Raw genomic sequence first — 55,250 nt, 5'->3', positions numbered from 1 at the left:
GCGTGCGAGAAACTCGTCCTTCGGCAGGCCCGGCGGCAACGGTTCGAGAAACTCGACCACCAGCGTGCCCGGGTAGCGCATGAAGGTGCGGCGCGGCCAGAACAGGCCGGAATTGAGCGCGATCGGCAGGCACGGCACGCCGCAGGAGGAATAGATCTGCGCAAAACCGGTCTTGTAATCGGGCGGCGCGCCCGGCGCACGGCGCGTGCCTTCCGGAAAGATCACGAGCTGCTTTCCACTGCGCACCGCCTCGCGCGCGCGCCGCGTCATATCGAGCAGCGCCTTCACGCCGGCATTGCGGTCGATCGCGATCATCCCGGTCTTGACCAGGAACTGGCCGAACACCGGGATCTGCATCAGCTGGCGCTTGAGGATGAAGATCGGGCGATTGAAAAAGCCCGGCAGCACGAAAGTCTCCCAGAACGACTGATGCTTGGCCACGATCAGCAGCGGTCCTGTCGGGATCTTCTCCACCCCGCGGAATTCCACCTTGATGTTGCAGACCAGGCGCATCAGGACCAGCGTGGCCTTGGCCCACCATTGCGCCACCGTCAGCATGGCGCGCGGCGGCAATGCAAAGGTCGGCAGCGCAACGATCGCCAGACAGACCAGCACGGCGTAGAACAGCACGTTGAACACGAGCGATCGCAGGAAAATCAGGAACATCGATGGTCCGATCAATTGGCCTGCGCGGTGGCGGGCCGCTTCGGTTGCTGACCTGCAGGCTGCTCCGACATCTCAGGCCAAAGGTCAATCCCGAAATCCTCCAGCCGCACCCTGAGCTCGGCCGCAACGTACTTGACGTATTCGGACAGGAGCAGCCGCAGCGTCGAGCCTGAGATCCACCACGGCTCCTCGCGCCATTTTTCGCCGACCACCGCGAACGGGATCAGCGTCGTCCGCGGCATCGCATGCGAGAATTCCACCAGCGCGCGCGGCATGTGATAGTTCGAGGTGACCACGATCAGAGACGTAAATCGGCGTCCCTCGGCCCAGCGCCGCGCCTCCGCCGCGTTGCCGCGGGTCGTGAGCGCGGTGCGGTCGAGGTCGACGCAACAGGTCATGAAGGACTGATTCTCCGGCAAGGTGCGGGAGATGTCGTTCGCCGTCGAGGTCGGATGCACGCCGGAAATCAGGAGCCGCCTGCCGTAGCCGGCAGCCAGCAGCTCCATCGCGTCCGATACCCGCGAGGAGCCGCCGGTCAGGACCACGATGCCGTCCGCCTTGCGATCGGGTACTTTCTCGGCCCCGCGCAATTGCGCCAGGAACGCAATGAAGCCCGCCGCCGCGCCGACGAAGGCGAGCGCGATCGTCGACACGATTGCCGCGCGCAGCCAGCCGCGCGGCAGTTTCGGCGATCGATCGTCGGTCGGCGAGCTCATGCGATGTCGGTGATCCCTTCCCGATCTGATTTTATGACGTTTTGAGGCGAAGTGGAGTCCGGTTTCTTCACCCTCTCCCCTTGTGGGAGAGGGTCGCATAGGCGGCCGCCGGCCGCCGTTCTTAAGAATGCCGATGCTTTGCATCGGCTATGGCGAAAGCGGCGAGACGGGTGAGGGGTTCTCTCCGCGCATTCACCTCGACATTTGTACGCGTGGACAGAACCCCTCCTCCGGCGCTTCGCGCCACCTTCTCCCACAAGGGGAGAAGGGAAGAAAAGAAACTCAATCAACATCGTTCAATGTCGCGAACAGCGTTTGGCGCGAGGCGACTGCGGTAATGGCGCCGATCAGGACGGCCTGAACCGCGAGCACGATGTAGCCGGAGGGGCGCAGCGAGAAGGTGCCGAGCAGCGCGGCGAACTGGTCGCCGACGGGAGTCCCGGAAAACCAGCCTGCGATGGACTCGGAGAAGCCGAACATCAGCATGGCGGCACCGCCGCCGATCACGCCGCCCTCCAGGCCCAGCCTGAGGAAATGACGCAGGAAGTGGTTGGCGATGTAGCGGTCGCCGGCGCCAACGAAATGCAGGACCTCGACGATCGGACGGTTCGCCGCCATTGCGCCGCGCGTCGCGAACGACACCGAGATGATGGTTGCGACGATGACGAGCGCGAGGATGCCGAGGCCGGCCAGCACGGTGGCGTTCGTCATCAGGCGCATGCGCTCGATCCAGGCGCGGTGATCGTCGACGCTGGCGCTAGGGGCGACCTGCGCCACGCGCGCGCGCAAGGCGCCGAGATCGAGCGGCGTGCCCGGCTGCACGCGCGCGATGATCATGCGTGGCACCGGCAGATCGTCCATCGACAGGCCGGTGCCGAGCCAGGGCTCGAGCAGCTTGCCGCTCTCGTCCCTGGTGAACGGCTTGACCTCGACGATACCGGCTTGCGTGCGCATCGCTTCCGCCACGGCGGCGGTGTCGCGATCGAGATCGCGGCCGGCCTGCGGACGAATCTGGATGGTGATTTCGCTCGCGACATCCGATTGCCATTCGGCGGCGGAGGCACTCACCAGCAGCACCGTGCCCGTGGCCATCGAGGCGAGGAACGTCATGATGGCGACCACCGCGAGCAGCGCTCTGCCGTGGATCGAGGCGCGCGGCACGATCGGCGACATGTTGCGCGCCTTGGCCGGAAGCTGCGGACGCTCCTGCCCGAGATCGACCAGCACGCCGCGCTCGTCCAGCCTACTCATAGACGTGCAGCCGTCCCTGGTGCAGCACCAGGCGCCGCGCCTCGTACTGGTCCATCAGGCCGATGTCGTGGGTGGCGATGATGACGGCGGTGCCTGATTTGTTGAGCTCGATGAACAACCGCAGCAGCCGACGGCCGAGCGTCGGATCGACGCTGCCGGTCGGCTCGTCCGCGAGCAGCAGCTGCGGCCGCGAGATCACGGCGCGCGCGATCGCGGCGCGCTGCTTCTCGCCGCCCGACAGGATCGGCGGCAGCGCGTCCATGCGGTCGCCGAGGCCGACCCAGCGCAACAGATCGATCACCTCCTTGCGGTAGCTCGACTCGCTGCGGCCCATGACGCGGAATGGCAGCGCGACGTTCTCATAGGTCGTCATGTGATCGAGCAGGCGAAAATCCTGGAGTACGATGCCGATGCGCTTGCGCAGGTCTGCGATCTCGTCCTTGCCGAGCTGCGAGATGTCGTGGCCGAACAGATTGACGAGGCCCCGCGTCGGTCGATGCGACAGGAACAACAGGCGCAGCAGCGACGTCTTGCCGGCGCCGGACGGTCCGGTGAGAAACTGGAAGGAATGCGCGGGGATCTGGAAGGTGAGGTCGCGCAAAATCTCCGGCCCCAGACCGTAACGCAATCCGACATTTTCGAACCGAACCAAGCTCAGCTCCGTTCGAGAGGAGGCGCGGGCCGCCTTGCGGCGCTCCGCCATACGCGATCAACGGGTTTTGCCGCCGTTATGGTTTCCGGTTCGTTAACGGTCGCCCAGTAGCATAAGGGGCGCCCGGTCTCCGCGACCGTGGCATCGTCAAGACCTTCGTTCATGCATCAAGGCTCGTCCATGCATATCGTCTGCCCCCATTGTATGACATCCTACGCCATCAAGCTCGCGAGCCTTGGGGCGAACGGGCGGGCGGTCCGCTGCTCCCGCTGCAAGGAGACCTGGATCGCCCACGCCGAGGATGCCATCGAGGAGGCGTCCGTTCCGGCCATGGCCGCGGCCAGCCGAGCCGACGACCAGTCCGACCTCGCCGAACAATGGAACTCCTATGCCAAGGACGACGGCGCCACTGATACGCCGGTCGTCGATAGTCCCTCGATCGCCAGCGACTGGCCGGATGAGGAGACCCGCGAGACCGAGGACGAATGGTCGGCAGCGGCCCGGCAGGCCGAAGAGGAGGCCGTCGGCGCGCAGCACCAGTCCTGGTTCCGCAGCCTGTTCCCTCGCCGCGGCGCGCGGGTGAGCCGCCCGGTCGCCACCACGGCTCCGCGCAAATCCTATCTTGGCCTGCCGACCGCCTGCGCCGCGATGGGCGCGCTGGTGCTGGCACTGGTGCTCTGGCGCGGCGATGTGGTGCGGCTGCTGCCGCAGACGGCAGCGTTCTACAAGATGGTCGGGCTCGAGGTGAACTTGCGGGGTCTCGCCTTCAAGGACGTCAAGCTCTCCAGCGAGACCGTGGACGGTAAACAGGTGTTGGTGATCGAGGGCGTCATCGTCGGCGACGGCAAGAAGCCGCTCGACATTCCGCGGCTGCGCTTTGCCGTGCGCGACGCCCAAGGCGCGGAGATCTATGCCTGGAACACGGTGCTGGAGCAGACTGTGCTGCGGCCAGGTGAGCGCGCCTTCTTCCGCTCGCGCCTGGCCTCACCGCCGCCGGAGGGCCGCAACATCGACGTTCGTTTCTTCAACCGGCGCGACATTGCCGGCGGCAGCGTATAATCGCCCCCAGGGGAGGTTGATACCAAGGTTCGTCTCATGCCGAAGATCTTGATCGCCGACGACGAGGATTCGATGCGCGCGCTGGTGGCGCGCGCCATCGCCATGGACGGCCACGAGACCGTCACCGCCCAGGACGGCGCAGAGGGGCTGGAGATCCTGACCCGCGAGGATGGCGCCTTCGACCTGTTGCTCACCGACATCCAGATGCCGGTGATGGACGGCATCGCGCTGGCGCTCTCCGCGGCGCGCGATTTTCCCGACCTGACCATCCTGCTGATGACCGGCTTTGCCGACCAGCGCGAGCGCGCCTCGAACCTGAACGCGCTGGTGCATGACGTCGTGACCAAGCCGTTCTCGGTCGCCGATATCCGCACGGCGGTCGCCGATGCGCTGGCGGCGAAGAAGGGCTAGCGTCGGCATTCGCCACACATGCCGCTGTCATGCCCCGCCTAGTGCGCAATTGCGCACGGGGGGCGGGGCATCCAGTACGCCGCTGCTTCTCGATTCAATCACTGCGGTCTCGGCGTACTGGATCGCCCGGCCAAGCCGGGCGATGACACCGAGTGTGGAGTTAAAACTCCTTCAGCAGCCGCTCGAGATAATCGAGCTCGATCTGCGGCCGCGAAGGATCGCCGAGACGGCGGCGGAGCTCTTCGAGAATACGGCGGACCCGCTGTGTGTCGATCTCGCCGGGAATCTTGACCGTGTAATCGTCGCCATATTCGCGCCCATGCAGCGGCCGGCCGAGCGGATCGGTCTGGTTGCCGCCGCTCTGCTGCCGGCCGGCACGCTGGCCGGGGCCGTCGCCCTGGCCGTCGCCATCGCCCTGCTGCATCGCCTCGGCCATCTTCTGCGCACCCTTGCGCATGGCGTCGAGTGCCTTGCCCTGCGAGTCCACGGCGCCGTCGGCATTACCCTCGCCGAGCTTTGATCCGGCATCGCCCATGGCACCGTCGGCTGCGTCCAGGCTGCCGTCATCGCCCTGGTCGCCATCCTGATCGCCGTTCTGGCCGGGCTGGCCCTGCTCGCCTTGCTGACCCTTCTGGCCCTTCTGTGCCTGCTGGCCCTGCTGACCCTTCTGCCCCTTCTGGGTGAGGCCGCGCTTGGCAAGCTCGTCCTGCAGCTTCTTCAGGCGGTCGCGCAGTCCCTGCTGGTCCTGCTGCAGCTCCGACATGGACTGATCGCCCTGCTGCTGCTTGCCGCGCGAGCGGTCGCGCCTGGAATCCTGGCCCTGCTTGAACGTCTTGTCGCGCAATTGCTGCTGCTTGCGGATCATGTCGCCGAGCTCATTGAGCGCCTGCTCCATGTCACTCTCGCCGGACTGCCCCGGCTGCGCCATCTGCAGGCCCTCCAGCATCTGCTGGAGCTGGTCGAGCAATTGCTTGGCCGCATCCTTGTCGCCGGAGCGCGACAGGCGCTCCATCCGATCGATCATGTTCTGCAGATCCTGCTGACGCAGGACCTTGGTGTTCGGATCGAGCGGCCGCGCCAGCTGCTGCGGGTCATTGTTGTTGCGGAACTGCTCGGCGAGCTGGCGCATGAAATCGTTCAGCGCCTGACGCAGATCCTGCGTGAGCTTCTTGATCTCCTCGTCGCTTGCACCGCGCTCCAGCGCCTGCTTCAGCGCCTCCTGGGCCGCGCGCAACGCCTTCTCGACGTCGGAGATCTTGCCGTCCTCGATCGTCACCGCAAGCGCCCACAGGCTCGCCACGACCTCGCGCAAGGCATCGTCGGTACGCGCCGCTTCGAGCTGCCGGGCCACGCTGTGCAGGCCGAGATATTGTCCCGGCTCCGGCGTGAACATCTCGGGCGCGATCATCAGCCCGTCGAGCGCGGCATAGACGTCCGAATTCTTGTTGGCGTCGAGCGCGAGGATGCGGCGCTGCTCGATCAATGCACGGGCCAGCGGCTTGGTGAAGAGCCGCTCGGGCAGGCGCATGTTGAACGGCTCGCTGGCGGCCTCGTTGCCGGCCTCGTCCTTGACCGTGAGCGTCAGCGTGACCTCGGCGCCGGCATAGGGATCCTCGCTGAGATCCTTCACGGATTGCCCGACGCCGTTGCGGGTGCGCGCATTCGGCAGGGCGAGCGGGAATTTCGGCGGCTGGAACAGCGGCCGCGGCGCCGTCCTGCTGTCGCCATCACCGGCGGCGGCCTTCGGACCATCCTTGGGGCCATCCTTAGGGCCATCCTTGGCACCATCTTTGGCGTCGGTCGGCCGCGGGGCGAATTTCGCCTCGGCGCCGGTGACGCCGTAATCGTCCTCGATCTTGTAGGAGAGCTGGAGCGCGCCGCGCGCCTGGCGCTCCGGGTCCTTCGCGAGCGCGATCGTCGGCGGACGATCCGGCGTGGCGGCGAAGGCCCATTGCGGCTGGCCGGAGGGCGCCCGGACATGCGCGGTGCCGTCGCCGGAAATCGCGAAATGCCTTTCGTTGGTCCCCTTGGGGCTGGCTTCGGCCGGGGCGACCTCCTTGAGGCCGCCGGAGACGGCGACATCCAGGTTGCCGCCGGAGGAGCGCACGATCAGGGTCGAGCCGGCGGGAACGGCAAGCGGGCCGCTGGCGGGCAGCGCCGCGGCTTCCTTGTTGGCGGCCGACAGGATGACCGGCGGCCTGCCGGTGTAGAGCGGCGGCGTGACCCAGGCATCGACGCGAACATTGGCCGGCGCCAGCACCCCGTTCCAGTCGAAGGCGGCGCCAAGGCGCATCGCACGCTCGTCACCCGCGGCAAAGAAGGTCGCGACCAGCATCACCATTACGAGGGCACGCAGCGCCCAGGGGTCGTGAAGCGCGAGCCGGGGCTGCGGCACACCGGCGCGGATGCGCTTGATGGAGGCGAGCGTGCGCTCGCGCTGCGCCTGCCACAGCGCCTGCGCGACCGGGTCCTGTGAGGTCAGCGTGTCCGTGAGCGCGGTGGCCGGGCGGTGCCGGATGCCGGAGCCACGGTCGAGCCGAGCCAGCGCTTCCTCGCGGCTCGGCCAGCGGAAGCGAATCAGCGGGAACAGGGCGGCCGCCGCGATCGCGGCGAAGAGGGCGAGACCGACGGCCCTGGCCGTGAACGGCAGCGCCAGCCAGAGGCCGGCCCAGGACACCACCAGGAACAGGCCGACGACGGTCAGAAGGCGCGCCGCATTGGGCCAGGCACGCTCCCACGCGATGGCATAAGTCGCCCGATCAAGGGCCTGCGCCAGCTTCAGCCGCGACAGCGCATCGCCGTTGCGGATCGGGTCTGACGGCTCGGGGGTGAGGCCGTTCAATCAACTCTCCAGGTTGCCCGGTAGAGCAGAGCCTATCACAACGGCAGCACTGAGGCATCCGTTCCCGTACGGGAGCGCCTCCTTTTCCCGCATAACACGAGGACGTGACTGGCCGGGTGCAACCCCGTAATTTCCGCGCGCCAATCTCGAGGGAGACGAAGGAAACGCCATGGACAAGAAGATGCACGACAAGGGCCTGGAAGTCCGCAAAGCGGTGCTGGGCGAGGCCTATGTCAACAACGCCCTGAAGAACGTCGACGATTTCAACCGCCCGTTCCAGGAGATGCTCAACGAATATTGCTGGGGCACGGTGTGGGGCCGCGAGGAGCTGCCGCGCAAGACCCGCAGCATGCTCAACATCGCCATGATCGCGATCCTCAACCGTCAGCACGAGTTTCGCGCGCACCTGAAGGGCGCGCTGACCAATGGCGTCACCCGCGAGGAGATCCGCGAGATCCTGATGCAGGTCGCGATCTATGGCGGCATGCCGGCTGCGGTCGACAGCTTCCGCATCGCGCGCGAGGTGTTCGCGGAGATCGACGGGAAGGCGTGAGACCCAGCGCCAATCTCAACTGTCGTCCCGGGCGCGCGAAGCGCGAGCCCGGGACCCATAGCCACAGGACGATGTTGCTACGACGACTCGGAGTGGCGCCTTTGCGGGACGATTCCTCCTTGTGGTTATGGGTCCCGGGCTCATCGCTTCGCGATGCCCCGGGACGACGAGCGGAGAACGATCGCCGCTTCACGTACAACGACGAAGAGATAAGGAAACACCATGGACATCGGATTCATCGGGCTCGGAAACATGGGTTTCCCGATGGCGCGGCGGCTGATCGAGGCGGGGCACAGGCTCGTCGTATTCGACACGCGCAAGGAGGTTATCGGCAAGCTGGTCGCGCGCGGTGCCCTTGCCGCGTCGTCGCCGAAGGACGTCGCTGACCAGGCCGAGACCGTCATGGCGAGTTTGCCTTCGCTGCAGGCTTCCCTGGACGTTGCCACCGGCGCCGACGGCGTGATCGAGGGCAAGCGCGCCAAACGTTTCGTCGATCTCTCCACCGTCGGCTCGGCAATGGCTGTGAAGATTCACGGGCTGCTCACCGAGCGCGACATCGTGCAGATCGACTGTCCCGTCTCCGGCGGCGTCGGCGGCGCCGAGAAGGGCACGCTTGCCGTGATGGTGTCAGGCCCGAAAGCCGAGTTCGCGTTGCTCAAGCCTGCGCTTGAGGTGATCGGAAAGGCGTTCTTCATCGGCGAGAAGCCGGGCGCGGCGCAGACCATGAAGCTGGCCAACAATTTTCTGTCGGCGACCGCGATCGTGGCGACGTCGGAAGCCGTGGTGATGGGCGTGAAGGCCGGGCTCGATCCCGCCGTGATGATCGACGTCATCAATGCCGGCTCGGGCATGAACACCGCGAGCCGCGACAAGTTTCCGCGCGCGGTGCTGCCGCGCACCTTCGACTTCGGCTTCGCCACGGGATTGATGGTGAAGGACGTGCGGCTGGCGCTGGAGGAGATGAAGCAGCTCGGCCTGTCGATGGAGGTCGCCGACGCGGTCGGACGGTTGTGGGAAACGGTGATCAGCGCCGAAGGCGCCGAGTCCGATTTCACCGCGGCGATCAAGCCGATCGAGAAGAAAGCGGGTGTGATCGTAGGCGGAAAAAACTGACGTTCAGCGAAATAGCGCGGTCGTGCTGAATCTGCTCGACAGTTCAAGCGGTTTTGCCCGACGGCCACGCATCATTCCGAAACCCCCAGTCTACTGTGCATGGGGTTGTTTTGCAGGTTTTGGTAGCGGCCTCACAGCCACGGCGCCGGCGTGTCCATTGCAATGAGCTGCTCCACCTCGATGCGCGGGCGCACCACGGCGTATTGGTCGCCCTTCACCAGCACCTCCGGCACCAAGGGCCGGGTGTTGTAGGTTCCGGCCTGCACCGCGCCATAGGCGCCTGCGGTCATGATGGCGAGGAGATCGCCGGGCGCGGGCGTCGGCAACGTGCGGTCGAGGGCAAGATAGTCGCCGGTCTCGCAGACCGGGCCGACGACATCGGCCTTGATGGTGGCGGCGCCCTTGGCCGGCTGCTTCACCGCCAGGATGTCGTGATGCGCCTCGTACAGTGTCGGGCGGATCAGGTCGTTCATGGCCGCGTCGATGATGACGAAATTCTTGCCGTCGCCGTGCTTCACATAGATCACCTTCGCGACCAGGATTCCGGCATTGCCGACGATCATGCGGCCCGGCTCGAACATCAGCGTGCAGCCGAGATTGTGGCTGACGCGCTTGACCATGGCGGCATAGGCGGCCGGCGCCGGCGGCGCCTCGCGATCCATGTAATAGGGAATGCCGAGACCGCCGCCGAAATCGACGTGGCTGATGTCGTGGCCGTCGCCGCGCAGCTCCTGTACGAATTCGGAGAGGATGCGGAACGCGGTCTCCATGCCGGACAGGTCGGTGATCTGGCTGCCGATATGCACGTCGGTGCCGGTCACCTTGATTCCGGGCAGCTTCGCCGCGCGCGCATAGACCTCGCGGGCATGCACGATCGGGATGCCGAACTTGTTCTCGGACTTGCCGGTGGAGATCTTTGCGTGCGTGCCGGCATCGACGTCGGGATTGACGCGGAGCGAGATGCGCGCGGTCTTGCCCATCTCGGTCGCCAGGCGCGACAGCAGCTCGAGCTCCGGCTCGGATTCGACGTTGAGGCAGAGGATGTCGGCGGCGAGCGCCGCGCGCAGCTCTGCCTCGGTCTTGCCGACGCCGGAGAAGACGATCTTGCTGGCGGGAATGCCGGCGGCCAAAGCGCGCTTCAGCTCGCCGCCCGAAACCACGTCGGCGCCGGCGCCGAGCTTGGCCAGCGTCCGCAGCACCGACTGGTTGGAGTTCGCCTTCATGGCGTAGCAGACCAGCACCTTCTCGCCGGCAAAGGCCTCGGTGAAGACGCGGTAATGCCGCTCCAGCGTTGCGGTCGAATAGCAGTAGAACGGCGTGCCGACGGTGGCGGCCAGCTCGGACAGGTTCACCGCCTCGGCGTGCAGCACGCCGTTGCGATAGTCGAAATGGTTCATGGCGCAGGCTCGGTTGTCCCGGCTTATTTCTTGCCGGGAGGTTCGTCCAGGAGCGGGTCGAGAATAAACGATTTCTTCCGGCCCTTGGCCGCCGCGGGCGCGGCATCCGCGCTGGCCGTGGGTTCGAACAGGCTCGGCGCCTTCTGGGCCGCGGTCTCGGGCTCGACGGGTGCGGCGCCGGTGGCTGCGGGGGCGTTGGAGGCGGTCGGCGGCAGATCCAGCGGGCCCTTGCGGCCGCAACCGGCAAGCGCGAGCGCCGTCAGGCTCAAGACAATGATGGCCCACCCCGAGCCGGCCGGGCGAAACTTTGACGTCACGACGAAATCCCCACTACGCGCGGCGCACCATACAGAGATTGGCGCGTTCTGGCGAGAGCCGGATGACCATGAAACATAAGCGAAATTTTGCCCTCAGCCCAATTTTCGCTCTTTTTCCAGCCGCTTCGCCCAGGCCTTGGCCTGGGACGCCACGTTCTTCGGCGCGGTGCCGCCAAAGCTGGTGCGGCTCTTCACCGACGATTCGACCGAGAGCACGCCGAGCACGTCCTTGGTGATTTTGGGCTCGATCGCCTGCATTTCCTTGAGCGGCAGCTCGTGCAGCGCGACGCCCCCCTCGGCGGCCTTGGCGACGATGCGGCCCGTGACGTGGTGCGCCTCGCGGAACGGCATCCTCAGCGTCCGCACCAGCCAGTCGGCGAGGTCGGTCGCCGTGGCATAGCCCTCGCCCGCGGCCGCCTTCATCTTGGGTTCGTCCGGAACGAGATCACGGACCATGCCGGTCATGGCGCGGATTGCCAGCGACAGCGCGGCAAAACCCTCCATGGCGCCCTGCTTGTCCTCCTGCATGTCCTTTTGATAGGCGAGCGGCAGGCCCTTCATGACGATCAGGAGGCCGTTGAGCGCGCCGATGACGCGGCCGGTCTTGGCGCGCACCAGCTCGGCGGCATCCGGGTTGCGCTTCTGCGGCATGATCGAGGATCCCGTGGTGAACTTGTCGCTGAGCCGGATCATGCCGACCAGCGGCGAGGTCCAGATCACGATCTCCTCGGCAAAGCGCGACATGTGCACGGCGCAGATCGAGGCGGCCGACAGCGTCTCCAGCACGAAATCGCGGTCGGAGACGGCATCGAGCGAGTTCGCCATCGGGCGGTCGAACAGGAGCGCCTTCGCGGTGGCATGGCGGTCGATCGGGAACGAGGTGCCGGCGAGCGCAGCCGCGCCTAGCGGCGATTCGTTCAGCCGCTTGCGGGCATCCTGGAAGCGGCCGCGGTCGCGCGCCGCCATCTCGACATAAGCCAGCAGGTGATGGCCGAACGTGACGGGCTGCGCCGTTTGCAGATGCGTGAAGCCGGGCATCACGGTTGCGGCGTGCTCCAGCGCGCGGTCCACCAGGGCCTGCTGGAACGCGGCGAGCGCGGCATCGGTCTCGTCGATGACGTCGCGGACGAACAGACGGAAGTCGGTGGCGACCTGGTCGTTGCGCGAACGCGCGGTGTGCAGCCTTCCGGCGGCCGGGCCGATCAGCTCCGACAGGCGGCTCTCGACATTCATATGGATGTCCTCGAGCGCGCGCTTGAATTCGAAGCCGCCCTTGCCGATCTCTGACAGGATTGTGTCTAGACCCTTGCCGATATTTTTCGCATCAGAAGCCGTGATGATGCCCTGATTGGCCAACATCGCGGCGTGGGCCTTGGACGCGGCAATGTCCTGGGCGAAGAGGTGACGATCGACGTCGATGGAGACGTTGATCTCTTCCATGATCTCGTCGGGGCGTTCCGAGAACCGGCCGCCCCACATCTTGTTGCTCATGATCCCCTGCTCACGCCTGATTTGCCGCACGTTTGCTGGCCGCGGCCAGCCGTATTAAGAGGCCCCTGATAGCCATATCTGCGACCGGATGACAAACGATATGCTCGACCAGAAGCCCTCCGCCACGCGCCGCATCCCCTTCGTCATCGCCGCCGTGGCGATCGTCGGGCTGGCCGGCTTCGCCGCGCTGTACGGGCTCGGCCCGAGCCGGGCGCCCTTGGGCGATCCGACCTGCAAGGCGGCGGTGGCGACGGCGCAGAAGATCGCCCCGTTCGCCCATGGCGAGGTGGCGGCGCTGACCATGGCGAGCGCCCCGCTGAAGCTGCCCGACCTCACCTTCGAGGATGCCGAGGGCAAGCCGAAGAAGCTGTCCGACTTCCGCGGCAAGACCCTGCTGGTGAACCTCTGGGCCACCTGGTGCGTGCCCTGCCGCAAGGAGATGCCGGCGCTGGACGAGCTCCAGGGCAAGCTATCGGGCCCGAATTTCGAGGTGGTGGCGATCAACATCGACACCCGCGACCTGGAGAAGCCGAAAACCTTCCTGAAAGAGGCCAACCTGACCCGGCTCGCCTATTTCAGCGACCAGAAAGCCAAGGTGTTCCAGGATCTTAAGGCCGTGGGACGGGCACTGGGCATGCCCACCTCCGTGCTGGTCGACCCGCAGGGGTGTGAAATCGCGACGATCGCGGGGCCGGCGGAATGGGCGAGTGAGGACGCGCTCAAGCTGATCCGCGCGGCAACCGGCAAGGCCGCCGCGGCGCTTTAAGGGTTTAGGCCGTCACATTGAGATTGCCGCCGACGCCGGGGGCGACATTGGCGAGCGAGGGCTGGCCGGTGCCGAGCAGCGTCAGGACGGTGGATTTCTCCATATCCGCGTTCTGCTTGGTCAGCGTCGCCGCGATATTCGACTGCAGCGCGCCTTGCTGTGCGGCCAGCATGCTGCTGACCATTGCCATCATGTCCATTACGCGAACCCTCGTGCCGGCCGTAACCTAGGCGCGAGAGGTTAACGCGACATGAATTGTCATGGAGCAGTACGGGCAATCGTGTCCCGGACAAGGGGCGGCACGCAAGTGACGCACCGCAGAGCCGGGACCTAGCCTTCAGCGCGCGGCTCCTGGGCCTCGGCTCTGCAGCGCTCCGCGCTGCGTCCGGGGCACAAGACCACCTTACCGCGTCGGCACCGGCTTGGCGCCGCGGTAGTCGTAGAAGCCGCGCTGGGTCTTGCGGCCGAGCCAGCCGGCCTCGACGTATTTGACCAGCAGCGGGCACGGGCGGTACTTGGAGTCGGCCAGCCCCTCGTGCAGCACCTGCATGATGGAGAGGCAGGTGTCGAGCCCGATGAAATCGGCAAGCTCGAGCGGACCCATGGGATGGTGGGCGCCCAGTTTCATCGCCGCGTCGATCGCCTCGACGTTGCCGACGCCTTCATACAGCGTGTAGATCGCCTCGTTGATCATCGGCAGTAGGATGCGGTTGACGATGAAGGCCGGGAAATCCTCGGAGACCGCGACCTGCTTGCCGAGCTTGCCGACGAATTCCTTGGCGGTCTCGAAGGTGGCGTCGTCGGTGGCGATGCCGCGGATCAGCTCGACCAGTTCCATCAACGGCACCGGATTCATGAAGTGAATGCCGATGAAGCGTTCCGGGCGGTCGGTGGCGGCGGCGAGGCGCGTGATCGAGATCGAGGACGTATCGGAGGCGACGATCGCCTCCGGCTTCAATACGGCGCAGAGCTCGTGGAAGATCTTGCGCTTGACCTCTTCCTTCTCGACCGCGGTCTCGATGACGAGGTCGCAATCGGCGAGATCGTCCAGCTTCTCGGCTAGCTTGATACGCGCAATCGCCTTGGCCCTGTCGTCCTCGGTGACGGCCTTCTTGGAGACCTGACGCGCCAGATTGCCGTTGATGGTGGCCATGCCCGACTTGAGGCGGTCGGCCGAAACGTCGTTGAGCACCACGTCGAAGCCAGCGAGCGCCGCGACATGCGCGATGCCATTGCCCATCTGACCCGCGCCGATCACGCCGACCTTCTTGATCACTGCCGCCATATTGTCATCCACCGGAACGGCGCGCGGGGGGCGCGCCCTGCCTTTTCCCCTCGAGCCGGGAGGTCCGATTTAATCAGAACCTTGGCTCGAAACCTAGATTGGATCGCCTCCAAGGCGCGCCCCACGCCAAAGAAAACGCCTCTGAAACGCAACACCGGCCGGAGTTTATACCTCCGGCCGGTGTTTTCGATGCCTTTTACTTGCCGAGCTTGCCGAGTTCGGCGGTCAGCTCCGGAACCGCCTGGTAGAGATCGGCGACCAGGCCGTAGTCGGCGACCTGGAAGATCGGCGCGTCCTCGTCCTTGTTGATCGCAACGATCACCTTGGAGTCCTTCATGCCGGCCAGATGCTGGATCGCGCCGGAAATGCCGACCGCGACATAGAGCTCGGGGGCCACCACCTTGCCGGTCTGGCCGACCTGCCAGTCGTTCGGCGCATAGCCGGCATCGACCGCGGCGCGCGAGGCACCGACACCGGCCCCAAGCTTGTCCGCGAGCGGCTCGATGTACTTGGCAAAGTTCTCGCGGCTCTGCATGGCGCGGCCACCGGAGACGATGATCTTGGCCGAGGTCAGCTCGGGGCGATCGCTCTTGGCGACTTCCTCACCGACGAAAGTCGACAGGCCCGGATCGGCCGCCGCCGCCACGGTCTCGACCGGGGCGCTGCCGCCCTCGCCTGCTGCGGCGAAGGTCGAGGTGCGGACCGTGATGACCTTCTTGGCGTCCTTCGACTTCACCGTCTGGATGGCGTTGCCGGCGTAGATCGGGCGCTCATAGGTATCGGGCGCGACCACCTTGGTGATCTCCGAGACCTGCATGACGTCGAGCAGAGCGGCGATGCGGGGCATCACGTTCTTGAAGCGCGAGGTCGCCGGCGCGACGATGGCGTCATAGCCGGACGCCAGCGACACCACCAGCGCAGCCAGCGGCTCGGCGAGATCGTGCGCGTAGAGGTCGCCATCGGCGAGCAGCACCTTCTTCACGCCAGCGAGCTTGGCAGCGGCATCCGCCGCGGCCTTGGCGTTCTGGCCGGCGACCAGCACCTCGACATCCGCGCCAAGCGCGGCAGCTGCGGTCAGGGCCTTGTTGGTGGCGTCCTTGAGCGACGCATTGTCGTGTTCGGCAATCAGAAGCGTCGTCATCAGAGCACCCCGGCTTCGTTCTTGAGTTTCGACACCAGCTCGGCGACGTCCTTGACCTTGACGCCGGCCTTGCGGCCCGCGGGCTCAGCCGTCTTCAGAACTTCGAGGCGCGCGGCGATGTCGACGCCGTAATCGGCGACCGTCTTCTCCGCGATCGGCTTCTTCTTCGCCTTCATGATGTTGGGCAGCGAGGCGTAGCGCGGCTCGTTGAGGCGGAGATCGGTGGTGACGATCGCCGGTCCCTTCAGCTTCACGGTCTGCAGACCGCCATCGACTTCACGCGTCACCTTGAAGTCGGTACCTTCGACCTCGAGCTTGGAGGCGAAGGTCGCCTGCGACCAGCCGAGCAGCGCGGCCAGCATCTGGCCGGTCTGGTTCGAGTCATCGTCGATCGCCTGCTTGCCGAGAATGATCAGGCCCGGCTGCTCTTCGTCCGCAACCTTCTTCAGGATCTTGGCGACGGCGAGCGGCTCGACGGTGCCGTCCGCCTTCACCAGGATGCCGCGATCGGCGCCCATGGCAAGACCGGTGCGGATCGTCTCGGACGCCTGCGCAGGTCCAATCGAGACCACCACGACCTCGGTGGCCTTGCCGGCTTCCTTCAGGCGCAGCGCTTCCTCGACAGCGATTTCGTCGAAGGGGTTCATGGACATCTTGACGTTGGCGAGTTCAACGCCCGATCCATCGCCCTTGACGCGGACCTTGACGTTGTAATCGACCACCCGCTTTACCGGCACTAAGACCTTCATCGATCCTCTTTCACTCAATTTGGGAGGGGGGGTTATCAACTGGCGCGGAACCTAAAGGCCCGATCTTCCCCGGTCAACGCGCGAACGGGTCTAATTTTGGCCTTCTGAAATGCGGGAGCGCGATGGGTCAGCGGTTCTGGCCGGGAACCCAGAGCACGTCGCCGGCGCCATTGCCGTTCACGACCCGGCTGGCCACGAAGAGAAAGTCGGACAGGCGATTCATATATTGGATGCCAGCCGCGCTGACCGGCTCGCCCGGCTGGGCCGCCAGTTCCACGATCACGCGTTCCGCCCTGCGGCATATCGTGCGCGCCACATGCAGATGGGCCGCGGCCGGCGTGCCGCCGGGAAGCACGAAGGAGGTCAGCGGCGCGAGCTTGTCGTTGAGCATGTCGATGTCGCGCTCGAGCCGCTCGACCTGGCTCGCCACCACCCGCAGCCGCTCGGCCTTGCCTTCCCGCTCCGGCACGGCGAGATCGGCACCAAGATCGAACAGATCGTTCTGGATGCGGCCGAGCATCGCATCGAGCTCGGGCATCTCCGCGGTGTAGAGCCTGACCACGCCGATCGCCGCGTTGGTCTCGTCGACGGTGCCATAGGCCTCGATTCGCAGATCGTATTTCGGACGCCGCTCTCCGGTTCCGAGCGCCGTCGTGCCATCGTCACCGGTCTTCGTGTAGATGCGGTTCAGCACCACCATGACTCAGCGTCCCATCGCCCAGACCGCGAGCATCGCGACGATGATCGCCACGAACTGAAGCAGCACGCGCCAGCGCATCAGCTTCTGCGAGGTGTTGGGCGAGCCGCCGCGCATCATGTTGATGAGCCCGAGCAGCAGCACCAGCGCCACGGCGCCGGCTGCGGCCGGCAGGATGAAAGTACTCAGGAAAGATGCCATTTGAGGGTAGATAACACCGTGTGTGCCGGTCCGCCATCTCCCCAGCTCGTCATTCCGGGGCGATGCGGCGGGATCGAGCGCAGCGAGACCCGGCGCGTCGAGCCCGGAATCCATCGCGCCACTTGCGCCGCGGCTAGATGGATTCCGGCCTCGCGCTGCGCGCGCCCCGGAATGACAAAGGGGGCTTCGCGAACTGGCTTTTGGGCCAAGAATATCAGATGGTAGCGCGATGATTTTTCGATTTGCGCCCATTGCTCGTTCTCCTGGCCTCTCCCTACGTGCAGAGGGAGAGAGCAGCGGTGTAGGTGCCAAGTGAAAGCCATCCGCTACATTTACTGCGTCGTTGAGGACGCATTCTACACGTTCCTCGCCGATGACGGCTGGGCGATCGCGAGCCACATCGCGCTGTCGACGCTGATGGCGCTGTTCCCATTCCTGATCGTGCTGACCGCGCTCGCCGGCTTCTTCGGCTCCAAGGAACTCGCCGACCAGGCCGCCAGCTTGATGCTCCAGGTCTGGCCCAAGCAGGTCGCCGATTCGATCTCGGGCGAGGTGCATGACGTGCTGACCACCACCCGGACCGGCCTTTTGACCATCGGCGCGGCGCTGTCGGTCTATTTCGCCTCGAACGGCGTCGAGGCGCTCAGGGTGGCGCTCAACCGCGCCTATGCGGTGGTGGAGATGCGAAGCTGGTACTGGCTCCGGCTGGAATCAATCGCCTATACGATCATTGCCGCCTTCACGGCGCTCGCCATGGCGTTCCTGATCGTGCTCGGTCCGCTCATTATCGAGGCGGCGCGGCGCCACATTCCGCTGTTCGTCGAATCCAACGAGAGCATCCTCACCTGGGTGCGCTACGGCATCTCCATCGGCGCGCTGGTGGTGGCGCTGATCATCCTGCACGCCTGGCTGCCGGCGGGACGGCGCAGCTTCCTGCAGATATTGCCCGGCATCGTCTTCACCATCGTGGCGTCACTGATCTCCAGCATCGTGTTCGGCCAATACCTGGCCCGCTTTGCCAACAACTACGTGACCATGTATGCGGGCCTCGCCTCGGTGATCATCGCGCTGGTGTTTCTGTACTTCATCGCCGCGATCTTCGTTTACGGCGGCGAGCTCAATGCCGCGATCATCAAGTCGCGGCTTCCTCACGGCGTGTCGCTTCAAGCAGCGCAGTCGCTAAAGCCCGCGGAGACACAGGCTTGACCAGGAAGGCGTCGGCCCCGGCTTCGCGCGAGGCGGCCTCGTCCTCGCCGCGGCCGGACACGCCGATGATCGGGATCCGAGCCAGCGGCGTTGGCAGCCTGCGGATCCGCCGGATGGCCTCGATGCCGTCGATGCCCGGCAGCACCATGTCCATCAGCACCGCGTCGAATGCGCCCTGCTCCAGCCGGTTCACGGTGTCCTCACCGCGCCCGATGAACTCGGCGTGATGGCCGAGCTCGGTCAGGATGGTGTTGAGCACGACGCGGCCGAACGGATTGTCCTCGACGCTGAGAACGCGAAGCGCAGCGACCGCCTCGGGCTCGCTGCCGTCCTTTGCCTTGCGGGCGGTGCCCGGTCCCGCCAAGTCCAGCGACACCGTCAATGTGAAGGTGGCGCCGCCACCGCGGCGCGGAGCGACATTGATGTCGCCGCCCATCGCCCGCGCCAATTGCTTGACCGAGGAGAGACCCAAGCCGGCGCCGCCGAAGCGTGAGGCAATGGTGACATTGGCCTGGGTGAAGGGGCGGAACAGCCGCTTGATCTCGGCCATGGTCAGGCCGATGCCGCTGTCGGACACCGCAAAGGCGACGCCGACTCTGCCCTTTGCTTTGCCTTTGGCGGGACGCCACGGCTCGACGGCGAGGGCCACTCCGCCCTGGTCGGTGAATTTCACGGCGTTGTCGATCAGGTTCTCGAGCGCGGCGCGCAGGCGGACGGAATCACCGACCACGAGCCCTGGGATCTTCTCGGCGATCTCGACCTTGGCCTGGAGACCTTTGGCCGCGGCACGGCCGGCCAGCGAATCGCCGGCGGTGCGGGCGAGCGCCTTCAGATCGAACAGGTCCTGGCGCGGCGTGCTGCCGCCCTTCCCCGTTCTGGCAGCATCCACGAACAGCGTGGCGAGGCTCGCCAGATGCTCGGCGCCGGCCTTGATGGTGTCGGCCCAGCGCCGCTCCCGCTCGCCTAGGTCGGAGGTCGCGAGCAGGTCGCTGATCGCGAGAATGCCGGTCAGGGGGGTGCGGACCTCATGGGCAAACGCGGCCAGCGCCGCTTGGACGACATCCGGCGCAACCGCCTTGGTGCTGCGCTTGCGCAGCTGACCGCCCGCCTTGGGCCGCTTCCGAAGCGGCCGCCGCTTGGACGTCCGGGTGGTGCGCACTGGACGCGTCTTCGCCGCCATGAATCCCCTTCGAAGTACCCTCTTCGAACCCCGCGCTGGCCAAGCATGGCACGGAGGAACGCCCGGAGTCACGGCGACGTTTCGCTAACCCCCAGAGAAACTTAACCTAATCCCACCAGCCGGCGGATCGCGGCAGGCGTGAGGCCGGCCGAACGCAATTCGCGCAGACCGGTCGAGCGGCTCGATTTCGACAGCTTCCGGCCCGCCTCATCCCGAATCAGCCGGTGATGGCGATAGACCGGCTCGGGCAGGCCGAGCAGAACCTGGAGCAAGCGGTGCACCGCCGTGGCGGAAAACAGATCTTGGCCCCGCACGATCTCGCTGGCGCCCTGGAGCGCGTCGTCGACGACCACCGAGAGATGGTAGCTGGTCGGCGTCTCCTTGCGGGCCAGGATGACATTGCCCCAGGCCTCCGGCCGCGCCGGGATGATGCCGCGCTCGCCGTCCGGCCCCTCGCCGAGTTCGTTCCAGCTCAGGCCGGCGGCGCGGCGGCAGGCGGCCGCCATGTCGAGCCGCAGCGCATAGGGCGCGCCCGAGGCGATCAGCTGCGCGCGCGCGTCAGCCGAGAGCGATTTGGCTTCGCCCGGATAAAGCGGCGCGCCGTCGGGATCGCGCGGCCACGGCCCGCCGGCCTCGCGCGCCGCCACCAGCCTTGCGATCTCGGCGCGGCTTTCGAAGGCGGGATAGACGAGACCGAGCGCAGAGAGCTTGTCCAGCGCAGCGCGATAATCGGCGAGATGTTCCGACTGCCGCCGCACCGGCGTCTCCCAGGCAATCCCGAGCCAGGCGAGATCCTCGTAGATCGCCGTCTCGAACTCCGGCCGGCACCGCGTCGCGTCGATGTCCTCGATTCGCAGCAGCAATCGGCCGCCGGACTCGCGCGCTCGGTCGAAATTGAGCAGCGCGGAATAGGCGTGGCCGAGATGCAGGAAGCCGTTCGGGCTCGGGGCGAATCGGAAAACGGGTGGTGCCATCACATGAATCTCGTCATGGCCGGGCTTGTCCCGGCCATCCACGTTCTTCGGTACCACAGACCGATGGTGTCAACGTCACGAACAAACACCACGATCACCGCTCATGCTACACAGTGCCTCGCGGTGAGAAAGACGTGGATGGCCGGGACAAGCCCGCCATGACGCTGGAGAGAACCCGCCCGCCATGACCATCCACCTCGAAACCCAGTCCGATCTCGAAGAGGCCGTCCACGCGCTGATCAAGCGCGATCCGCGGCTCAAGCCCGTGCTCGAGATCGCGGGCATGCCGGCGTTGCGGCGGCGCGAGCCGGGGTTTACGGGGCTCGCGCACATCGTCTGCGGGCAGCAGCTCTCCACCGCGAGCGCCGCGGCGATCTGGGGGCGGCTGTCGGCCGCATTCGATCCGCTCGACCATGACGCCGTGCGCCGCGCCCGCGCCGACCGCCTGGGGCGGCTCGGCCTCTCCGCCGCCAAGATCAAGACGCTCAAGCATCTCGCCCGCGAGATCGCCGCGCAGCGGCTGAACCTCGACGTGCTCGCGGAGGAGGATGCCGACGCGGCGCATCACACCCTGATCGCGCTGCCGGGCATCGGCCCCTGGACGGCCGACGTCTACCTGTTGTTCTGCCTCGGCCACGGCGATGCCTGGCCGGCCGGCGACCTCGCCGTGCAGGAAGGCATCCGTATCGGCCTCGGCCTCAAGGCGCGGCCGACGGAGAAGCAGATGGCGCCGATTGCCGAGCCCTGGCGTCCGCTGCGCGGTGCGGCGGCGCATCTGTGGTGGAGCTATTACCGCGCGGTGAAGAAGCGTGAGGGCGTGCTCGCGGAATCGGGCTAACCGCGCAGCCGCGCGCGGTCGGCCCGGGCGCATTCGGCGACGAATTCGATTACGGCGCGCACCGCCGGCAGCTCGACGAGGTCGGGATGGGCCAGCAGCCAGAGATCCGCAACGCTGGCGAGCTTCTGCGGGGCGACGCGCACGAGATCGGAATAGGCTTCGGCGACGAAGCACGACAGCGCGGAGATTCCGATGCCGGCGCGGACCGCCGCCAGCATGTCCCCCTGGGACGAGCAGCGCATCGCCACCCTTGCCTGCCGCGTGACGACGTCGCTCCAGCGCGCAAGCTGCGCATTGGACGTCTGGTCGGCGAAGCCGATGACGCTGTGCTCCTTCCAATCGCCGCGCCTTTCCGGCAGGGACCGCCCGGCGGCATAATCGCGCGAGGCATAGAAGCCGGTGCCGAGACGGCCGATCTTGCGGCCGACCAGGTTCTCCTCCCCGGTATCGAAGGGCCGCAGCACCACGTCCGCCTCACGCCGGCGCACGCTCGCCGGAAATGGATGGGTGATGATCTCGAGCTGGATATGATCGTGCGCGCGCAGGAAGGCTGGCAAGCGCGGCATCAGCCAGTGCGAGGCCAGCGTCGCGCCGATCGACAGCTTGACGATGCCGCGCGCCTTGTGTCCACCCGCCGCCACTGCGGTTTCGGCCCGCAGCGCTGCGGCCGCCATGGCCTCGGCGTGCTCGCGCAAGGTCCGTCCATCCGCGGTCAGCGCCAGGCCATCGGCAGCCCGCGCCACCAATCTGGTGCCGAGCTGGGCTTCCAGCGCCGCGATCTTGCGGCTGACGGTGGGATGGCTGGTGTGCAGGCGGCGGGCGGCGGCGGTGAAGCTGCCGGTATCGGCGACCGCGACGAAGGTCTTGCAAAGGTCCCAATCCATCGGCGGCCCTGTTCATACCTGAATGATCGTCCGTTCATTATTGAACGGCCCGGGCGGCGCCGTCCAACCTTATAATGGGATCAAATCCGCGGCCACGGGCGGCCCATCCGCCCGCGCGACAATCAAAACGGAAACGCCTCGTGATCCGCCCGCCGGCGGGGCCGCGTTTCGGGAGGACATGATGGCACTGCCCAATCTCTTGAAGGATTCGCTCGAGCTGCCCGTGGTCGGCTCGCCGCTGTTCATCGTCTCCGGCCCGGAACTGGTGATCGCCCAGTGCAAGGCGGGCGTCGTCGGCTCCTTTCCCGCGCTCAATGCCCGTCCGGTCGAGAAGCTCGGCGAATGGCTGAGCCGGATCGAGGACGAGCTCGGCGAGTACAAATCGCGCAATCCCGGCAAGAAGGTCGCGCCCTACGCCGTCAACCAGATCTGCCATGCCTCCAACGACCGGCTGATGAAGGACATGGAGACCTGCGTCAAGCACAAGGCGCCGATCATCATCACCTCGCTGCGGCCGCCGGCGGAGATCGTCGAGGCCGCGCATTCCTATGGCGGACTGGTGTTCCACGACGTCATCAACGTCAAGCACGCGCGCAAAGCGGCCGAGCAGGGCGTCGACGGCCTGATCCTGGTCTGCGCCGGCGCGGGCGGGCACGCCGGCACGCTGTCGCCCTTTGCGCTGGTGCGCGAGGTCAAGCAATGGTTTGACGGCGCCGTCCTGCTGTCGGGCGCGATCAGCGACGGCTATGGCATCGCCTCGGCGCTGACGCTGGGCGCCGACCTCGCCTATATGGGCACGCGCTTCATCGCGACGCAGGAAGCCAATGCCGACCAAGCCTACAAATCGGCGCTGACGCAGCACGCCGCGCACGACATCGTCTACACCAACCTGTTCACCGGCGTGCACGGCAATTATCTCGGTCCGTCGATCGCTGCCGCCGGCCTCGATCCGGACAACCTCCCCGCCGCCGACAAATCGAAGATGAATTTCGGCTCCGGCGGCAACATGAAATCCAAGGCGTGGCGCGACATCTGGGGATCGGGCCAGGGCATCGGCCAGATCACCGATGCCCCGCCCGTTGCGGAGCTCGTCGACCGCATGAAGCGTGAATTCGATCAGGCGAGGCAGGATTTCCTGATGCGCGTCAGCGCCTGACGTCTCCAACTGACAAGACAAACGGGAGGATATCATGAAGCTGGCAGCCGCACTGATCGGTCTGTCCCTGTTGGCGCTCGCCACGGACAGCACCCACGCCGAAGGCACGGAGATCCGGATCGGACAGACCCTGCCCTATAGCGGCCCGGCCTCCGGCTTCGGCGCGATCGGCCGCACGCAGGAGGCGTTCTTCGAGAAGATCAATGCCGAAGGCGGCATCAACGGCCGCAAGGTCAAGTTCATCACGCTGGACGATGCCTACTCGCCGCCGAAGACGGTCGAGCAGACCCGCAAGCTGGTGGAGCAGGACGAAGTGCTGATGCTGTTCGGCTCGCTCGGCACCGCCACCAACAGCGCCGTGCATCGCTACCTCAACGGCAAGAAGGTGCCGCAGCTGTTCGTGCTTTCCGGCGCGACCAAATGGGCCGATCCGCAGAAATATCCATGGACCATGCCCGGCATGGCCGCCTATGAATCCGAAGGCGTGGTCTATGCCAAGCACGTGCTGCGCACCAAGCCGGGCGCCAAGATCGCCATCCTCTCCCAGAACGACGATTTCGGCCGCGACTACGTCGCCGGCTTCAAGCGCGCGCTCGGCGACAAGGCTGCCGGCATGATCGTTGCGGAAGCGACCTACGAGACCAGCGCGCCGACGATCAGCTCGCAGCTCTCGACCCTGAAGGCATCGGGCGCCGACGTGCTGTTCGGCGTCGTGCTCGGCAAGTTCACCTCGCAGATGATCAAGGGCGTCGCCGAGCTCGGCTGGAAGCCCGAGCTGTTCTTCGTGCCGACCTCGGCCTCGTCGATCTCGTTCCTGGAGCCGGCCGGGCTCGACAACGCCGTCGGCCTGATCTCGTCGAGCAACCAGAAGGACACGATGGACCCGCAATGGGCCAGCGATCCCGGCGTGAAGGAGTATTTCGCCTTCATGAAGCAGTACATGCCGAACGCGGACCTCTCCAACTCCAACTATGCGGCCGGCTACCATTACGCGACGCTCCTGATGACGGTACTGAAGGCGTGCAAGGACGATTTCAGCCGCGACAACATCATGCGCCAGTCCGCCTCGCTGAAAGAGGTGAAGCTGCCGCTGCTGCTGCCCGGCATATCCGTCAGCACCGCCGCCGACGACTATCTGCCGTTCCAGCAGCTGCAGCTGCGGCGCTTCAACGGCAAGAGCTGGGTCGGCTTCGGCGACGTGCTGGACGATCGCTGACTCCAACGGAATGGGAATGACCATGATCATCAGCGGCGAACGCCGGATCGGCCATGACGAGATCCAGGCGCGCATCAGACGCGCGGCGAGCGGGCTGCGCACCCTCGGCCTTGCCGAAGGTGCGCCGGTTGCCATGTTGCTGCGCAACGACTTCACCTTGTTCGAGGTGGTCGCGGCCTCGGCCGCACTGGGCAGCCCCGTGGTGCCGATCAACTGGCACCTGAAGGCCGAGGAGGTCCGCTACATCCTGACCGACAGTGGCGCGAAGATCCTGATCTGCCACGCCGACCTGCTGCCACAAATCCGCGGCGGCATTCCGGAGGATGTCCGCCTGCTCGTGGTCGCAACCCCGCCCGAGCTGGCGGCGACCTTCGCCATTCCCCGTGAGCTGACCGAGGTCTCTTCGGGCCTGACCGATTGGGACCGCTGGCGCGACGGCCACACGGAAACAGAGGAGCCGCCGCGCCGGGCCGCGGCGATGATCTACACGTCGGGGACCACAGGCATGCCGAAGGGCGTGCGGCGCATGCCGATGCCGCCGGAGCAGGCCGCCGCCTCGGAGCGCGTCGGCGCGATCGCCTACGGCATCAAGCCGCGCGAGGACCAGGTCGTGCTGATCAACGGTCCGATGTATCACTCGGCGCCGCATTCCTACGGCATGATGGCCTTCCGCAACGGCTGCACCATCGTGCTTCAGCCGCGGTTCGACGCCGAGGAGCTGCTGGCGCTGATCGAGCGCCACCGTGTGACGCATATCCACATGGTGCCGACCATGTTCGTCCGTCTGCTGCGCCTGCCCGAAGCGGTCAGGCAGCGCTACGACCTGTCGTCGCTGCGCTTCGTCGTGCACGGCGCGGCGCCCTGCCCGCCCGAGGTGAAGCGGGCGATGATCGAGTGGTGGGGACCGGTCATCAACGAATATTTCGGCTCGACTGAGACCGGCATCCCGGTCTGCCACTCGGCCGAAGAGGCGCTGAAGAAGCCCGGCACGGTCGGCCGCGCCATCGAAGGTGGCATCGTCAAGATCTTTCGCGACGACGGCAGCCTCTGCGATGCTGGTGAGGTCGGCGAGATCTACATGCGCCAGACCGCGGTGCCGGATTTCGACTATCACGGCAAGGCGCAGGCGCGCGCCGAGGCCGGGCGCGACGGTCTCGTCAGCGTCGGCGATGTCGGCTATCTCGATGAGGACGGCTATCTGTTCCTCTGCGACCGCAAGCGCGACATGGTGATCTCGGGCGGCGTCAACATCTATCCCGCCGAGATCGAGAACGTGTTGATCGCGATGCCCGGCGTGCGCGATTGCGCCGTGTTCGGCATTCCGGACGCGGAATATGGCGAGCGGCTGTGCGCCTGCATCGAGCCCGACAGGGTCGAGCAGCTCTCCGCCGCCGCGGTGCAGGCTTATCTGCGCGAGCGTCTGGCCAACTTCAAGGTGCCGAAGGAGGTCAAGTTCCTGGATGCGCTGCCCCGCGAGGCAACCGGAAAGATCTTCAAGCGCAAGCTGCGCGACCCCTATTGGGCGGACCGGAGGCCGGGCGGCGCTTAAGCCGTTCTCCGGCGGCGTCCGCACGCGCGGAATTCCGGGCCATATTCCGTCCGGGCAGGGCCGCATGCCGGCCTCGCTCAGGTCCGCGGCTTTTGGCGGGCGGCGAAACCGTATAGCGTTCGTTCTGAGGAAACGCCGCGAAGACGGCCATGAGGTCGCGCATGCTGGACCGGACGCAGGATATTTCCATCGCCGCACAGGCCTGGCTCGACGACTTCGAGCGCACCTTAAGCAGACCTGATCCCGCGACGCTGGGCCCGCTCTTCCTCGCCGACGGCTTCTGGCGCGACGTGCTGGCGCTGAGCTGGAACCTGCAAACGCTCGCCGGGCGCGAGACGATTGCGCAAGCGCTGGCCGTGCTCGCGTCCAAGGCAGAGCCGATCAGTTTCAAGCTCGCTCCGAACCGGGCCCCGCCGCGCTGGGTGACGCGGGCCGGCACCAACTGCATCGAGGCGATTTTCAACTTCGAGACCGCGCTCGGTCGCGGCAACGGCATCGTACGGCTCGTGCCTGATACTGCCGACGGCGACCGCCTGAAGGCCTGGACGCTGCTGACCGCGCTCGACGAACTCAAGGGCTTCGAGGAACAGCTCGGCACCTCGTGCCCGCGCGGCCAGGCCTATTCGCGCGACTTCCGCGGGCCGAACTGGCTCGACCAGCGCAACGCTGCGCGCGCCTATGCCGATCACGATCCGGCCGTGCTGGTGGTCGGCGGTGGCCAGGCCGGGCTCGCGATTGCCGCGCGGCTGAAGCAGCTGAAGGTCGACACCCTGATCGTCGATCGCGAGATGCGGATCGGCGACAATTGGCGCAAGCGCTATCACGCGCTGACCCTGCACAACCAGGTGCAGGTGAATCACCTGCCCTATATGCCGTTTCCGCCGAACTGGCCGGTCTATATCCCCAAGGACAAGCTCGCCAACTGGTTCGAGGCCTATGTCGATGCGATGGAGCTGAACTTCTGGACCGGCACCGAGTTCGAGGGCGGCGCCTATGACGAGGCCAAGGGCCACTGGACCGTCACGCTGCGGCGCGCCGACGGCAGCAAGCGCACCATGCATCCGCGCCATGTGATCATGGCGACCGGCGTCAGCGGCATCGCCAACATTCCCGACATTGCGACCCTCGACAATTTCAAGGGGACGCTGGTGCATTCCAGCGGCTACGAGGACGGCGAGAACTGGACCGGCAAGCGCGCCATCGTCCTCGGCACCGGCAACAGCGGTCACGACATCGCGCAGGATCTTCATTCCAGCGGCGCCGAGGTGACGCTGGTGCAGCGCTCGCCCACACTCGTGACCAATATCGAACCGTCGGCGCAGCTCGCTTATGCGACCTACAACGAGGGCACGCTCGAGGACAACGATCTGATTGCGGCCTCGATGCCGACGCCCCTCGCGAAGAAGACGCATGTGATGCTGACCGAGCAATCCAAGCAGCTCGACAAGGAGCTGCTCGACGGCCTCGCGCGCGTCGGCTTCAAGCTCGATTTCGGCGAAGCCGGCACCGGCTGGCAGTTCAAATACCTCACCCGCGGCGGCGGCTATTACTTCAACGTCGGCTGCTCCAACCTGATCGTCGAGGGCAAGATCAGCCTCAGGCAGTTCTCCGACATCGAAAGCTTCAACGCTGAGGGCGCGCGGATGAAGGACGGCTCGATCATTACCGCCGACCTGGTCGTGCTCTCGACCGGCTACAAGCCGCAGGAATATCTGGTGCGCAAGCTGTTCGGCGACGGCATCGCCGACCGCGTCGGGCCGATCTGGGGTTTTGGCGACGGCTTCGAGCTGCGCAACATGTATGCGCGCACCAGGCAGCCCGGCCTCTGGTTCATCGCCGGGAGCCTGGCGCAATGCCGGATCAACTCGAAATATCTGGCGCTGCAGATCAAGGCGATCGAGGAAGGGATTTTGGCACGAATATAGCTACAGCTCGTCATTCCGGGGCGCGCGAAGCGCGAACCCGGAATCCATCTAACCACAGAGTATGCTGCCCAATGGATTCTCAGATGCGCAATTGCGCATCATAGGTCACGCTTCGCGCGCCCCGGAATGACAAGAGGAGAGATCAATGCCAGCCATTCTCGGCACCGGCGAGCACCGCTACCGCGTCGTCGACAACTTCGCGAAATTGCCGGACGGCTGGCAACTCACCGACGTCGCCTCGGTCGCGGTCGACAGCAAGGACCGCGTCTACGTCTTCAACCGCGGCGCCCACCCGATGGTGGTGCTGGACCGCGACGGCAATTTCCTGCGCAGTTGGGGCGAAGGACTGTTTTCCCGCGCGCACGGCCTGCATATCGACGCCGACGACAATCTCTATTGCACCGACGACGGCGACCATACCGTGCGCAAATGCACCACTGACGGCAAGGTGCTGCTGACGATCGGCATTCCTGCAAAGCCGGCGCCGTTCATGAGCGGCGAGCCGTTCCACCGCTGCACCCACACCGCGCTGTCGCCGAAGGGCGAGATCTACGTCTCCGACGGCTATGGCAATGCGCGCGTGCACAAATTCACGCCTGACGGCAAGCTGATCAAGAGCTGGGGCGAGCCGGGCACTGATCCCGGTCAGTTCAACATCGTGCACAATATCGCCACCGATGCCGACGGCTGGGTCTATGTCGCCGATCGCGAGAACCACCGCGTCCAGGTGTTCGACGGCGAGGGCAAATACGAGACGCAGTGGAACAATCTGCACCGGCCCTGCGCGCTGTGCTGCTGCGGCGGGGCCAACAGCCCGACCTTCATCATCGGCGAGCTCGGCCCCGGCCTTGCCATCAACCGCAATGTGCCCAATCTCGGTCCGCGGCTGTCGATCGTCGATGCACAGGGCAAACGCATCGCACGGCTTGGCGGCGAGGAGGGCCCGGGCGTTGCCAGCGGCAAATTCCTCGCGCCGCATGGGCTCGCACTCGACTCAAGGGGTGACATCTATGTCGGCGAGGTCGGCGTCACCAATTGGACGACCAGCTTTCCGGACGAGGAGATGCCGGCCGCGGTGCGCGCGACGCGCTGCCTGCAGAAGCTGGAGCGGGTACGGGAGTAGCTGCCATGGCAACGGCAGCCCACGCTGGGGCGGTTCCGCGCCCCCGGATCGCGGCTTTTTGAGCACGTTTGCCACCCCGCCGCCGCATTGCTTGCGCTTGAATAAGTCGCTCAACGGGCTTCACAATCCCGTCACGCTGCATGTAGTATGTCACTACATGCTGCTTCGCAGCGTATATTGGAGGCCGGGAGCGTTACTTGAACGCACATGTCTCGCAAGGCAGTTGGCCGGTGTTGGTGCTGAATGCGGACTTCCGGCCGCTGAGTTACTACCCACTGTCGTTGTGGTCGTGGCAAGACGCGATCAAGGCGGTGTTCCTCGACCGCGTCAACATCGTCGCACATTACGATCAGGCGGTTCGAAGTCCCACGCTGGAAATGCAGCTGCCCAGCGTCGTCTCGCTCAAATCCTTCGTCAAGCCGACCACCCACCCCGCCTTCACCCGCTTCAACGTCTTCCTGCGCGATCGTTTCGCCTGCCAATATTGCGGCTCGCCCGAAGACCTCACCTTCGATCACATCATCCCGCGCAGCAAAGGCGGCCAGACCACCTGGGAGAACGTGGTCGCGGCGTGCTCGCCGTGTAATTTGCGCAAGGGCAATCTCACACCGGCGCAGTCCAAAATGTTTCCGCGCCAGACGGCGTTCGCACCGACCGTGCACCAGCTCCACCGCAACGGCCGGCTGTTTCCGCCGAACTATCTGCACGACAGCTGGCTGGACTATCTGTACTGGGATACGGAGCTGGATCCGTAGGTGCGAGTCAGCGCGCTCTGCTACCCCCGCTGCAACGCCAGCGTCACGCCGCCGAGCGTGAGCGCCATCGCCGTCCATTCGCGATAGCCGAGCGGCTCGCCGAGAATGATCGCCGCTGAGACGACGCCGATCACGGGCACGATCAGCATGCCGGTCGACGCCGTGGTTGGGGGCAGACGGCGCAGCGTCTCGAACCAGGTGACGTAGCAGAGGCCCATCGGCACCAGCGTCATGTAGACGAAGCAGCCGAGCCCCAGCGGAGTGATGGCGGTGACGTCAGGGCGCTCGAACAGCACGCCGAGGACCAGCATCGTGGCGCAGCCCAGCCCGACCTGCCAGGCGACGACGACCAGCGGCGGCATCGGCAGCGGCTTGCGGTTGAGCACATTGCCGAGCGCGAACAGGATGGCGCAGAGCAGTGCGAGCGCAATGCCGACCAGCTTGTCGGTGCTGAACGCAAGACCGTCGCCGCTCAGGAGCAGCGTGACGCCGGCAATGCCGAGGACAAGCCCGAGAACATCTCGTCGCGCCGGCCGCGTGTGCAGCACCGGCCAGGCGAACAGCATCGCCCAGATCGGCATCGTATAGGCGAGCAGCGCGCCCTCACTCACGCTCACATATTTCATCGCGACCGTGCCGAGACCCATCCAGGCCAAGACGTTGGTGAAGGTCGCAAACAAGAGGCGCGGCACCGCCTCGCGCGGGACGGCGAAGGATTCCTTCCGGATCAGCACCAGGGTGCCGAGAATGAGCGAGGCGCAAACACCCGCAAGGCCGCGCGCGAACAAAGGCGGCCATTGCTGCAGCAGCAGCTTCATCAGCGGCCAGTTCAAAGCCCAGCCGAACGCCGTTACGCACAGGCAGAGAGAGCCGATCGTCCTGTCGCGTCGCGCCGTGTCCATCCCCAGCGCTTAGCAGGCCGGCGCCGGCCGCTCCACCTCGCCTGGTGCATGCGGGCCATCGCGGAGCAAGGAACCCGAAGCTTCCACGACCGTTCAGACCGTGGGCCAGGCACGCTCGCCTGCGCACGTTCCGCCATACGCATTTTTTCGGATGGCAAGATACCAAATGAGGGAAGGCCATGCCCACAGCCGAGCACGATCACGTCTACAAGATCCTGGACCTCGTCGGGTCATCCGAGACCTCGATCGAGGATGCGATCAAGAACGCTATCAGCCGCGCCTCCAAGACCGTTCGCGAAATAAGATGGTTCGAGGTCGTGCAAACGCGCGGCCATGTCGAGAACGGCGCCGTGCGTCATTTTCAGGTGACGCTGCGCGTCGGCTTCACGTTGGAAGGATGAGACGTCAGGCCGCCCATCGCGCCGCGGCACCATGATGAACGCGGGCCGACGAGAGTGGAACTCGATGTCGGCCATGTTCCCGGTCCAGTACGGACCCCGCACAATCATCGCGGATATTGCAACAGGCCGTTAAGGTGAAAGTGAGAGGTTTGCTCCGATTTGGAGCAAGCCTGATGGTCACAAGCCGCGAACTCGGCAAGACGCGCCTTCCGCTCTGGGCGGCCGGATTCGTCGTGCTGACTTGCGTGGCTATCCTCGGCCTGAGTGCGTGGCGCGAATGGGAGGCGCGCAACGCCGATCTGAGGAACGCCGAAATCGACGTCACCAACCTCGCTCAGTCGCTGATCCAGCACGCGGACGACACGTTCGAGCTTGCCGATACGATTCTCGTCGGGCTGGTCCACCGGCTCGAGATCGACGGGATGGGCCCGGACACGATCATGAAGCTCCAGGCCTATCTGCCCACCCGCAAATCATCGGAACGCATCCGCGGCATCTTCATCTATGATGCGACCGGCCGCTGGCTCGCCACGACGGAGCACCTCGATTTCTCCAAGCTCAACAACAGCGACCGTGAATATTTCCAACGCCATCGCGATTCTACGGACACGGGCACGCTGATCGGGCGACCCGTCAAGAGCCGCTCCGGCGGTCAGTGGATCGTCACCGCATCCCGTCGGATCAACGATTCCGACGGCGGCTTCGCCGGCGTCGCCCTGCTCACGATCGACGTCAGCTATTTCGTCAAATTCTACGAGCGGTTCGACATCGGGCCGAACGGCTCGGCATCTCTGCTCAACGACAGCGGCATCATGCTGGCGCGCAGCCGTGACGAGAGCGGCGCCTTCGTCGGACGCGACCTGTCCGATGCGCCCTTGTTCAGAAGCTGGAAAAGCCGCCCCGCCGCGGCGGTCTATTACTTCAAATCGCCGCTCGATGGCGCGCAGCGGCTGAGCTACTACCAGCGCAGCAGCCGCTATCCCCTGATGGTGCTGGCGAGCAAGTCGCAGGCCGACGTGCTCGCCCCCTGGCGACGCGCGGCAGCAGCACGCATGAGCTTCGTCCTCGGACTCGTCCTCTTGATCGCGGTGATCGGCTACTATCTGGTCCGTCAGTTGCTGCAGCGGCAGCGCACGGCACAGGCCCTGGTCGCCAAGGAAGCCAATTTCCGCCTGCTGGCCGAGCAATCCAGCGACATGGTGACCCGCATCGGGCTGGATAACCGGTTGCTCTACGTCTCTCCCTCCTGCGCGCGCATCACCGGCTGGTCGGCCGAAGAACTGATGGGCACCTCGGCCCTGGCCGGCATTCACGCCGACGACATGGAACGAGTTGAGCAGGCCATCGCCGCGCTGAAGAATGGCGAGGCGGAGGAAGCGCGGTTCGTCTATCGGCAGCGTCATCGCGACAAAGGCGAGATCTGGGCCGAGGCGGCGCTACACGTCACCGTGGCGTCCGACAGCGGCGTGATCGACGGCGTCGTCGCGGTCGTGCGCGACATGACCGAGCAGAAGGATCTTCAGGACAGGCTCGCCTCGCTGGCAATCACTGACGGTCTCACCGGCCTCGCCAACCGTCGCGCCTTCGACGACCACCTTGCCGACGAATGGGCGCGGGCTCGGCGCGACGGAACCCAGCTCTCGCTGCTACTGATCGATGTCGATCATTTCAAGAAATTCAACGATCTCTATGGGCATCTGGCGGGCGACGCCTGCCTGCGCGCGCTGGCCCGGATTTTATCCGCCCAGGCCAGGCGTCCGGCCGACCTCGCGGCGCGCTATGGCGGCGAGGAATTCGCCGTGCTGCTGCCGAACACCGGTCCTGAAGGCTGCGCCGAGGTCGGCGAAGCGATTCGCCAGGCGCTGCTCGATCTCGCCATGCTGCACGCGCAAAATCCGCCTTCGCGGCTGGTGACTGCGAGCATCGGCGGCGCCGCGGCTCTTCCGTCCCAGACCGCGATGGACTCTAGTACGCTGGTCGCCGCCGCCGACCGTGCGCTCTACGTCGCCAAGGAGAGCGGCCGAGACCGGCTGGTGATGTCGGGCCAGGTGATAGCATGGCCCGCGAAAAGCGCGTGAGCTGATCGGCCGTCTACGGATTCATAGCACTACGCCAGATGGCACGCCACGAAATGGCCGCCCGCGCCCTCCTTCAGCGGCGGCGCGCTTTCCGCGCAGCGTGGCTGGGCGATCGGGCAGCGGGTGTGGAAGTGACACCCGGAGGGCGGCTTCATCGGGCTCGGCACGTCGCCCTTGAGGCGGATGCGCTCGCGCTTGAGTTTTGGATCTGGCACCGGCACCGCCGACAGTAGCGCCCTGGTGTAGGGATGCTGCGGGTTGCGGTAGAGGTCGCTGGCTTTCGCGAGCTCGACGATGCGGCCGAGATACATCACCGCCACGCGGTCGGAGATGTGCTCGACCACCGAGAGATCGTGCGCGACGAACAGATAGGTCAGGTTCAGCTCGGCCTGAAGGTCCTCCAGCAGGTTGATGACCTGGGCCTGGATCGACACGTCGAGCGCGGAGACCGGCTCGTCGCAGACGATCAGCTTCGGCTCGACCGCGAGCGCGCGCGCGATCACGATGCGCTGGCGCTGGCCGCCGGAGAATTCATGCGGATAGCGCCGCATGTGCTCGGCCTTGAGCCCGACCTTGACCAGAAGTCCCGCAACGCGCTCCTCGCGCTCTTTCGAGGAGGAGGCGAGATTGTGGATGGTAAAGGCCTCGCCGAGAATGGCCCCGACCGTCATGCGCGGATTGAGCGAGGCGAACGGATCCTGGAACACCAGTTGCATGTTCCGCCGCATCGCGCGCAGATCGTTGCCGCCGAGCTTGCGTACGTCCTGGCCGTCGAAGGTGACCTCGCCGTCGGTCGGCTCGATCAGGCGCAGCACGCAGCGCCCGGTCGTCGACTTGCCGCAACCGGATTCGCCGACGAGGCCGAGCGTCTCGCCGCGGTTGACCGAGAACGACACGCCGTCGACCGCATAGACGGTGCCGACCTGGCGCGACAAGAGGCCGCCGAGCACCGGGAAATGTTTCTTCAGGCCGCTGACGCGGAGCAAGGGCTCGCTCATGACGCGGCTCCCACGCTGGTATCTCCGAGATGACAGGCCATGCGGTGACCGGGCGCGATCTCGCGCAGCAGCGGCTCCTTCTCGGTGCAGACATTCATGGCGAACTTGCAGCGCGGCGCGAAGCGGCAGCCGGCCGGCGGGTTGATCAGGATCGGCACAGAGCCGCCGATCGCCTCGAGCCGCGTCTTGTGCTCGCTGTCGAGATCGATGCGCGGAATCGAGCGGATCAAGCCTTGCGTATAGGGGTGACGGGGATCGCCGAAGAGATCGTCGACGGGCGCCTCCTCCACCACCTTGCCGGCATACATCACGACGACGCGCTGCGCGGTCTCGGCGACGACGCCCATGGCATGGGTGATCAGCATCACCGCCATGCCGAAGCGGTCCTTCATGTCCTGCAAGAGGTCGAGGATCTGCGCCTGGATGGTGACGTCGAGCGCGGTGGTGGGCTCGTCGGCGATGATCAGCTTCGGCTTGCAGGCGAGCGCCATCGCGATCATCACGCGCTGGCGCATGCCGCCGGAAAACTGATGCGGATAATTGTGCACGCGGCCTTCGGCGTTCGGGATCTGCACCAGTTTCAGCATCTCGATGGTGCGCTCGAGCGCCTGCTTCCTGGTCACCGCTTCGTGCCGTCGCAGGCTCTCGGCGATCTGCTCGCCGATGGTGAGCACCGGATTGAGCGAGGTCATCGGCTCCTGGAAGATGAAGCCGATCTCCTTCGCCCTGATCTCGTCGAGCTGGTTGCTGGTCAGCGGCACCAGATCGCGCCCCTCGAAGATGATCTGGCCCGCCGCGATCCGGCCCGGCGGCATTGCGATCAGCTTCAGGATCGACATCGCGGTCACGGTCTTGCCGCAGCCGGATTCGCCGACGACGCAGAGCGTCTCGCCCTTGTTGATGGAGATGTCGACACCGTCGACGGCCTGGAGGATGCCGTCGTCCGTGGAGAAGTGGGTTTTCAGGCCCTTGATCTCGAGCAGCGGCGCCATCAGATCACCCGTCGCGCATCGAGCGCGTCGCGCAGACCGTCGCCGATGAAGTTGATGGCCACCACCGCGACGAAGATCGCGCCGCCCGGAAACAGCGCCCAGTGCGGGCCGATGTCGAGAAAATCCTTGGCGTCAAACAGCAGCCGGCCCCAGGTCGGGGTATCCGGCGGGAAGCCGAGGCCGAGGAAGGACAGCGTCGATTCCGCGATGATCGCGGCGGCGACGTCGATGGTACCGGCGATGATCACCGGGCCGACCGCATTGGGCAGGATGTGCCGTACCACCTGCCGCACCGGACTGGCACCGAGCGCACGGGCGGCTTCGACGAACTCCTTTTCGCGGAGCGACAAGAACTGGGCACGCACCAGCCGCGCCACCGGCATCCAGCGCAGACCTCCGATCACGAGCACGATCAAGATGAAGATGCCGCCTTCGGGCCCGAACACCTGCTTCAGCCCGTCGCGGAACAGATAGATCAGCAGCAGCAGCAGTGGCAGCTGCGGCAGCGACAGGAACAGGTCGGTGAGCCACATCAATCCGTGTCCGAGCGCGCCGCGCGACATACCGGCGAGCGCGCCGATCACTGTGCCGATGATGACAGCGACCAGCATCGCGGCGAGCCCGACCGCGAGCGAGATGCGGCCGCCATAGATCATGCGCGCCAGAATGTCCTGGCCGAGATCGTCGGTGCCGAAGGGATGGGCGAGCGACGGACCCTGCAGGCCCGCGACGATGTCGATCTCGTTGATCTTCACACGCCACACGAACGGCCCAAGCACGACGGCCAGCACCAGGATGAGGAGCAGGACAGCGCTGACCACCGCGAGCCGGTGGCGGCTGTAACGCCGCCATGCTTCGCGCCAGGGCGAATAGGCGCGCCGCTCAGCGGAGGGAGATGCGAGGGTCAAGCCAGCCATAAAGCACGTCCGCGATCAGATTGAACAGCACCACGAGGCACGCGAAGACGAAGGTGACGGCCATCACCACCGGCGTGTCGTTGGAAAGGATGGAGGAGATCAGCAGCGAGCCGATGCCGGGAATGCGGAAGATCTGCTCGGTGACGATGGCGCCGCCGAACACCGCGGGCATCTGCAACGCGATCAGCGTGACCACGGGAATCATGGCGTTGCGCATCACGTGCTTGATGATCACCGTGGTCTGGCCGAGGCCCTTGGCCCGCGCCGTGGTGACGTAGTCGAGCCGGATGACGTCGAGCATCGCCGAGCGCACGAAGCGCGTCATCGACGCCGCTTGGAACAGGCCGAGCACCGCCACCGGCATGATCGCCTGACGGATCATCTCCAGCACCCAGCGGATGCCGGTGGCCTTGATGTCGGTGGTGTAGACGAAAGGCAGCCAGTCCAGCGTGACCGAGAAGATCAGGATGAACAGGATGCCGGTGAAGAAGGTCGGCAGCGAGAAGCCGACGAAGGCGAGCGTATTCGCGATCTGGTCGAACAGCGAATACGGCCTGGTCGCGGCATAGACGCCGACCGGAATCGCGATCAGCAGCGCCAGGATCTGCGCCGAGCCGATCACGTAGAGCGTGGCGGGCAGGCGCTGGAGGATCAGCGTGTCGACGTTCATCCGGCTGACGAAGGAGAAGCCCCAGTCGCCGTGCAGCATGGCGTTGAGCCAGTGCAGGTAGCGGAGGTAGATCGGGTCGTCGAGACCGAACTTGGCCCGGAGTGCCGCCTGCACTTCGGGCGGCACGTTCGGATTGGTGGCCAGTTCGGAGAACGGATCGCCGGGCGCGAGCGCAAGCACGACGAACAGCACCAGCGAAATCGCCAGCAGGCTCGGAACGGCGATCAGGAGGCGACGCAGGACATACTGACTCATAGGGAAGAATCCCGTCTAGCCTGCGCTCATGCCTCCCGGTACCAGTCCTGAAGGTTATCGGTCCGATTGGCCCAGCCCGAGAGCGCCGGCCGCAACGTGTTGGAGCAGGCATCCACCAGCAGGCGATGCATCACCGGAATGAACACGGTGTCCTGCCACAACAGGTCGTTGCACTTGATGTAGAGCGCGGCGCGCTTGACTGGATCGGTCTCGGTCTCAGCCGCAGCAATGGCGTCATCATACTCCTTGTTGACGTAGCGCGGGAAGTTCTGCCCCTGCCATTTGTTCTCCTTGGTGGCCACATTGGCGGAGATGTAGCGCCGCATGTGCAGGGCCGGATCGGGCTGCGTCATCGGGATCTGGAACTCCTCGATGTCGGCATAGAACTTCGGATAGGTGTCCGGGTTGGCGACGTCAGACGAGAAGAAGACCGAGGCGACGACCGATTTCAGCTCCACGTCGATGCCGGCCTTCTGACAGGCCTGCTTGACGATGGCCTGGGTCTTCTGGCGCGGACCGTTGGTCGAGGTCTGGTACAGAAGCTTGAATTTCTTGCCGTCCTTCTCGCGGATGCCGTCGGCGCCGACCTTCCAGCCGGCGTCATCGAGCATCTTCGACGCCTTCTCGATGTTGAACTCCCACGAGGTGTTCTTGGAGACGAACTTCTCGGGGCCGTTGAGGTAGTTGGCCGTGGTGCGGCCGGCCCGACCATAGATCGCCTTCTTGACGGAGTCGCGGTCGACGAGCAGGGCGAGCGCCTTGCGCACGTTCGGATCGGAGAAGATCGGGTGCTTGGTCTTCATCGAGGACCGTTCGCCGTCGATCTCAGTGTTCGGATCGGTGAAATTGATCGCAATGAACTCGATGTCGCCGCCGGTGGCATAGACGGTCTTGCCCTTGCCGCCCTTCTCCAGACGCAGCAGCACGTCGTCTTCGACCTGCATGTTCCAGGCGAAATCGAATTCGCCGGTCTGGATCACCGCGCGCGCCGCCGAGACGGCATCGCCGCCGCCCTTCATCTCGATCGTGTCGAAATGCGGACGGTTGGGCATGTGATAGTCGGGATTGAGCTCGCCGCGGACCACATCGCCCGGCTTGAACTCGACGAACTTGTAGGGACCGGTGCCCACCGGGGCAAGATTGTTCGGCGCCTCGCGGGACTTCGAGCCTTTGTAGTCGGCAAACAGATGCTTGGGGAGAACGCATCCATAAGCGCCGACGAACGCGTTGGCCCAGAACGGCGTCGGGGTCTTGAACAGGATGCGAATCGAAAGATCGCTGACCTTCTCGACAGTGATGTCACCATAGGTGCTGATGCTGACGGCAGCCGTGGCGGGATCGCTGGCGTATTGCCAGGTGAACACGAAGTCGTCGGCAGTCAGCGGCTTGCCATCGTGCCATTTGACTCCCGGCTTGATTTTCCAGACCACCGATTTGGCATCGGCGGCGAGACCGCCGTTTGCAAGCGAGGGAATCTCTGCCGCGAGGATCGGGTTGAGATTGCCGTCGGCGTCCCAGCTGGCGAGCGGTTCGTAGAAAAGCCGCGATCCGTCCTGGTCCTTGGTGCCGGTGGCGAAATGAGGATTGAGCAGCGTCGGCCCCTGCCACCACAGCACCTTGAGAGGACCGCCACCCCCGCGCTTGGTCGGCTTGTAGACCGCGGGGCTCTGCGCCATGGCAACGCCGCCGAGCGCGAGGAGCTGGTTGGCGAGGGGAGCGGTGAGACCGACCGCGGCGAGGCGCTTGACGAAGGCGCGGCGGTCCATCCGCCCGTCCTTCACCTGACCGATCATCGAACGCAGCTCTTTGTCCAGCATGGTTGTCCCCCGTCTGGTTCCGACATGGATGCAGGCGGCCGCTCGCGACCGCCGGGTTTGGCTGGCGGTAGATGGCACACCGAATGGGGTGCACGTCAACTGGGACCGTGTGTATGCAAACGGTCTATTGGCTGTCCGTTGGGCAAAATTGCGCTCCGCAGCCCATCCGTTCGGCAATTCAGCATCAAAATCTGCTGGATTGCGCGCTGCACTGCGGAAAATTTGTTCGCTGGATCAGACGAAGTATCGAGGCGAATTCCTACGCCACGGACATGTCGAGCGGCGGCGCGACGTGATCCGGCAACGGACAGACGTAAGGAGTGCGGGCCGTCCGCGTCTGGAGATCCGCCTTGGCAACCTTGATCAGCTCCGGTTCCGTCAACGCCTTGATGCCGAGACCTGCCATCGCCTTGGCGGCCTGCACCATGGCCTTGTGCGCGTGCGGGCTCTTGCCCTGCGCCACCACCTGCCAGGTGTGGAAGGGCGTGCCGATTGCAACCGTCGGTGCGTGCACCTGCACGGTCGGCACCACCCAGCTCACGTCGCCGACATCGGTCGAGCCGACCAGCGGGTTGCGCTTGGCATCGAGCGGTACCAGGAAGTCGGCCAGCGGCCGATCGGTCGGCTCCATGCCGATCGCGTAATAGACCGAGGCGATATCCTTGTCGCTCAAGGTCGCACGGATCTGGCCGGCAAAGCTCTTGTCCGCATCGTCGAAATGCGGCGGTCCGAGCTCTTCCATGACCTGATGCAGCGCCTGTTCCAGCGGCGTGTTCGGCAGGATGTTGGAGACCGCGGAGATGATCTTCATTTCGACCTTGGTCTCGGTCATCAACGCCGCGCCTTGCGCGATCTTGGACACACGCTCGACCAACTCGTTCATGCCGGGAAGATCGCGCGCGCGGATCGAATAGCGCACGCGGGCATGGGCCTGCACCACGTTCGGCGCGATGCCGCCGGTGTCGAGCAGGGCATAGTGCACGCGCGCGTCGCTCGGCATGTGCTCGCGCATGTAGTTCACGCCGACATTCATCAATTCCACCGCATCGAGCGCCGAACGGCCGAGATGCGGCGAGGCCGCCGCATGCGAAGTGCGGCCGGTGAAGATGAAATCCGCGCGCGTATTCGCAAGCGAGGGCGTTACCGCCACCTCCCAGAAGCTGTGCGGGTGCCAGGTGATGGCGATGTCGGCGTCCTCGAACGCGCCGGAGCGCACCATGAAGGCCTTGGCCGCGCCGCCTTCCTCCGCCGGACAGCCGTAATAGCGCACGCGGCCGGGCACCTTGTTCTCGGCCAGCCAGTCCTTCACCGCGGTCGCGGCGAGCAGCGCTGCGGAACCGAGCAGGTTGTGACCGCAGCCATGGCCATGGCCGCCGGTCTCGATCGGGCGATGCTCGGCGACACCCGCCTCCTGGCTGAGGCCCGGCAGCGCATCGTACTCGCCCATGAAGGCAATGACCGGACCGCCCTCGCCCCACTCGCCGATCAGCGCAGTCGGGATGCCGGCGACGTTCTCGGTGATGCGGAAGCCCTGATGACGGAGCTCGGCGAGATGCTCGGCGGCGGACCGCGCCTCGGTGTAGCAGACCTCAGGCATGCCCCAGACCCTGTCGCTGAGGTCGATGAAGCGTGCCTTGATCGTGTCGATGCCACGCCAGATGTCGCTGCGGTTGTCCATGCTTGTCGTCCGTGATCCCTTGGTCAAACGAGGCGGCAATGGTTAGCAGCTTCACTGCACGGCGCCTAGCACTGCGCCGGACAGCAGCCATGCGCCGGATCAGATGACGATGTGTTTCCGGGCCTTTCCAAGATTTCACGCGGCGTTCTCCCGAATAGTTGGGAACGAGGCTTTCAAGACGGCCTGCTCCGGCCTAAATTAGGCGTGCTTCGCGCGTCGCTCCGCCAGCCTTGCCGGAGCGATGCTCTCAGCCAGGAGAACTCCATGAGCACTGTGACCGAATGGAGGGTGCCGCCGGCGAACCAGCCGCGGGCGAGCGATTACGATTTCGATCTCGACCGCGCGCTCGGCTCCGTCGTCGGCCTGCACGCCATCATTCCTCCGGACGCCTTCAGCGCCGAGACGCTGGGCACCGAACGCGCCGGCAACGGCGTCGTGATCGACGACGGCCTCGTGCTCACGATAGGCTATCTCATCACCGAGGCTGAATCGGTCTGGCTGCACCGTGCCGACGGACGCGTGGTGGAGGGCCATGCGCTCGGCTTCGATTCCGAGACCGGGTTCGGGCTGGTGCAGGCGCTCGGCCAGCTCGACATTGCGCCGCTGCCGCTCGGCTCGTCGGCGGCGACACGGATCGGCGACCGCGTCGTGGTCGGCGGCGCCGGCGGACGTACGCGCTCGGTCGCGAGCCAGATCGTGGCCAAGCAGGAATTCGCCGGTTACTGGGAATATCTGCTGGACGAGGCCATCTTCACCGCTCCCGCGCATCCGAACTGGGGCGGCACGGCACTGCTCAACGAACGCGGAGAGCTGATCGGCATCGGCTCGCTCCAGCTCGATCGCGAACGTGACGGCGATGCCGAGCACGTCAACATGATCGTGCCGATCGACCTTCTGAAGCCGGTCCTGGAGGACTTGCGCAAGTTCGGCCGCGTCAACAAGCCGGCACGACCCTGGCTCGGACTCTACTCGACCGAGATCGACAACCGCGTGGTGGTGATCGGGATCTCCGCCAATGGCCCGGCCGCCCGCGCCGAGCTCAAGACCGGCGACGTCATTCTCGCCGTGAACGGTGACAGGGTGACGAGCCAGACCGCCTTCTACAAGAAAATGTGGGCGCTCGGCGCCGCCGGCGTCGACGTGCCGCTCACCGTTCATCATGAAGGCGTCACCTTCGACGTCACCGTGACGTCGACCGATCGCTTCAAGCTCCTGAAGGCACCGAAGCTGCACTGATCCAAAAGGCTTTGAGGAAAGCAGGCGATGACCGAGGCCGTGGTGGACGACATCGTGGCCGTGCTGCCGCCGCTGCTCAATGCGCTGGAAGCGCTCGGCTTCTTCCAGCGGCATCTGCATCCACCGGCCTTCGCCTCGGTGATGGATGCGATCGGCACGCCGGACGAGGCGCTGCAGACGGCGCACGGCGCAATCGGGGAATGGCCGGAGCAGTTCGGAGGCTTGCGCGACCGGCTCGATCGCGCCTGCGGCGAGACGCTCGCTGCCTTTGCCGGCATTCGTGAGGTCGAGCGTGGCCATGGCGATCTCGTCGCGGTGTTCCGCGCGCTGCGCCATGTCCCGCGCGCGCAGGAGGCGCTTTATCCGCTGGCGGCGCAGTTTCCGCCGGTGAGCAGCTTCTTCCTCAACGCCGCCAATCGCGACAATGCGGATTTGTTGTCGCGGCTCCAAGCCAGCGCGGGCGAAGATACCGGCATCTTCCACGACCACAACGAGCCTGGCAGCCGCGGCGGCTTCTCGGTCTATGTCCCCGAATATTATGCGCCCGAGCGTGCCATGCCGCTGGTGATGGCGCTGCATGGCGGCAGCGGCAACGGACGCGGCTTTCTGTGGAGCTGGCTCCGCGACGCCCGCACTCTCGGGGCGATCCTGGTGGCGCCGACCGCGACCGGCCCGACCTGGGCGCTGATGGGCGACGACACCGACACACCGAACCTCATGCGCATCATCGATACTGTACGCGGCCGCTGGCGCATCGACCCCTCGCGCATGCTGCTGACCGGCATGAGCGACGGCGGCACCTTCTGCTACGTCACCGGCCTCGACGGCGCCTCGCCCTTCACGCATCTCGCCCCGGTTGCGGCGACCTTCCATCCGCTGATGGCGGAGATGGCCGACGCAACGCGCCTGCAAGGCTTGCCGGTCTTCATCACTCACGGCAAGCTCGACTGGATGTTTCCGGTGCAGACCGCACGGCAGACGCAGGCGGCGCTGTCCGCCGCCGGTGCCCAAGTCACCTATCGAGAGATCGACGACCTCAGCCACACCTATCCGCGCGAGATCAATGCGGAGCTGATGGAGTGGCTGAATGGAGAATGAACAATCTCACTTGGATGCGCCGCATAGTCGCGGAACCATCACCCCGGGCCGACGTTATCGCCCGTCACCGGAGGTTCGCCATGCAGACTTTTTTCGGAATGATCCTGGGCGCGTTGCTGCTTGCGGGCGGCGTCTACGTCTATGATTCCATGCAGACGTCGTCAGTCGCCAAAGGCGACATCGCGACCACCAACCGAACGATCGTGAACTGGGACGTCGCCAAGGCCGATTGGGATGCGCTGCGCGATCGCGCGCACAAGGACTGGGTCCGGATCTCGTCGAAGTAATTTCGTCCGATCGACATGAACGAGGCGCCGTCGCAGACCCGCGACGGCGCCTTTGTATTGCGTCCTGAAATATCGCCGGCTCAGTTCATCTTGGCCTTGCGGGCGTCGGCGATGACCTGCTCGAACTCGGTCATGCTGAGCACGCCGGGCACGCGATACTTGCCGACGATGAAGGACGGGGTGCCCTGGAAGCCGAAAGCTTCAGCCTGCTCGTTGTTGCGCTTGAGGATGGCGTCGATGTCCTTGGCGTGGCCGGTGAGATCGCGCTTCAAGCGGTCCATGTCGACCCCGGCAGCCGCGAGCAGCTCGTTGATGCGCGGCTCGGTCAGGCGCGAGCTGACGCCGATCAGGGCGTCATGGGCCTGGTGATACTTGCCCTGGAACTTGGCCGCCAGCGCGCTCCGCGCCGCGGTGACCGAAACCGGCCCGAGGATCGGCCAGTCCTTCATGACCAGCCGCACCTTGCCGTCATCCTGCACCACCTGGCGCAGCTCGGGCTCGAGCTTGCGGCAATAGGGACAATTGTAGTCGGACCATTCGACGATGGTGATGTTGCCGTCGGGATTGCCTGCGACCGGCGTGTCGGGATCGCGCAGCACCTTGGCTTCGGTCAGCACCTCGTCATCGCCGGTGGCGGCGCGCGCCGAAACGATCCCACCCACGGCGAGAGCGCCCGCTCCGATCAGCGTCAAGGCCGCGCGCCGGCTCGGCCCAAGGCCATTATTCCCAAATCCAGTCATATCGTCCCGTTCCGGTCCCGTCTTGCGGATATACGCCCGCGCACCGGTCATTGTTACGGGTCATATAGAATGCCGCGGGCGCGATTGCCACGCGAATCGCGTCCGGCTCGACTAAGCCGCCGGCAGCATCGCCATCAAGGTCCCGCTCATCATGGCGATCAGCGTGGTCTTGCCGTCATGCTCGGCGTAGGCCTTTGCCTCGCAGAAGGTCAGCGTGCGGCCGGGCTTGACCACTTCGGCCCTGAAGACGAAACGCTCGCCGCGGGCAGGCGCGAGCAGCGTGGTCTTGAATTCGACGGTGAGGATACCGGCCTCCGCCGGCATCAAGCTGAAGGCCGCAACGCCGCAGGCGTTGTCGAGCCCGGCCGTGATGATGCCGGCATGGATGAAACCATTCTGCTGCGTGAGGGCCGGCGCATGCAGCATCGCCAGCTCGACCTCGCCCGGCGCGAGCCGGACGATCACGATACCGAGCGTGCGCATGGCCGGTTGGGCATCGAACATGGCGATGGCCGCCGCGCGATAGCCCGGGTTTTTCGGCTCGAATGCGGTCATGGCTCACACCTCGGCTGGTTCGGCAAGATGCTTCAAGGCAGCTTCGCGAATGCAATCGGCGAACGGGGCGGCCTTGCGGAGCTGACGGTCCATGTGCACGCCGGTGATCTCGCACGTCGCCGCGAGCTCGCCGGTCTCCGCATTCGTCATGTCGTGCCGGAAGCGGATCGACTTGTCCCTGATCTCGAGCAGATGGCTGCGGATCTCGACGATGTCGCCAGCGAGCAGCTCGCGCTTGTAGGCGATGTTCTGCTGCACCGCGGCCATGCCGCGGCCGGAGATGCGCAAATAGCTCGGCGTCAGGCCGAGACGAGCGAACAGATTCCAATTGGCCTCGTCGAACTTGCCGACATACCACATGATGTTCAGGTGCCCGACATGGTCGCATTGCCACGGATAGACCGTGCCGCGATAGGTCGCCTCCTGCTCCATCGCATTTCCTCCCGCAACTTCGTCCTTGCTCGTTGATACGGTAGCGTATCAAACCCGTGTCACGTTAGCAATACGGCACCGTATCAAGACCGGGTGAGGCTTTCTTCATGAGCGACGGCAAGGGCGACGTCTGGGTCGAGGCTGGGTTTGCCGAGCTCGCCCGCGCGGGGGTGGAGGGCGTGCGGGTCGAGGTGCTCGCCAAGAATCTCGGCGTCACCAAGGGCGGCTTCTACCGGCGCTTCGCCGACCGCGCCGCACTGCTCGAGGCCATGCTCGAAGCCTGGCGCAAGGGCCGCATCGCCGCGATCGCGCAGCAGACGAGCCTCGACGGACAAGCGCCCCGCGAGCGGCTGAAGGCGGTGATCCAGCTTTATTCCGAGCGGCTCAATCCAGAAGGGATGGCGATCGAGCTCGCGATCCGGCAATGGGCCCGATCGGAGGACAACGCCGCGGCGGCGGTGGCGAGCGTCGACGCGGCGCGGCTCAGGCACGTCGGCGACCTCTATCGCGCAACCGGCCTTGCGGCCGAGGAGGCCGACGCGCAGGCCTTTCTGTTCTACTGCTTCATCTTCGGCCAGAGCCTGTTGTTCGTCGAGAGCGGTCCGCGCAAGCGGTCGCAGCTCGTGGCGAAATCTGCCGAGAAGCTGCTCGACTGAGCATGATCCGGACCCCAAGGGCCGGGTGAGCGCAGGTGTTCTGACAAGATCATGCGCGACACTTCAGGCGAATCGGCCGGAGCGTCGCTCCGGCCTTCGCAGCAATGCGAAGCTCAGGCGGCGCCCTTCAGCTTCTTGGTGCATTCGCTGTAATAGCCGCCGCCTTTCTGAATCCATTTCAAGCCGCCGTTGCCGTTGGTGGACTTGTTGGCATTGTACTGGTCGACGCAGGTGTGCAGGCGCGCCTTGCCGGGCGTCTCCTTGGCATATTTCGGATCGACCGCGTTTGGGTAGACCGCAGGACCGGCCGGCAGGGCCGGCGCGGCGGCGGGTGCCTCTTCCTTCTTGGCCTGCTTCGGCTCCGCGGGAGCTGTGGGCGCAGCCGCTGTCGGCGCAGCGGCGGGCGTCGCATCGGCACCGCATTGGGCCTTGCGGAAGTCATTCCACTTCATGGTGCCGAGCGAGCCGTCCTTCTTGGCGGCCTGGTACTTCGCGCTGCACTCCTGCGCTGTCAGTGCCTGTGCCGGCGCGCTCGTCAGCAATGCCGCGACACCGGACGCTGCGATCGCATACAACAATTTCGTCTGAATGGTCATCCCTGGGTCTCCTGCTTGATCTTCCCCGACGGAAGTGAATTGAGGATTGCTATCCTAGCGTGCCGGCCGCTTGCGACAAGGATGCGATGGGTTGCGCCGGCAAAATATAGTGATCCTGCCGCTCAACTCATTCATGTCGCGTTCAGCAACGCGAGCCAACGTTCCAGCCCTTCGCAATTCTCGCAAGCAGAGTGCACCACATGACCTTCACGTCCCGCCTCGCCGCCGTTGCTCTCGCCTCCCTGCTCGTCACCGGCACCGCTTTCGCGCAGACCGCCGCGCCGGCTGCCAAAACTGATGCCGCTGCCGCGACCGAGAAGAACGCGAAGGAGCGATCGGCGGAATCGCTGGAATGCTCCAAGCAGGCGGATGCCAAGGGATTGAAGGGGAAGGAGCGCAAGAAATTCCGTCGCGAATGCAAGAAGGAGGCGAAGGCCGGCAGCGCAGCCGCCGCTCCCGCAGCCGACAAGAAATAAGCCCGTCAGGATTCCTTCTGAGCCTCCGCGGAAGGCCTCGCGCATTGCGGCATGACGAGCCTGCAATTGTGCGCCTCGCGCTGATTTGCGATAAGGTGGCGTGAAGCACATCACCGCCTCCCTGTCGTTCGAATGGCCGAGCCGTGCCACGATCCTGAGCACGGTGGAGACGCTCGTCATCGGCACCGCCGGCGGCCTTGTGTTTCTGCTCGCCGGCCTGCCCGGCGGGCTGATCTCGGGCTCAATGATCGCGGTCGGGATCGCCGCGATCGCCGGCCGTCAGCTGACCTTGCCGCCGATTCTGACCCAGACCGTGCTGGTGCTGCTCGGCATCTCGCTGGGCTCGGTCGTCTCGCGCCATTTGCTTCAGCAGGTCAGCGCCTATCCCCTCACCATCGGCCTGCTTGCGCTCGCCACGTTCTGCTCCACGTTCGGGTCGAGCTATTACCTCCAGCGCATGCATGGCTGGGACCGCACCTCCGCTTTCCTGGCCGGCAGTCCCGGCGCGCTGTCGCAGATCACGATCCTGGCGGTCGAGCGCGGCGCCGACCTGCCGGGCATTGCGGTGGTGCAGACCATGCGCGTCATGATCCTGACCGCCGCGCTGCCGATGGTGCTGGCGATTGCAGGCGTCACGCCCTCCGCTGCACCGTCGTTGACGACGACCATCGCCTCGCCGCTCGACCTGCTCGAGCTAGCCGCCGCGTCGCTGGCCGCAGCGCTCGTGTTGCGGCTGATCAGGTTTCCCGCGAGCTGGATGTTCGGCGCGATGATCGCCTCCAGCGTGCTGCATGGTGCCGGATGGGTCGAGGGCGGCCTGCCGGACTGGGTGCGTGGCGTTGCGCTGATCGGGATCGGCGCACTGATCGGCAGCCGTTTCGCGCGGATGCGGATCAAGACGCTCGCCGGCCACCTCCGCGCTGCGCTGGGCTCGTTTGCCGTGGCCATCGCCGTCTCCGCCATCTTCGTTGGCATCGTGGCGCTGACCACCCCGGTGAAATTCTCCGACGTCGTCGTCGCCTTCGCGCCGGGCGCGATGGACGCGATGCTGGCGCTGGCCTTGACGCTGCACATCGACCCGATCTTCGTCGGCGCCCACCACCTGTCGCGTTTCGTCTTCGTGACGATCGCAACGCCGGGCATCGTGCACCTGTTCGGGCGCACGCAGGACGACGTGGATGATTGAGCTTTAGCGCTTCGCGGTCCGCACGAATCCCCACGCGGCGATCGCGGCCATCACGAGGGAGATCAGCACGTTGTAGCCGGCGAGCGACAGGCCGAGGAAGCGCCATTGCACCTCGTCGCAGCGCACCACCTTCACGGTGTCGAGCTTCGACAAGAGATCGGCGGCGCTGCCGAGGTTGACGACCGGACCGGAGCAATCGGTCGGCCCCTTCCAGAACCCCCATTCGACCCCGGAATGGTAGGCGCCGAGGCCGGCATTGGCGAGCGTGGCCAGGGTGAGGATCGCCAGCCCCGCCAGCAGCAGCGGCCGCGGCGCGCCGCTTCGCGCCGCCAGCGCCGTCAGCACACCGAGCGGTATCGCAAGGTAATAGGCGTAGCGCTGCTCCAGGCACAATGGGCAGGGCAGGATCTCCAGGACGAGCTGGAAGAACCAGGCGCCCGCAATCGTGGCTGCGCCGATCAGCGTGACCAGGACCGCGGCGGTCAGCGCGGGGCTCGTGGCGCCCGGCTTGAACGCAGGTATGGCGGCACTCTGGGTGGTCACGGCAGCCTCTTTCGTATCTCTCGCGCGCCCTAAGCCTCTAGCCCCGGCCCATGCGGCTGTCGAGAACGGCCGTATCACTTTGGCGCGGGTTGACCCCGTCCCGTCCATGGCTATAGTCCGCCGGCTTCGCGACGCCGCCTATGGGGCCGACCGAGGGCCCCTGTGGCGGAACTGGTAGACGCGCTCGACTCAAAATCGAGTTCCGCAAGGAGTGCTGGTTCGATTCCGGCCAGGGGCACCACGCTTCGCCCTTTGGGCTTCGCGTGGGGGCTAGAAGGGCGAAGCGTGTCCGGCGAAGCCTCTTGGCGAAGTCGGACTGGTTCAGCAAACTCGAACTACGACCAGAGCGTTGCTGCGAGCACATCGGCCAGGCCACGCCCGGCGCTGCCGTCTTCATCCAGGCCCGGATTGTAAATGGTGATCTCCAGGCCGACCGCCTTGCCACTCGCCAAGCCAACCCGGAGCACGGTCGATAGCTCGTCCCACGACAACCCACCCGGCACGCGAAAATCGACAGCCGGCATGATGGCATCGTCGAGACAATCGGCGTCGAGATGGATGAAGAAGCCGTCCAGCTCGGCTCGCATCAGGTAATCGACGGCTTCGCGTGCAGCGGCCTCGATGCCCCGCGCCCGCACAGCCGGAAGATCAAGCACCTTGAGCTCTTCGGGAAGCGGCTGGCTTCCATATTCCGCCTGATCCTGGTGATCGCGATATCCAAACGCCACAATGTCTTCAGGGCGGACCAGAGGACCGTGACCTTCGATGTCGGCCAGGAGGGACGGGCCGTAGCCGGAAACGAAGGCAAGGTCCATCGAGGCGCCCTCACCATTGGGCTCCGCCTCGGGCTGGAAAAAATCGGCGTGGCCGTCGATGAACAACAGGCCGTAGCGGCCGCGCCGTCGAAGCGCGAGCATCGAGCCCAGCAAGATCGTGCAATCGCCGCCCAGCACCAGCGGAAACTCGCCCGCGACAAGCACCGCTTCCACCGCGTCGGCGAGCTGGGGCGACCACGCCGCTATTGCGCCGGCGTTCAAGATGCCGGTCTCGGGATCCGGCGCCGGATCTTTCGAAGGCACCACCAGCCGCCCGGCGCGGCGTGCGCCGATGCGCTCCGCAAGTCCAAGCTTCAGCAGCTGTTCGGGCAAGCGCTCCACGCCGTCGGTCGCAAGGCCGAGCGTCGAAGGAGCTTCGATAATTGCATAGGGGATGGTCGGCATGGCGCCTTCCCGCTCGCGACTATTGTGCCGAGTAGGTCACGGCCTCGATCTTGTGACCGTCTGGATCGCGGACAAACGCCCCATAATAGTTGAGGTCGTAACTCGGCCGCAGCCCGGGAGCGCCAGCGTCGCTGCCACCATGCTCTAATGCTGCTGCGTAGAAGCGATCGACCATCGCGCGGTTCTCGACGGCAAAGGCGATATGACTGCCGTTACCCACGGTCGCGGGTTTTCCATCGATCGGAACTTGAACGCTGAAGTGAAACGTCCCGCTTCCGTAGCCCAGTCCACCCTCGTCCTCGGCCATCGGCGTGATCCCGACGACCGGCAAGACCGCATCGTAGAAGCGCTTCGCACGCTGAACATCATTCGTACCGACGGAGACATGATGGATCACAACGACCTCCCGTTCCGGTGTTGCTTCGTAACGGTGAGCTTCCGGTCGTTGTTCCGCAGAGCCGCCTGCGGTTCTACCCACCACGAAGCAGATGCCGGGAACCCCGCCCCCGAAGTTGCTTTATCTACAAAGGAAGCAAGACATGGACACACGCGTCAGACATTGCAGGGTCCGGATCGGATCCGTGGATACCTTCTACCGAGAAGCCGGTCCTGAACGCGCGCCCGTCGTTCTGCTGCCGCACGGCTATCCCTGTTCATCCTACGAATTCCGCAATCTGATGCCGCGACTGGCCGATAATTGGCGGCTGATTGCTCCCGACTATCCCGGGTTCGGCTATAGCGGGACACCTGATGACTTCGACTACAGCTTCGACGGCTATGCCGCGTGGCTCGACCAGTTCGTGAAGCAGCTGAAGATCGAACGCTTCGTGATCTACCTTCATGATTTTGGCTCACCGATCGGAGCGAGGCTGGCGATCATGCGGCCTGAGAGGGTGGTGGCCCAGATCATTCAAAACGGCGACATACCTTACGAAGATGCGCTTGGCCCGGCATACGCCGACATCGAGAAGTCCTGGTCACTGCCCGATCAGGAGATGCGTGCGGCGATGAGGGAAGCTATCACTGAAGAGAATTTCCGGGACGAGTTCCTGAATGATGTGCGTGCGGACATGGCTGGACTGATCGCGCCGGACCTTTGGCGATTGCACTGGTCGCTGATGACCGAGCGGCGGAAAGACGCCGCCGCAGACGTTCTGTTTGGCCTCAAGGCGAACCGCCAATGGTTTCCCGAGCACCGCCGCTATCTTCAGCAGCACAAGCCGCCAACATTGATCCTGTGGGGGCCGCAGGACCATTACATGCCTGAGGAGTCAGGGCGGGCCTATCTCCGCGACCTGCCGGATGCCGAACTGCATCTCCTGGATGGCGGCCATTGGCTGCTCGAAACCAACCTCGATGAGGTTGTCGCGCTGACGCGATCATTTCTCGAACGGATCGAACCTTAACGGGCAACGACAGCGCTTTTGTCGCCAACCGGCACCGGCGCGGGCGGCAAGCTTCCCCGATCGCCCCGGGCGTTCGACTTCCCCCAGATATTCCCTATATCGTGCGGCAACGATCTGATGCAGCGGACCGCTTCGATGGCCAGGAGACGCACGACGGAGACGGACGACCTTCCCCGCTATTTCGTCTGGGTCCGGGGGCTCGAAGGGCCCGAGCCGCAGAAATGGACGGCGATGGATTTCGGCGTCGGCGATTGGAAGCGGCCGCTCGTGCTGGCCTATCTGGAGCTGCCGGAAGACGAACGGCCGCTGTCGCTATCGGTCCTGGCGCGGCGATATCCGCCGCCGCGGGTTGATCTTTCGTAAGCTGGATTGGCGGCGGCACTCCGTCGCGCGGCAACGTTGGGTCGGCACATGGCAGTCCCGTGACTTTCCCGCCCCCATGATTATGGGTGTCACGGCCTTCGGGCTGCGGTTAGACTTGCCTCGCGCCGCGGGGGACACGCGGATCGCGGGACCATGATCATGACCGAACAAGGCGAGACGGGTGAAGCCATCACCATCCTCCTCGTCGAGGACGATGCGCCGACCTGCTGGCGGCTTCAGGATGCGCTGGTCAAGGCCGGTTACGAGGTGCGCAGCGCCGGTACGCTCGCAGAGGCGCGGCAAGCCCTCGCCGCCGGCGCGCCGCGCGTGCTGCTGACCGACCTGCGACTGCCCGACGGCCACGGCGTCGAGCTGATCCGCGAGATGCGGCAGCGCTTCCCCGACACCGAAATCATGGTGATTTCCGCGCTGGGCGACGAGGAAAGCGTGATCTCCGCGATCACGGTCGGCGCCACCGGCTACCTGCTCAAGGACGCCTTCCCCACCGACATCGCCACCACGGTGCGCGATCTGGTCGCGGGACATTCGCCGATCTCGGCCTCGATCGCCCGCTTCATCGTGCGCAGGACGCAAGGTGCCGCGCAGAATTCGGCGGAGCCGCCGCCCGGTCCCGCGCTCAACACGGCAAGGCTCACCCCGCGCGAGATCGACATCCTGTGGGGCATCGCCAAAGGCTTCAGCTATGCCGAGATCGCGAGCCATCTCGGCCTGTCCAAGCAGACCGTGCCTGGGCATATCAAGAACATCTATCGCAAGCTCGAGGTGCATACGCGCAGCGAGGCGGTGTTCGAGGCGGTGCAGCAGGGCCTGATCAAGCTGTGAGCGAGATCGCGGCCAAAGCACCTACGAAGGCACCGACACGCCCGCGGCGCCGGCTAATCGCCTCGCGCCTCGTGCCCTATCTGCTGCTTCAGGCGCTGATCGTGATCGTCACGATCCTGGGGATTCGGGTGCTGCAGCCGAGCGATCCCGAAGACTTCGCCGTGACCGATTTTTCGGTGCGAGAGGACGGTCTGACGCGCCCCGTGACGCTGCCGCATTTCACCTCGTCGCGCTATTCGCTGGCCGACCCGCCATTCTACGCCGGCACCTTCACGTTCCGGAGCGGCGATGCGGCCTCGGGCTGGTCGGTGTACCTGCCGCGCTTCAGCAACGCGGTGGAGGTCGCCGTCAACGGCGTCGTCGTGCTCGACTCCCGACGCGACACCAACGCCAACCGGCCCGACCGCAACACGCCGCAGATCGCAGCCATCCCCGCGTCGCTGCTGCGCGAGGGCGGAAACGAGATCACGGTGCGGCTGTTCGTATGGGGCCCGCTCAAGGGCTTCCTCGACACCGTCTATGTCGGGCCGGATGCCGCCTTGCGCCCGGCCTATGAGACACGCACGCTGCTGTTCGTCACGCTGCCTGTGGTGTTTTCCGCCTGGCAGGCGATCCTGGCCGTCATCCTCGCGATCATGTGGCTGATGCGGCGTCACGAGCCGGTCTATGGCGTACTGGCGACGGCGATGGTGCTCGGCGTGGTGCAGGCATTCGCGCCGCCGCCGGTGCCGCCGGCCACGGTATCGCACCTGGCCGCGGTGCTGCTGGCCTCTGCACCGATCGAGAGCGCGCTGATCGTCGTGTTCGGCGTGCTGTTCTTCGGCTGGCGCTGGCCGCGCTACGGCACGCTGCTGTTCGTGCCCGGCGTCCTCGTGTTCGTGGTCGGGCTGATCGGGGGCCCGCCGCTGCCGCGCATCCTGTTCCTGGTGCTCGGCATTCCCACCGTCGGGCTCTGCCTGTTCCTGATGGCCTGCGTCACCGCAACCGCGGTGGTGCGGCGGCAGGACGCGGCGAGCTTCACGATCGGCTGCGCGGTGACCATCGTGTTGGTCTGCTGGGTCCAGGACATGCTCACGGTGCTCGACATCGTGAGCAACGATCGCATCTTCGTCTCGCGCCTGTCCTATTCGGCGATGCTGGTCGCGATCGGCGCCGGGCTGACCTGGCGCTTCGCCCGCGCCTTGAACCAGGTCGACAGCTTTGCCGGCCAGTTGGTGACGCGGGTGCGGGAGGCCGAGGAGCGGCTGAAGGCGAGCTTTGCCCGCGAGGAGGAGCGCGCCCGCGCGGCGGCGCTCGCCAACGAGCGCACGCGCCTGATGCGAGACCTGCACGACGGCCTCGGCGGCCAGCTGGTGAGCATCGTCGCGCTGTCCGAACGCGGCAGCACGGGCGCGAGCATCACGGATGCCGCCCGCGCGGCGCTGAAGGATCTCCGTCTCGTGATCGATTCCATGGACGACATCGGCGGCGACCTGATGCTGGCGCTCGGCTCCTGGCGCGAGCGCGCCACGGCCCAATTGCGGCCGCACGACATCACGCTCGACTGGCGCGTGGCGACGCCGCAGGGCCTGCCGCTGCATCCCGAGCTCAGGCCATGGCACGTCGTCCAGATCGTGCGCATCCTCGACGAAGCCGTGACCAATGCGGTCAAGCACGCGCAGGCCCGCCGCATCGCGGTGACCATCGACACGTTCGACGCGGGCCAGGGGCCGTACGGCGTGATCAGCGTGACTGACGACGGAGGCGGCTTTGCGCTGGCCGGCAATGGCGAGGCCGCGGGGGCCGGCCAGACCGCGCGCGGCTTGCGCAACATGAAAAGCCGCGCCGCCCGCTGCGGCGCGGTGCTCGACCTGACGTCTGATTCCTCCGGCACGCGCGTGCGGCTGAAATTGCCGCAACGTTTTCCCGACAGCGACATGGCCGCGGGCTGAAAGGGCCCCCTCCCCGAACGTGTGGGGCGCACGGAGAGAGGGGACGGGCCGGGTAAAATTGGCTGCGGAGGACGGGGGGTTCGTCCGCAGGCCCCTTGGCCCGAAGCGATGCATCAATTCAATGAAGCGGAAATATCAGCGCACGCCGACGCGATTGACCGGGCCGCCGCGATTCATCGGCGTGCCGGCACGCACACCGACACCGGGCGCGCCGACACCGGGGGTCGCGACGGCAGCCCGCGCGACCGGCGCTCCCACCGCCACGGCGCCAGTCGGCCGCACCACGCAGCCCTTCGGCACGCCGACGGTCTTGCAATAGACCACGGCCTGCGCCGGGCTCGTGCCCAGCGACACCATCGCCGCGCCCGCCAGCGCCATGACCGTCAGCCCTGCGCCCAGCGCTCCAGCTCTCTTCGACATCTTGCTCTCCTGGTTCCGTTCGGCGTCCCGACGCAATCACCGGGTCTCGCAGCCGAGGTGCAGCCTGAATGACAAAAGTCGGCGCGCGGATACATGCCATGAAGATGGGGGTACCGCGGGCGGGAGGACTGGCCGCTGCCATGAACATGGCATGGACCGGCGCCCGGCCTTTGCGGAATGGTCCGGCCCGATTGATCCCGGTCGGGACCAACGAGAATTCCAAAGAGGTGCTCCATGAAGATTTCGGTTCTTGCCGCGCTGCTGCTCGCAGCTGCCGCCCTGCCTGCTGCCGCACAGTCCGGTCCATCTGTGCAGGAGCAAATGGCCTGCCGCGGCGACGCCAGCAAATTCTGCGCCGAGCATATCGGCAAGCCGCCGCAGATGAACGCCTGCCTGCGCGAGAACAAGTCGAAGCTGTCCGATTCCTGCCGCAAGGTGGTC

The 55,250-nt window shown here is 65.7% G+C and carries 58 protein-coding genes and 1 tRNA gene (2 of these 59 only partly in view); 27 read left to right on the top strand and 32 right to left on the bottom strand.

Translation table 11 applies throughout. The features are described 5' to 3' along the window. The 4 genes from I6F24_RS26675 to ftsE form a co-directional block, all read right to left on the bottom strand. On the bottom strand, positions 1–666 hold the 5' portion of the coding sequence (locus tag I6F24_RS26675; protein ID WP_225134267.1) for a lysophospholipid acyltransferase family protein. The gene continues 105 nt to the left of window position 1, outside the view; 666 of the gene's 771 nt are visible here — the first part of the coding sequence; the start codon lies at positions 664–666; the stop codon falls past the left edge of the window. Between the two features lie 11 nt (positions 667–677). Then, positions 678–1,382, bottom strand: coding sequence for a YdcF family protein (locus tag I6F24_RS26670; protein WP_035996919.1), 705 nt, complete (start codon positions 1,380–1,382; stop codon positions 678–680). Positions 1,383–1,664: 282 nt separating this feature from the next. Then, positions 1,665–2,633, bottom strand: a complete 969-nt coding sequence (locus I6F24_RS26665) for an ABC transporter permease (RefSeq protein WP_035996909.1) — start codon at positions 2,631–2,633, stop codon at positions 1,665–1,667. Then, positions 2,626–3,285, bottom strand: a complete 660-nt coding sequence (gene ftsE / locus I6F24_RS26660; RefSeq protein ID WP_057028593.1) for a cell division ATP-binding protein FtsE — start codon at positions 3,283–3,285, stop codon at positions 2,626–2,628. The genes I6F24_RS26665 and ftsE overlap by 8 nt, the downstream gene beginning before the upstream one ends. Before the next feature lie 180 nt (positions 3,286–3,465). Here ftsE and I6F24_RS26655 point away from each other — a divergent pair, with 180 nt between their 5' ends. Together I6F24_RS26655 and I6F24_RS26650 are read left to right on the top strand one after the other, a co-directional pair. Continuing rightward, positions 3,466–4,344: an MJ0042-type zinc finger domain-containing protein gene (locus I6F24_RS26655; RefSeq protein ID WP_225152198.1), complete on the top strand. Its 879-nt coding sequence runs from the start codon at positions 3,466–3,468 to the stop codon at positions 4,342–4,344. A gap of 36 nt (positions 4,345–4,380) precedes the next feature. Then, the gene (locus I6F24_RS26650; protein WP_225152196.1) at positions 4,381–4,755 is read left to right on the top strand and encodes a response regulator; all 375 of its coding nucleotides are present in this window, start codon (positions 4,381–4,383) and stop codon (positions 4,753–4,755) included. A 160-nt stretch (positions 4,756–4,915) separates the two neighbouring features. Here I6F24_RS26650 and I6F24_RS26645 read toward each other — a convergent pair whose 3' ends face one another. Further along, positions 4,916–7,597: a TIGR02302 family protein gene (locus I6F24_RS26645; protein ID WP_225152194.1), complete on the bottom strand. Its 2,682-nt coding sequence runs from the start codon at positions 7,595–7,597 to the stop codon at positions 4,916–4,918. 169 nt (positions 7,598–7,766) lie between these two features. Here I6F24_RS26645 and I6F24_RS26640 point away from each other — a divergent pair, with 169 nt between their 5' ends. Then, complete coding sequence (locus I6F24_RS26640; RefSeq protein WP_028134137.1) at positions 7,767–8,150, top strand: carboxymuconolactone decarboxylase family protein; 384 nt, start codon at positions 7,767–7,769, stop codon at positions 8,148–8,150. A gap of 222 nt (positions 8,151–8,372) precedes the next feature. Beyond that, entirely contained in the window at positions 8,373–9,263 is an 891-nt protein-coding gene (locus tag I6F24_RS26635; protein ID WP_225152192.1) for an NAD(P)-dependent oxidoreductase, read from the top strand. Positions 9,264–9,394: 131 nt separating this feature from the next. On the opposite strand, the gene lysA is transcribed toward I6F24_RS26635, so the two are convergent. The 3 genes from lysA to argH form a co-directional block, all read right to left on the bottom strand. After that, positions 9,395–10,660 (bottom strand): diaminopimelate decarboxylase, encoded by a 1,266-nt coding sequence (lysA, locus tag I6F24_RS26630; RefSeq protein ID WP_225140780.1) that lies wholly within the window; start codon positions 10,658–10,660, stop codon positions 9,395–9,397. Positions 10,661–10,683: 23 nt separating this feature from the next. Further along, positions 10,684–10,977, bottom strand: coding sequence for a lipoprotein (locus tag I6F24_RS26625; RefSeq protein ID WP_035996882.1), 294 nt, complete (start codon positions 10,975–10,977; stop codon positions 10,684–10,686). 93 nt (positions 10,978–11,070) lie between these two features. Then, the gene (gene argH / locus I6F24_RS26620; RefSeq protein ID WP_225134272.1) at positions 11,071–12,468 is read right to left on the bottom strand and encodes an argininosuccinate lyase; all 1,398 of its coding nucleotides are present in this window, start codon (positions 12,466–12,468) and stop codon (positions 11,071–11,073) included. A gap of 100 nt (positions 12,469–12,568) precedes the next feature. Here argH and I6F24_RS26615 point away from each other — a divergent pair, with 100 nt between their 5' ends. Next, positions 12,569–13,234 (top strand): TlpA disulfide reductase family protein, encoded by a 666-nt coding sequence (locus I6F24_RS26615; protein WP_036020769.1) that lies wholly within the window; start codon positions 12,569–12,571, stop codon positions 13,232–13,234. A gap of 4 nt (positions 13,235–13,238) precedes the next feature. On the opposite strand, the gene I6F24_RS26610 is transcribed toward I6F24_RS26615, so the two are convergent. The 6 genes from I6F24_RS26610 to I6F24_RS26585 all read right to left on the bottom strand — a co-directional run bounded on the left by I6F24_RS26610 (position 13,239) and on the right by I6F24_RS26585 (position 17,307). Then, positions 13,239–13,433: a hypothetical protein gene (locus I6F24_RS26610; RefSeq protein WP_036020754.1), complete on the bottom strand. Its 195-nt coding sequence runs from the start codon at positions 13,431–13,433 to the stop codon at positions 13,239–13,241. Positions 13,434–13,637: 204 nt separating this feature from the next. Beyond that, entirely contained in the window at positions 13,638–14,519 is an 882-nt protein-coding gene (locus I6F24_RS26605) for a 3-hydroxybutyryl-CoA dehydrogenase (protein ID WP_036020751.1), read from the bottom strand. Positions 14,520–14,715: 196 nt separating this feature from the next. Beyond that, positions 14,716–15,660, bottom strand: coding sequence for an FAD-binding protein (locus tag I6F24_RS26600; RefSeq protein ID WP_036020748.1), 945 nt, complete (start codon positions 15,658–15,660; stop codon positions 14,716–14,718). After that, positions 15,660–16,409: an electron transfer flavoprotein subunit beta/FixA family protein gene (locus I6F24_RS26595; RefSeq protein ID WP_036020746.1), complete on the bottom strand. Its 750-nt coding sequence runs from the start codon at positions 16,407–16,409 to the stop codon at positions 15,660–15,662. Before I6F24_RS26595 ends, I6F24_RS26600 begins: the two co-directional genes overlap by 1 nt. Positions 16,410–16,536: 127 nt before the next feature. Beyond that, positions 16,537–17,109 (bottom strand): cob(I)yrinic acid a,c-diamide adenosyltransferase, encoded by a 573-nt coding sequence (locus tag I6F24_RS26590; RefSeq protein ID WP_035996833.1) that lies wholly within the window; start codon positions 17,107–17,109, stop codon positions 16,537–16,539. A 3-nt stretch (positions 17,110–17,112) separates the two neighbouring features. After that, positions 17,113–17,307, bottom strand: coding sequence for a twin transmembrane helix small protein (locus I6F24_RS26585; RefSeq protein WP_036020744.1), 195 nt, complete (start codon positions 17,305–17,307; stop codon positions 17,113–17,115). Positions 17,308–17,619: 312 nt separating this feature from the next. On the opposite strand from I6F24_RS26585, the gene I6F24_RS26580 reads away from it, so the two are divergent. Further along, complete coding sequence (locus tag I6F24_RS26580; protein WP_225152190.1) at positions 17,620–18,513, top strand: YihY/virulence factor BrkB family protein; 894 nt, start codon at positions 17,620–17,622, stop codon at positions 18,511–18,513. On the opposite strand, the gene I6F24_RS26575 is transcribed toward I6F24_RS26580, so the two are convergent. Then, positions 18,440–19,693 carry an ATP-binding protein gene (locus I6F24_RS26575; RefSeq protein ID WP_225147399.1) on the bottom strand — a complete coding sequence of 418 codons (1,254 nt, stop codon included), beginning with the start codon at positions 19,691–19,693 and terminating at the stop codon, positions 18,440–18,442. The genes I6F24_RS26580 and I6F24_RS26575 overlap by 74 nt on opposite strands. 101 nt (positions 19,694–19,794) lie before the next feature. Continuing rightward, a complete protein-coding gene (gene gluQRS / locus I6F24_RS26570) occupies positions 19,795–20,667 on the bottom strand; it encodes a tRNA glutamyl-Q(34) synthetase GluQRS (protein WP_225152188.1) in 873 nt (290 codons plus the stop codon). Between the two features lie 184 nt (positions 20,668–20,851). Here gluQRS and I6F24_RS26565 point away from each other — a divergent pair, with 184 nt between their 5' ends. Then, positions 20,852–21,505: a DNA-3-methyladenine glycosylase 2 family protein gene (locus I6F24_RS26565; RefSeq protein WP_225152186.1), complete on the top strand. Its 654-nt coding sequence runs from the start codon at positions 20,852–20,854 to the stop codon at positions 21,503–21,505. Here I6F24_RS26565 and I6F24_RS26560 read toward each other — a convergent pair. Beyond that, complete coding sequence (locus I6F24_RS26560; protein WP_225152184.1) at positions 21,502–22,389, bottom strand: LysR family transcriptional regulator; 888 nt, start codon at positions 22,387–22,389, stop codon at positions 21,502–21,504. The genes I6F24_RS26565 and I6F24_RS26560 overlap by 4 nt on opposite strands. Positions 22,390–22,570: 181 nt before the next feature. Between I6F24_RS26560 and I6F24_RS26555 the strand changes: the two genes are divergently transcribed. The 6 genes from I6F24_RS26555 to I6F24_RS26530 all read left to right on the top strand — a co-directional run bounded on the left by I6F24_RS26555 (position 22,571) and on the right by I6F24_RS26530 (position 30,113). Then, complete coding sequence (locus I6F24_RS26555; protein ID WP_035996871.1) at positions 22,571–23,545, top strand: nitronate monooxygenase family protein; 975 nt, start codon at positions 22,571–22,573, stop codon at positions 23,543–23,545. Positions 23,546–23,579: 34 nt separating this feature from the next. Continuing rightward, positions 23,580–24,761: an ABC transporter substrate-binding protein gene (locus tag I6F24_RS26550; RefSeq protein ID WP_035996813.1), complete on the top strand. Its 1,182-nt coding sequence runs from the start codon at positions 23,580–23,582 to the stop codon at positions 24,759–24,761. A gap of 22 nt (positions 24,762–24,783) precedes the next feature. Then, positions 24,784–26,310 (top strand): acyl-CoA synthetase, encoded by a 1,527-nt coding sequence (locus tag I6F24_RS26545; protein ID WP_225152222.1) that lies wholly within the window; start codon positions 24,784–24,786, stop codon positions 26,308–26,310. Positions 26,311–26,471: 161 nt separating this feature from the next. Continuing rightward, a complete protein-coding gene (locus tag I6F24_RS26540) occupies positions 26,472–28,235 on the top strand; it encodes an NAD(P)/FAD-dependent oxidoreductase (RefSeq protein ID WP_225152182.1) in 1,764 nt (587 codons plus the stop codon). A 145-nt stretch (positions 28,236–28,380) separates the two neighbouring features. Further along, positions 28,381–29,358 carry a peptidyl-alpha-hydroxyglycine alpha-amidating lyase family protein gene (locus I6F24_RS26535; protein ID WP_225152180.1) on the top strand — a complete coding sequence of 326 codons (978 nt, stop codon included), beginning with the start codon at positions 28,381–28,383 and terminating at the stop codon, positions 29,356–29,358. A 197-nt stretch (positions 29,359–29,555) separates the two neighbouring features. Further along, positions 29,556–30,113 (top strand): HNH endonuclease, encoded by a 558-nt coding sequence (locus I6F24_RS26530; protein ID WP_057028390.1) that lies wholly within the window; start codon positions 29,556–29,558, stop codon positions 30,111–30,113. A gap of 20 nt (positions 30,114–30,133) precedes the next feature. Here the strand turns inward: I6F24_RS26530 and I6F24_RS26525 are convergent, their stop codons facing one another. Continuing rightward, positions 30,134–31,015, bottom strand: coding sequence for a DMT family transporter (locus I6F24_RS26525; RefSeq protein WP_225147405.1), 882 nt, complete (start codon positions 31,013–31,015; stop codon positions 30,134–30,136). Positions 31,016–31,194: 179 nt separating this feature from the next. On the opposite strand from I6F24_RS26525, the gene I6F24_RS26520 reads away from it, so the two are divergent. Together I6F24_RS26520 and I6F24_RS26515 are read left to right on the top strand one after the other, a co-directional pair. Next, complete coding sequence (locus I6F24_RS26520) at positions 31,195–31,416, top strand: dodecin (protein WP_036020706.1); 222 nt, start codon at positions 31,195–31,197, stop codon at positions 31,414–31,416. 173 nt (positions 31,417–31,589) lie between these two features. Further along, positions 31,590–33,494: a diguanylate cyclase gene (locus I6F24_RS26515; RefSeq protein WP_225128544.1), complete on the top strand. Its 1,905-nt coding sequence runs from the start codon at positions 31,590–31,592 to the stop codon at positions 33,492–33,494. A gap of 29 nt (positions 33,495–33,523) precedes the next feature. Here the strand turns inward: I6F24_RS26515 and I6F24_RS26510 are convergent, their stop codons facing one another. The 6 genes from I6F24_RS26510 to I6F24_RS26485 all read right to left on the bottom strand — a co-directional run bounded on the left by I6F24_RS26510 (position 33,524) and on the right by I6F24_RS26485 (position 40,821). Further along, entirely contained in the window at positions 33,524–34,492 is a 969-nt protein-coding gene (locus I6F24_RS26510) for a dipeptide ABC transporter ATP-binding protein (RefSeq protein WP_035996776.1), read from the bottom strand. Then, positions 34,489–35,484 (bottom strand): ABC transporter ATP-binding protein, encoded by a 996-nt coding sequence (locus tag I6F24_RS26505; protein WP_035996773.1) that lies wholly within the window; start codon positions 35,482–35,484, stop codon positions 34,489–34,491. The genes I6F24_RS26510 and I6F24_RS26505 overlap by 4 nt, the downstream gene beginning before the upstream one ends. Next, positions 35,484–36,401: an ABC transporter permease gene (locus I6F24_RS26500; RefSeq protein WP_035996800.1), complete on the bottom strand. Its 918-nt coding sequence runs from the start codon at positions 36,399–36,401 to the stop codon at positions 35,484–35,486. Before I6F24_RS26500 ends, I6F24_RS26505 begins: the two co-directional genes overlap by 1 nt. Then, complete coding sequence (locus tag I6F24_RS26495) at positions 36,367–37,326, bottom strand: ABC transporter permease (protein ID WP_025033623.1); 960 nt, start codon at positions 37,324–37,326, stop codon at positions 36,367–36,369. The genes I6F24_RS26500 and I6F24_RS26495 overlap by 35 nt, the downstream gene beginning before the upstream one ends. A 26-nt stretch (positions 37,327–37,352) precedes the next feature. Next, complete coding sequence (locus I6F24_RS26490) at positions 37,353–39,143, bottom strand: peptide ABC transporter substrate-binding protein (RefSeq protein ID WP_035996767.1); 1,791 nt, start codon at positions 39,141–39,143, stop codon at positions 37,353–37,355. A gap of 259 nt (positions 39,144–39,402) precedes the next feature. Next, complete coding sequence (locus I6F24_RS26485) at positions 39,403–40,821, bottom strand: M20 family metallopeptidase (protein ID WP_109142236.1); 1,419 nt, start codon at positions 40,819–40,821, stop codon at positions 39,403–39,405. Between the two features lie 264 nt (positions 40,822–41,085). Between I6F24_RS26485 and I6F24_RS26480 the strand changes: the two genes are divergently transcribed. From I6F24_RS26480 to I6F24_RS26470, 3 genes are all read left to right on the top strand, one after another. After that, positions 41,086–42,057 carry a S1C family serine protease gene (locus tag I6F24_RS26480; protein ID WP_225134285.1) on the top strand — a complete coding sequence of 324 codons (972 nt, stop codon included), beginning with the start codon at positions 41,086–41,088 and terminating at the stop codon, positions 42,055–42,057. Positions 42,058–42,084: 27 nt separating this feature from the next. Continuing rightward, the gene (locus I6F24_RS26475) at positions 42,085–43,155 is read left to right on the top strand and encodes a phospholipase (protein WP_225152177.1); all 1,071 of its coding nucleotides are present in this window, start codon (positions 42,085–42,087) and stop codon (positions 43,153–43,155) included. A gap of 80 nt (positions 43,156–43,235) precedes the next feature. Further along, positions 43,236–43,442: a hypothetical protein gene (locus tag I6F24_RS26470; protein ID WP_035996755.1), complete on the top strand. Its 207-nt coding sequence runs from the start codon at positions 43,236–43,238 to the stop codon at positions 43,440–43,442. 80 nt (positions 43,443–43,522) lie between these two features. Here the strand turns inward: I6F24_RS26470 and I6F24_RS26465 are convergent, their stop codons facing one another. From I6F24_RS26465 to I6F24_RS26455, 3 genes are all read right to left on the bottom strand, one after another. Further along, entirely contained in the window at positions 43,523–44,182 is a 660-nt protein-coding gene (locus I6F24_RS26465) for a DsbA family protein (RefSeq protein ID WP_035996797.1), read from the bottom strand. Positions 44,183–44,293: 111 nt separating this feature from the next. Beyond that, positions 44,294–44,737: a PaaI family thioesterase gene (locus tag I6F24_RS26460; protein WP_225152174.1), complete on the bottom strand. Its 444-nt coding sequence runs from the start codon at positions 44,735–44,737 to the stop codon at positions 44,294–44,296. Positions 44,738–44,740: 3 nt separating this feature from the next. Next, on the bottom strand, positions 44,741–45,169 hold the full coding sequence (locus I6F24_RS26455) for an acyl-CoA thioesterase (protein WP_225152172.1): 429 nt from the start codon (positions 45,167–45,169) through the stop codon (positions 44,741–44,743). 107 nt (positions 45,170–45,276) lie between these two features. Between I6F24_RS26455 and I6F24_RS26450 the strand changes: the two genes are divergently transcribed. Continuing rightward, complete coding sequence (locus I6F24_RS26450; RefSeq protein WP_035996748.1) at positions 45,277–45,825, top strand: TetR/AcrR family transcriptional regulator; 549 nt, start codon at positions 45,277–45,279, stop codon at positions 45,823–45,825. Positions 45,826–45,938: 113 nt separating this feature from the next. Here the strand turns inward: I6F24_RS26450 and I6F24_RS26445 are convergent, their stop codons facing one another. Then, complete coding sequence (locus tag I6F24_RS26445; RefSeq protein ID WP_035996745.1) at positions 45,939–46,421, bottom strand: hypothetical protein; 483 nt, start codon at positions 46,419–46,421, stop codon at positions 45,939–45,941. A 200-nt stretch (positions 46,422–46,621) separates the two neighbouring features. On the opposite strand from I6F24_RS26445, the gene I6F24_RS26440 reads away from it, so the two are divergent. Together I6F24_RS26440 and I6F24_RS26435 are read left to right on the top strand one after the other, a co-directional pair. Then, positions 46,622–46,897 carry a PsiF family protein gene (locus tag I6F24_RS26440; RefSeq protein ID WP_225152170.1) on the top strand — a complete coding sequence of 92 codons (276 nt, stop codon included), beginning with the start codon at positions 46,622–46,624 and terminating at the stop codon, positions 46,895–46,897. Positions 46,898–46,997: 100 nt separating this feature from the next. Beyond that, on the top strand, positions 46,998–48,083 hold the full coding sequence (locus I6F24_RS26435; protein ID WP_225152168.1) for an AbrB family transcriptional regulator: 1,086 nt from the start codon (positions 46,998–47,000) through the stop codon (positions 48,081–48,083). 3 nt (positions 48,084–48,086) lie between these two features. Here the strand turns inward: I6F24_RS26435 and I6F24_RS26430 are convergent, their stop codons facing one another. After that, complete coding sequence (locus tag I6F24_RS26430; protein WP_036020670.1) at positions 48,087–48,626, bottom strand: disulfide bond formation protein B; 540 nt, start codon at positions 48,624–48,626, stop codon at positions 48,087–48,089. 156 nt (positions 48,627–48,782) lie between these two features. Here I6F24_RS26430 and I6F24_RS26425 point away from each other — a divergent pair. After that, positions 48,783–48,867, top strand: a tRNA-Leu gene (locus tag I6F24_RS26425). 94 nt (positions 48,868–48,961) lie between these two features. Here I6F24_RS26425 and I6F24_RS26420 read toward each other — a convergent pair. Then, the gene (locus tag I6F24_RS26420; protein WP_225152166.1) at positions 48,962–49,846 is read right to left on the bottom strand and encodes an arginase family protein; all 885 of its coding nucleotides are present in this window, start codon (positions 49,844–49,846) and stop codon (positions 48,962–48,964) included. Positions 49,847–49,865: 19 nt separating this feature from the next. After that, on the bottom strand, positions 49,866–50,243 hold the full coding sequence (locus I6F24_RS26415; protein WP_035996730.1) for a VOC family protein: 378 nt from the start codon (positions 50,241–50,243) through the stop codon (positions 49,866–49,868). 142 nt (positions 50,244–50,385) lie between these two features. Between I6F24_RS26415 and I6F24_RS26410 the strand changes: the two genes are divergently transcribed. From I6F24_RS26410 to I6F24_RS26395, 4 genes are all read left to right on the top strand, one after another. Further along, the gene (locus tag I6F24_RS26410) at positions 50,386–51,252 is read left to right on the top strand and encodes an alpha/beta hydrolase (RefSeq protein WP_225128540.1); all 867 of its coding nucleotides are present in this window, start codon (positions 50,386–50,388) and stop codon (positions 51,250–51,252) included. Between the two features lie 135 nt (positions 51,253–51,387). Continuing rightward, positions 51,388–51,615 (top strand): hypothetical protein, encoded by a 228-nt coding sequence (locus I6F24_RS26405; protein WP_225152164.1) that lies wholly within the window; start codon positions 51,388–51,390, stop codon positions 51,613–51,615. A gap of 159 nt (positions 51,616–51,774) precedes the next feature. Further along, complete coding sequence (locus tag I6F24_RS26400) at positions 51,775–52,458, top strand: response regulator transcription factor (protein ID WP_035996793.1); 684 nt, start codon at positions 51,775–51,777, stop codon at positions 52,456–52,458. Further along, positions 52,455–54,389, top strand: coding sequence for an ATP-binding protein (locus tag I6F24_RS26395; protein WP_225152162.1), 1,935 nt, complete (start codon positions 52,455–52,457; stop codon positions 54,387–54,389). Before I6F24_RS26400 ends, I6F24_RS26395 begins: the two co-directional genes overlap by 4 nt. 135 nt (positions 54,390–54,524) lie before the next feature. On the opposite strand, the gene I6F24_RS26390 is transcribed toward I6F24_RS26395, so the two are convergent. Continuing rightward, complete coding sequence (locus I6F24_RS26390; protein ID WP_225152160.1) at positions 54,525–54,809, bottom strand: hypothetical protein; 285 nt, start codon at positions 54,807–54,809, stop codon at positions 54,525–54,527. Between the two features lie 234 nt (positions 54,810–55,043). On the opposite strand from I6F24_RS26390, the gene I6F24_RS26385 reads away from it, so the two are divergent. Next, positions 55,044–55,250: the 5' portion of a hypothetical protein gene (locus tag I6F24_RS26385; protein WP_036020653.1), read on the top strand. The gene runs 18 nt beyond the window's last position; only the first 207 of its 225 coding nucleotides appear in the window; it begins with the start codon at positions 55,044–55,046; its stop codon lies beyond the right edge, outside the window.

This window comes from Bradyrhizobium sp. BRP23, assembly GCF_020194135.1.
Taxonomy (GTDB): domain Bacteria; phylum Pseudomonadota; class Alphaproteobacteria; order Rhizobiales; family Xanthobacteraceae; genus Bradyrhizobium; species Bradyrhizobium yuanmingense.
Note: the sequence above shows the minus strand (reverse complement) of the source record. Positions and strands in the feature narration are given on the sequence as shown.

Coding starts and splice junctions, on each gene's coding strand:
- I6F24_RS26670 (WP_035996919.1), bottom strand. CDS start 1,382: ATGAGCTCGCCGACCGACGATCGATCGCCGAAACTGCCGCGCGGCTGG.
- I6F24_RS26665 (WP_035996909.1), bottom strand. CDS start 2,633: ATGAGTAGGCTGGACGAGCGCGGCGTGCTGGTCGATCTCGGGCAGGAG.
- I6F24_RS26655 (WP_225152198.1), top strand. CDS start 3,466: ATGCATATCGTCTGCCCCCATTGTATGACATCCTACGCCATCAAGCTC.
- I6F24_RS26650 (WP_225152196.1), top strand. CDS start 4,381: ATGCCGAAGATCTTGATCGCCGACGACGAGGATTCGATGCGCGCGCTG.
- I6F24_RS26640 (WP_028134137.1), top strand. CDS start 7,767: ATGGACAAGAAGATGCACGACAAGGGCCTGGAAGTCCGCAAAGCGGTG.
- I6F24_RS26635 (WP_225152192.1), top strand. CDS start 8,373: ATGGACATCGGATTCATCGGGCTCGGAAACATGGGTTTCCCGATGGCG.
- lysA (WP_225140780.1), bottom strand. CDS start 10,660: ATGAACCATTTCGACTATCGCAACGGCGTGCTGCACGCCGAGGCGGTG.
- argH (WP_225134272.1), bottom strand. CDS start 12,468: ATGAGCAACAAGATGTGGGGCGGCCGGTTCTCGGAACGCCCCGACGAG.
- I6F24_RS26615 (WP_036020769.1), top strand. CDS start 12,569: ATGCTCGACCAGAAGCCCTCCGCCACGCGCCGCATCCCCTTCGTCATC.
- I6F24_RS26610 (WP_036020754.1), bottom strand. CDS start 13,433: ATGGACATGATGGCAATGGTCAGCAGCATGCTGGCCGCACAGCAAGGC.
- I6F24_RS26605 (WP_036020751.1), bottom strand. CDS start 14,519: ATGGCGGCAGTGATCAAGAAGGTCGGCGTGATCGGCGCGGGTCAGATG.
- I6F24_RS26600 (WP_036020748.1), bottom strand. CDS start 15,660: ATGACGACGCTTCTGATTGCCGAACACGACAATGCGTCGCTCAAGGAC.
- I6F24_RS26595 (WP_036020746.1), bottom strand. CDS start 16,409: ATGAAGGTCTTAGTGCCGGTAAAGCGGGTGGTCGATTACAACGTCAAG.
- I6F24_RS26590 (WP_035996833.1), bottom strand. CDS start 17,109: ATGGTGGTGCTGAACCGCATCTACACGAAGACCGGTGACGATGGCACG.
- I6F24_RS26585 (WP_036020744.1), bottom strand. CDS start 17,307: ATGGCATCTTTCCTGAGTACTTTCATCCTGCCGGCCGCAGCCGGCGCC.
- I6F24_RS26575 (WP_225147399.1), bottom strand. CDS start 19,693: ATGGCGGCGAAGACGCGTCCAGTGCGCACCACCCGGACGTCCAAGCGG.
- gluQRS (WP_225152188.1), bottom strand. CDS start 20,667: ATGGCACCACCCGTTTTCCGATTCGCCCCGAGCCCGAACGGCTTCCTG.
- I6F24_RS26565 (WP_225152186.1), top strand. CDS start 20,852: ATGACCATCCACCTCGAAACCCAGTCCGATCTCGAAGAGGCCGTCCAC.
- I6F24_RS26560 (WP_225152184.1), bottom strand. CDS start 22,389: ATGGATTGGGACCTTTGCAAGACCTTCGTCGCGGTCGCCGATACCGGC.
- I6F24_RS26555 (WP_035996871.1), top strand. CDS start 22,571: ATGGCACTGCCCAATCTCTTGAAGGATTCGCTCGAGCTGCCCGTGGTC.
- I6F24_RS26550 (WP_035996813.1), top strand. CDS start 23,580: ATGAAGCTGGCAGCCGCACTGATCGGTCTGTCCCTGTTGGCGCTCGCC.
- I6F24_RS26545 (WP_225152222.1), top strand. CDS start 24,784: ATGATCATCAGCGGCGAACGCCGGATCGGCCATGACGAGATCCAGGCG.
- I6F24_RS26540 (WP_225152182.1), top strand. CDS start 26,472: ATGCTGGACCGGACGCAGGATATTTCCATCGCCGCACAGGCCTGGCTC.
- I6F24_RS26535 (WP_225152180.1), top strand. CDS start 28,381: ATGCCAGCCATTCTCGGCACCGGCGAGCACCGCTACCGCGTCGTCGAC.
- I6F24_RS26525 (WP_225147405.1), bottom strand. CDS start 31,015: ATGGACACGGCGCGACGCGACAGGACGATCGGCTCTCTCTGCCTGTGC.
- I6F24_RS26520 (WP_036020706.1), top strand. CDS start 31,195: ATGCCCACAGCCGAGCACGATCACGTCTACAAGATCCTGGACCTCGTC.
- I6F24_RS26515 (WP_225128544.1), top strand. CDS start 31,590: ATGGTCACAAGCCGCGAACTCGGCAAGACGCGCCTTCCGCTCTGGGCG.
- I6F24_RS26510 (WP_035996776.1), bottom strand. CDS start 34,492: ATGAGCGAGCCCTTGCTCCGCGTCAGCGGCCTGAAGAAACATTTCCCG.
- I6F24_RS26505 (WP_035996773.1), bottom strand. CDS start 35,484: ATGGCGCCGCTGCTCGAGATCAAGGGCCTGAAAACCCACTTCTCCACG.
- I6F24_RS26500 (WP_035996800.1), bottom strand. CDS start 36,401: ATGGCTGGCTTGACCCTCGCATCTCCCTCCGCTGAGCGGCGCGCCTAT.
- I6F24_RS26495 (WP_025033623.1), bottom strand. CDS start 37,326: ATGAGTCAGTATGTCCTGCGTCGCCTCCTGATCGCCGTTCCGAGCCTG.
- I6F24_RS26490 (WP_035996767.1), bottom strand. CDS start 39,143: ATGCTGGACAAAGAGCTGCGTTCGATGATCGGTCAGGTGAAGGACGGG.
- I6F24_RS26485 (WP_109142236.1), bottom strand. CDS start 40,821: ATGGACAACCGCAGCGACATCTGGCGTGGCATCGACACGATCAAGGCA.
- I6F24_RS26480 (WP_225134285.1), top strand. CDS start 41,086: ATGAGCACTGTGACCGAATGGAGGGTGCCGCCGGCGAACCAGCCGCGG.
- I6F24_RS26475 (WP_225152177.1), top strand. CDS start 42,085: ATGACCGAGGCCGTGGTGGACGACATCGTGGCCGTGCTGCCGCCGCTG.
- I6F24_RS26470 (WP_035996755.1), top strand. CDS start 43,236: ATGCAGACTTTTTTCGGAATGATCCTGGGCGCGTTGCTGCTTGCGGGC.
- I6F24_RS26465 (WP_035996797.1), bottom strand. CDS start 44,182: ATGACTGGATTTGGGAATAATGGCCTTGGGCCGAGCCGGCGCGCGGCC.
- I6F24_RS26460 (WP_225152174.1), bottom strand. CDS start 44,737: ATGACCGCATTCGAGCCGAAAAACCCGGGCTATCGCGCGGCGGCCATC.
- I6F24_RS26455 (WP_225152172.1), bottom strand. CDS start 45,169: ATGGAGCAGGAGGCGACCTATCGCGGCACGGTCTATCCGTGGCAATGC.
- I6F24_RS26450 (WP_035996748.1), top strand. CDS start 45,277: ATGAGCGACGGCAAGGGCGACGTCTGGGTCGAGGCTGGGTTTGCCGAG.
- I6F24_RS26445 (WP_035996745.1), bottom strand. CDS start 46,421: ATGACCATTCAGACGAAATTGTTGTATGCGATCGCAGCGTCCGGTGTC.
- I6F24_RS26440 (WP_225152170.1), top strand. CDS start 46,622: ATGACCTTCACGTCCCGCCTCGCCGCCGTTGCTCTCGCCTCCCTGCTC.
- I6F24_RS26420 (WP_225152166.1), bottom strand. CDS start 49,846: ATGCCGACCATCCCCTATGCAATTATCGAAGCTCCTTCGACGCTCGGC.
- I6F24_RS26410 (WP_225128540.1), top strand. CDS start 50,386: ATGGACACACGCGTCAGACATTGCAGGGTCCGGATCGGATCCGTGGAT.
- I6F24_RS26405 (WP_225152164.1), top strand. CDS start 51,388: ATGGCCAGGAGACGCACGACGGAGACGGACGACCTTCCCCGCTATTTC.
- I6F24_RS26400 (WP_035996793.1), top strand. CDS start 51,775: ATGACCGAACAAGGCGAGACGGGTGAAGCCATCACCATCCTCCTCGTC.
- I6F24_RS26390 (WP_225152160.1), bottom strand. CDS start 54,809: ATGTCGAAGAGAGCTGGAGCGCTGGGCGCAGGGCTGACGGTCATGGCG.